The sequence below is a fragment of the Kitasatospora sp. NPDC017646 genome (assembly GCF_044329365.1).
Lineage (GTDB): Bacteria > Actinomycetota > Actinomycetes > Streptomycetales > Streptomycetaceae > Kitasatospora.
In genome coordinates this window covers 212,384-262,060 of sequence record NZ_JBIRJC010000011.1, presented here as the reverse complement: position 1 = coordinate 262,060, position 49,677 = coordinate 212,384, and the positions used below count along the sequence as shown (strand labels likewise).

The window sequence follows — 49,677 nt, the reverse complement described above, 5'->3', positions numbered from 1 at the left end:
CGCGATGACCGTGGTGGCGAGCGCGGTGGTTTCCGTCGTGATGACCGTCCGCAGGGTGGTGGCTTCCGTCGGGACGACCGCCCCCAGGGTGGCTTCAACCGCGACCGTGACGACCGCGGCGGCGAGCGCGGGGGCTTCCGTCGCGATGACCGTCCGCAGGGTGGTGGCTTCCGCCGCGATGACCGCCCGAGCGGTTTCCGTCGCGATGACCGTGACGACCGTCCGCGTCGTGACGATCGCCCGTCCTACCGCGAGCGCGATGACCGTGGTGGCGAGCGCGGTGGTTTCCGTCGTGATGACCGTCCGCAGGGTGGTGGCTTCCGTCGGGACGACCGCCCCCAGGGTGGCTTCAACCGCGACCGTGACGACCGCGGCGGCGAGCGCGGGGGCTTCCGCCGCGATGACCGTCCGCAGGGTGGTGGCTTCCGCCGCGACGACCGGGGCGGCGACCGCGGTGGTTTCCGCCGTGACGACCGCCAGGGCGGCTTCCGTGGCGGGGACCGTCGGGACGACCGTGGCGGCGACCGGGACCGTCGGGACTACGACGACCGTCGCGGCAACTACGAGCCGGTCAAGCGCCTGCCGATCCCGGAGGACGTCACCGGCTTCGAGCTGGACGCGGACGTGCGCCAGGAGCTCAAGAGCCTGCCCAAGACCCTCGCGGACGACGTCGCCCGCAACCTGGTGATGGTGGCCCGCCTGCTCGACGGCGAGCCGGAGGAGGCCTACCAGTACTCGCGCGTCGCGCTGCGGCTGGCGTCCCGCGTGGCCGCCGTCCGCGAAGCGGCCGGGTTCGCCTCGTACATGACGCAGCGGTACTCCGAGGCGCTGACCGAGTTCCGCGCCGCCCGTCGGATGACCGGCCGTGCCGACCTGTGGCCCGTGATGGCCGACTGCGAGCGCGGTCTGGGCCGTCCGGAGCGGGCGCTGGCGATGGCCGGTGAGCCCGAGGTGAAGCAGCTGGACAAGGCCGGCCAGGTCGAGATGCGCCTGGTGGCGGCCGGTGCCCGCAGCGACATGGAGCAGTTCGACGCCGCCGTCGTCACCCTGCAGAGCCCGGAGCTGGCCTCCAGCGCCGTGCACCCGTGGACCGCTCGCCTGCGGTACGCCTACGCCGAGGCGCTGATCGCGGCCGGCCGTGGCGACGAGGCCCGTGACTGGTTCGCCAAGGCGGCCGAGGCCGACACCGACGGTTCGACCAACGCCTCGGAGCGCCTGGCCGAGATCGACGGCGTGGAGTTCACCGACGCGCTCGACCCGGAGCTGGTCGAGGACGACGCCGAGCAGGCCGACGCCCCGGCGAAGAAGCGCGGCGCCGACAACGCCGACGACCGCGTGATCTTCGAGGACGAGGAGGACGTCGAGGAGTACTACGACGAGGACGACCTCGAGATCGACGAGGACTTCGACGGCGTGGTGCCCGAGCGGGTCGCGGAGGCCAAGGCGGCCGAGGTCGAGAAGGCCGAGAAGGCGGACAAGGACGAGGTCGAGGGCGACGCCCAGGCCTGAGTGCCCTGAAACGCCGTGAGGCCCTGCCGTTCCCCGGAGGAACGGCAGGGCCTCACGGCGTCCGGGGGCTCCCGCTACCCCAGCGGAAGACTGCGCAGCACCAGTCCGGTGGCCGGCTTCGGGCCGAACGAGGTGGACTTGCGCGGCATCGTGACGCCCTGTTCGGCCAGCCGCCGTACCACGCTCTCCCGGACCGGGTGGAGCAGGACCGCGGCGCCGCCGGTGCGGGCGGCCTCGCGCTCGGCGGCGGCGGCGGTGTGCAGGTAGCCGATGTCGTCGGGGCCGTCGGGGACGTGCCAGGTGTGGTCGAGCAGGGTGGCGTGCAGCACGGTGGCGTCCAGGTGGCGCCACTCCTCGGGCCGGTCGTGCGGCACGGTCGCGTCGAGCAGGGCCTCCTCGGGCTCGCTGAGCAGCCAGAAGACGCCGTCGCCACCGGTGAGGACGAAGCCGTTGCCGCCGTGCCTCTTCTGCTCGGCGAGCGCCTGGAGGGCGGCGGGCAGCGGGCCGGGGACCTCCTTGACCTTCCACTGGTCGCCGAGCTTCTCCAGGGCCTCGGCCACCGGCAGCCGGTACAGCACGCGGTGGATGGCGCGGACCCGCAGCGGGTAGCGGGCGGTGTCCACCAGCAGCACCATGCCGCGGTCCCACGGGCTGCGCGGCAGGTGGCGGTGCTCGCGCTGGAGCCGCAGGTACATCGCCCAGCGGTGGTGGCCGTCGGCGATCAGCGCCCGGCAGGTGGACAGGTCGCGGCTGATCTCGCCGAGCAGGGCGGGGTCGGTGACGGCCCACAGGCGGTGGTGGGTGCCGTCGCTGGTCGTGGTGGAGAGCAGCGGCGCGCCCTCGACCGTGCGCTCGATGACGCCGGAGGCGCCCCCGTTGCCCCGGTAGGTGAGCAGCAGCGGTTCGAGGTTGGCCCGGGTGGTGCGCATCAGCCCGACCCGGTCGGCGACCGGCCGGGGCATGACGTCCTCGTGGGGGAGGACGACGCCGACCTCGGGGCCGCTCACCGCCAGGGCGCCGATCAGGCCGCGCTGGAGCAGCTCGGGCGCGTCTTCGCCGGCGGGGACCCGCTGCTCGTAGACGTAGATCGCCGGTTCCGGGTCGGCGGCGAGGACGCCCTCGCGCTGCCAGCCGGCCAGCAGCCGGGCGGCGTGCCGGTACCTGGTGTCGCGGTCGGGGCGGTCGCCGGCGTCCTCGGGCTCCGGCCGGGGCAGGATCAGCCGGACCACGTTGTGCGGGTCGGCCGTCTCCAGGTCCAGTCGGCGTCCCGGGTCGACGACGTCGTACGGCGGGGACATCACCGAGGCCAGCGCGCCGACCCGGTCGGGGACGTAGCGCAGGCCACGGAAGGGGGACAGGGACAGGCCTGCGGTGGCGACGTGCCCGGGGTCACCGGGGCCGCCCACGGGAGTCTCGACTCCGTCTTCTGCACTGGGTGTGCTCATTCTGGGCATCGTAACCGGGTACGCGTTGTTGAGAGATCGGAACGTCCGTCCCGAGCGGTGGGGCGGGTGTGCGACCGAGGGCGAGGTACGGCATGGAGGACGGGCAGGAACGGGCCGACGGCGGCGTGCAGGGCGAGCAGCCCCCGACGGGGGGCGTCCCGGCGCAGGGGCGGCCCGGGGAGCCCGCGGGGGACGTCTACGACTGGTTCCGACGGGGCGCGAAGCTGCTGGCCGAGGGCCATCCGGCGGCGGCCGAGCAGCTGCTGGCCCGGGCGGCGGAGGCCGAGCCGCACTCGCGCAGCATCCGGGAGGCGCTGGCCCGGGCGCAGTTCGACGCCGGTTCGTACGCGGCGGCGCTGGAGAACTTCCGGGCCGTGGCGCTGGCCGATCCCTCGGACGACTACGCTCAGTTCGGGTGGGGCGTCGCGGCGGCCCGGACGGGGGACTTCGAGACCTCGGCCGAGCACCTGGCGCTGGCCGTGGCCATGCGTCCGGAGGCCGACCACTACCGGTCGGCGCTGCGGCAGACCAGGGCGACCCTGGCGGCCCGGGCCGGGGCGTTCGGCCCGCTGTTGCCCGGCGTACCCGCCGGCCGTGAGAGCCGGGGCCGGGAACCGGGCCTGCCGCGGCAGGTGGGGGGAGAGCCCGAGGGCGTCGACGACGACGCCCGACCGGGCGGGCAGTGACGAGCAGACGAACCGCAGTGCACCACGAGGCTGCGGTGGATGGGATTGGGCAGGCATGACCGAGACGGCCACCACCGCGCGACGGACCGCCCCCGGCGGGAGCGACCGCCCGCTGACCGAGGCGTACGACACGGCGCTGCTGGACCTGGACGGCGTGGTCTACGCCGGCCCGCACGCGATCGAGCACGCGGTGGACTCGCTGGCGGCGGCCCGTACCGCCGGGATGCGGCTCGCGTACGTGACCAACAACGCCTCCCGCCCGCCGCGGGTGGTCGCCGACCACCTGACCGAGCTGGGCGTGCCGGCCGAGCCGGCGGACGTCATCAATTCGGCGCAGGCGGCCGCCCGGGTGGTCGCCGAGAAGGTGCCCGCCGGGGCGAAGGTGCTGGTGGTGGGCGGCCTGGGGCTGGAGGAGGCGCTGGCCGAGCGCGGGCTGGTGGCGGTCCGCTCGATGGCCGAGGAGCCGCTCGCGGTGGTCCAGGGCTTCGACCCGTCGGTGGGCTGGCCGCAGCTGGCGGAGGCCGCGTACGCGGTGCGCGGCGGACTGCCGTGGGTCGCTTCCAACACCGACATGACGGTGCCGACGGCGCGCGGCATCGCGCCCGGCAACGGGACGCTGGTGGCGGCGGTGCGGGCGGCGGCCGGGGTGGAGCCGGAGGTGGCGGGCAAGCCGCTGCCGCCGATGCACCGGGAGACCGTGCTGCGGACCGGCGCCCGGCGGCCGCTGGTGGTCGGGGACCGGCTGGACACCGACATCGAGGGTGCGTTCAACGGCGGGGTGGACAGCCTGCTGGTGTTCACCGGCGTGACCACCCCGGCGCAGCTGCTGGCGGCGCCGGTCGAGCACCGGCCGACGTACCTGGCGGCCGACCTGCGCGGCCTGCTGGTCCCGCAGCCGGCGGTGACGGCGGCGGACGGCGGCTCCTCCTGCGGCGGCTGGACCGCGACGGCGGAGGGCGGCGTGCTGCGGCTGACCGGCTCCGGGGACCGCTGGGACGGCCTGCGGGCGCTGTGCGCGGCGGCCTGGACGGTGCTGGACGCGCCGGACGGCGGACCGGTGGACGGGCGGAAGGCGCTGGCCGAGCTCGGCTTCTGACCGCTCGGCGAGGGCCTCAGAGCAGGGTGCGCAGCCGCAGCAGGTCGCGCAGGCCGGCCTCCAGCCCGACCCGGCCGCTCGCCCAGGCGGCGGCGAAGTTGAGGTCGCCGCCGACCAGGGCGAGCAGGTCGTCGCTGGCCATGGTGAGCCGGATGGCGGCCTTCTCGGTGGGCTGACCGGGTGTGGTGACGACGTCCTGGATCCGGCCGTCGCGCAGCTGCCCGGTGAAGGTCAGGTCGAGGTCGGTGATCCGGCAGCTGAGCGAGCGGTCGAGGGCGGCGGCCTTGCGGACGTCGCCGGTGGAGTTCGTCATGTTCCGGCTGAGCTGTTCCAGTGCTTCCCGGCACTCTTCGGCGTTCGCCATGGCGGTCGCTCCATCCCCAGGTCACTACGGTGCTGACTGCCGGGCCACGGTACCTCAGGCGGGTTTTGGCGGTAGCGTCGTCAGTGGGGTGCCCGGAAACGCCCGGGTGCCGAGGGCGAAGGAGCGAGGCGCGCGCAGGCGCGGAGGAGGCACCCGGATGCTGCCGAGGACGGTGCGGGGAGCGGTGGCGACCGCCGCCGTGGTGGTGGAGGAGGTCGGCAAGCGGGTCGCCGAGACGGCGGCCGCGGTCCTGGAGAGGACCGGCGTCACCGTCTCGGAGGTCGAACGCAAGCTGGGCGGTCAGTTCCCGCCCTCGGCCAGGACGCTGCAGACCCTGGCGGGGGAGGCGGTCACCGCCGGGCGGGCCGGGGTGGACCTGGCCGTCGGGGTGGCGCGCAACGAGGTGGAGAAGGCCTTCGAGAAGGTCGGCGACCAGGTGACCAAGGTCGGCGTGGTGCTGGCGTACCTGGAGAGCAAGCTGCGTGAGGTCGAGGAGGAGCCGGCCGCGAAGAAGCCGGCCCCCGAGCCGCACGCGGCGCCGCACCGGGAGGACGAGCCGGCGCCGGCGCCCCGGGCGGACGACCTGTTCGGGCGCGGCTGGGAGTTCGAGGACGAGCCGGTGGCGACGGAGCCGGTCGTGTCCGAGCGGGTGGAGGTGGACGAGCCGGTCGAGGTCGATCCGCCGTTGTCCCCGGCGACGGAGGCCGCGGTGCGGAAGGCGGCGACCGAGGGGGCCGAGGAGTTCGTCGCCGAGGAGGAGACGGCGCCCGCGAAGAAGGCGGCACCGGCGAAGAAGGCGGCAGCGGCCAAGAAGGCGGCGCCCGCGAAGAAGGCAGCTGCCAAGAAGACCGCCGTCGCCAAGAAGGCGACCGTCAGGAAGACCGCCACCGGGCAGCCGGAGCAGCCGGAGCGGAACGGCGCCGAGCCCAAGGCGGCGGCCAAGCGCACGGCGACGAAGAAGACCACCGTCCGCAAGGCCACCAGCACGAAGAAGCCCGATGCCCGGGACGAGTGAGGGCGGTATCCGGGGGGAGACGGTCGAGCCGCTCGGCGTCGAACTGCTGCCCACCGGGCACCCCGGGGTGGACGCCGGGCTGGCCCGCCTGGAGGCTCTGGACGGGGTCCCGGCCGAGGCACACGTCGCGGTGTACGAAGATGTTCACCAGCGGCTCGCCGACACGCTGGCCGCGCTCGACCAGGAATGATCCGCAGGACCCGTAGGAGCTGAAGCACCAGTGGCAGTGGCACGACGCCGACTCGACGCGGAGCTGGTCCGCCGCAAGCTGGCCCGATCGCGTGAGCACGCGTCCGAGCTGATCGCGGCCGGTCGGGTGACCGTCGGCGGCACCACCGCGACCAAGCCGGCCACCCAGGTGGAGACCTCGGCGGCGGTCGTGGTGGCCAAGGACGAGAACGACCCCGACTACGTCTCGCGCGGCGGGCACAAGCTCGCCGGGGCGTTCGCGGCCTTCGTGCCGCAGGGCCTGGTGGTCGAGGGCCGCCGGGCGCTGGACGCGGGCGCCTCCACCGGTGGGTTCACGGACGTGCTGCTGCGGGCCGGGGCCGCCCACGTGCTGGCGGTGGACGTCGGCTACGGGCAGCTCGCCTGGTCGCTGCAGAGCGACGAGCGGGTCACGGTCATGGACCGCACCAACGTCCGCGAACTGACCCGGGAGATGATCGGCGGCACCCCCGTCGACCTGGTGGTCGGCGACCTGTCCTTCATCTCGCTGGGCCTGGTGCTGCCGGCGCTGGCCGGCTGCGCGGCCGAGGACGCGGACCTGGTGCTGATGGTCAAGCCGCAGTTCGAGATCGGCAAGGAGCGCCTCGGCAGCGGAGGGGTGGTGCGCAGCCCGGAGCTGCGTGCCGAGATGGTGCGCCGGGTGGCCGAGCAGGCGTGGGAGCTGGGGCTGGGCGTGCGCGCGGTCACCGCGAGTCCGCTGCCGGGGCCGTCCGGGAACGTCGAGTACTTCCTCTGGATGCGCCGGGACGCCCCCCGGCTGGACCCCGCGGAGGCGGACCGGGCCGTGGCGGAAGGGCCCCGGTAGGGTGCTCTGCGAGCGTCCGGCCCGTCATGCTGGGTGGCGCGGCCGCACCGGGCCAAGGGCGACCCGGCAGGCGTAGGGAGAGGGCAGCGGCATGAGCGATGAAGAACGTACGGTCTTCCTGATCGCGCACACCGGCCGGGAGGCGGCGCTGCGCAGCGTCGAGGGCCTGGTGCACGGGCTGCTGAAGGCGGGGCTCCGGATCAGGCTGCTGGAGGCCGAGGCGGTGGACCTCGACCTGCCGGAGGGGGTCGAGAAGGTCGCCGAGGGGCCGGGCGCGGCGGACGGCTGCGAGCTGATCCTGGTCGCCGGCGGCGACGGGACGCTGCTGCGCGGCGCGGAGTTGGCACGCTCGCACGGGCTGCCGATGCTGGGCATCAACCTCGGCCGTGTCGGCTTCCTGGCCGAGGCCGAGCGGGACGACCTGGCCGTGGTGGTCGAGCGGGTGGTCGACGCCGAGTACGAGGTCGAGGAGCGGATGACGCTCGACGTCATCGTCCGGACCAACGGCGATGTGGTGCACCAGGACTGGGCGTTGAACGAGGCGTCGATCGAGAAGGCGTCCCGGGAACGGATGTTGGAGGTGGTGACCGAGGTGGACGGCCGCCCGGTCTCCAACTTCGGCTGCGACGGGGTGGTTTGCGCGACGCCGACCGGCTCGACCGCGTACGCGTTCTCCGGTGGCGGGCCGGTGGTGTGGCCGGAGGTGGAGGCGCTGCTGATGGTGCCGATCTCCGCGCACGCGCTGTTCGCCCGGCCACTGGTGACCTCACCGGACTCGGTGCTGGCCGTCGAGGTGCAGCCCAAGACCCCGCACGGGGTGCTCTGGTGCGACGGGCGGCGTTCGGTCGAACTGCCCGCCGGGGCACGGGTGGAGGTGCGCCGGGGGCAGACGCCGGTACGGCTGGCCCGGCTGCACCGGGCGCCGTTCACCGACCGGCTGGTGGCCAAGTTCGCGCTCCCGGTGACGGGTTGGCGCGGGCGGTCGAACCAGTCCTGCTGATCCGATGGGTCTGACGCAGCGTCAGACCGCCAGCGCCTGGCCCTCGTCGGCCGGGCCCCACCGGCCGCCCGCCGTCGCGCGGGCGGCCACCGCGGCCAGCCGTTCGACGGCCGCGGGGACGGCCGCGGCGGGCACGGTGAGCGGCAGCCGGACGTGGTGTTCGAAGGCGCCGTCCGAGCCGAAACGGTTGCCGGCCGCGATCCGGACCCCGGCGGGTTCCCCTGCCCGGGCCAGCGCCGCGCCGGACACGCCGCCGGTGGAGACCCAGAGCGAGAGGCCGCCGGGCGGCAGCGGGAAGCCCCAGTCCGGCAGCTGATCGGAGAGAGCGGCGGCGAAGGCGTGGGCGGTGGCCCGCAGTCGGTCCAGCTGGTGGGCGCGGACGGCCCGCAGCGGCTCGCCCAGCAGTTCGGCGGCGATCAGCTGGTCGAGCACCGGGGTGCCGACGTCGCTGTAGACCCGCTCGGTGGCCAGCCGCCGGACGAGCGCGGGCGCGGCCCGGACCCAGCCGATCCGCAGGCCGCCCCAGAGCAGCTTGCCGGCCGAGCCGACGGTGACCACCTGTGCGGAGCGGTCCAGGGCCGCCATCGGACGCGGCAGCGGCATGGACTCCGGGACCCCCCAGCCGAGTTCGGCGGTGGTCTCGTCCACCAGCACGATGCTCCCGGCGGCCCGGGCGGCGGCCAGCAGCCGGCGGCGCTGCTCCTCGTCGATCAGCGTGCCGGTGGGGTTGTGGAAGTCCGGGATGACGTACGAGACCTTGGGGGCGGCGCCGCGCAGCACCCGCTGCCACTCCTCCAGGTCCCACTGGCACCCGTCCGCTCGCCCGTACCCGGAGGCGCCGTACGGGACCGGCACCAGGCGGGCCCCGGTGAGGCGCAGTGCCTGGAGGGTGTGGGCGTAGCTGGGGGCCTCGACGGCAACCCGGTCGCCGCGGCCGACCAGGACCCGCTGGACCAGGTGCAGGCCGCCCATCGCGCCGGTGGTGACCAGGATCTGGTCGGGGGTGGTGGGCAGTCCGCGCTCGGTGTAGCGGCGGGCGACGGCCTCGCGCAGCACCGGGACGCCGGTGGGGTAGTGGCCGTGCCCGGCGGCGTAGTGCGGCAGCAGTTCGACGGCTCGGGCGGCGGCCCGGCCGAACCAGGGTTCCGGGGCGGGCAGGGCGGCGACGCCGAGGTCCAGGATCCGCCCCTGCTCGTCCGGCGGGACGGGGTGCAGCGCGTCGCTGGGCGGCGGGGCGCCCTCGGGCAGCGAGGTCCAGCTGCCGGCGCCGCGGCGGCTGCGCAGGTAGCCGTCGCCGCGCAGGGTCTCGTACGCGGTGGCGACGGTGGTGCGGCTGAGGTCCAGGGCGGAGGCGAGTTCGCGCTCGGCGGGCAGCCGGGCGCCGACCGGCAGCCGGCCCTCGGTGACCAGCAGCCGGATCTGCCCGGCGAGGGTGCGGTACGCGGGGCGGCGCGCCGCGGCCGGTTCGGGGAGCCGGGCGGTGGCGAGAAGCCGGGCCAGTGCGGGCGGGGTGACGGTGGTGTGCCAGTCGGCCATGGTGCCCCTCGTTCAGTCCACTTGCTCGGGATTGGCCCTGTCGGGGGCTGCATTGGCCTGTTCATCATGGCAGGGCGGCCGTCGAGCCGCCACCGCCGGGGCCGCCCCGGGGTGCGGCACCACCCGCAGGAGCAACATTGGCCACCACGACCGCCGCCACGCCCACAGCCGTTCCGTCGCCCGCCCGGGCGGGCCTCGCCGTCCGGGTCCTCGGCGACACCCACGCGCTGGGCCGGCGCCTCCCGCAGCTGGCCGTCGGCCTCATCCTGTACGGGATGAGCATGGCGCTGATGCTCCGCTCCGGCCTCGGCCTCGACCCCTGGGACGTCTTCCACCAGGGCCTGCAACGGGTGCTCGGCCTCACCGTCGGCGCCTGGGTGACGATCTGCGGCGCCCTCGTCCTGCTGCTGTGGATCCCGCTGCGCCAGCGCCCCGGGGTGGGCACCGTCGCCAACGTGCTGATGATCGGTGCGGCGATGGACCTCACCCTGGGGCTGGTGGGCGCCCCGCACGGCCTGCCCGCCCGGGTGGCGTTGATGGCCGCCGCGGTGGTGCTCAACGGCCTGGCCTCGGGCCTCTACATCGGCGCGCGCCTGGGCCCCGGCCCGCGCGACGGCCTGATGACCGGCCTGCACCGGCGCACCGGGCGTTCGCTGCGGCTGATCCGCACCGGCATCGAGCTGACCGTGCTGGCCGCCGGACTCCTGCTCGGCGGCACCGCCGGGGTCGGCACGGTCGTGTACGCGCTGCTCATCGGCCCGCTGGTGCAGGTCTTCCTGCCGTGGTGCACGGTGCCCACCGCCGCCCAAACCTCCCGGAAGGGGTGAACTCGGCGGCCCCGAGTTGCCGCGCGCCGTTGCCGCTCGTCGCGCTCCGGGGGCGGAACCTCGTAAGGTCGTCTCCGTGTTGGACGAGATGCGGATACGGGATCTTGGGGTCATCGACGACGCGGTGGTGGAGCTGGCCCCCGGCTTCACCGCCGTGACCGGTGAGACCGGCGCCGGCAAGACCATGGTCGTGACCAGCCTCGGCCTGCTGCTCGGCGGGCGCGCCGACCCCGGCCTGGTACGGCACGGCGCCGGGCGCGCCGTGGTGGAGGGCCGGCTGGAACTGCCCGCCGACTCCCCGGTGGCGGCGCGCGCCGTCGAGGCCGGGGCCGAACTGGACGACGGCGCCCTGCTGGTCAGCCGCACCGTCTCCGCCGAGGGACGCTCCCGGGCGTACGTCGGCGGGCGGGCCGTCCCGGTCGGGCTGCTCACCGAGCTCGGCGAGGACCTGATCGCCGTGCACGGCCAGACCGACCAGCAGCGGCTGCTGCGCCCGGCCCGCCAGCGCGGCGCGCTGGACCGCTACGCGGGCGAGTCGGTGGCCGAGCCGCTGGCCCGGTACCGGGAGACCTACCGCGTCCTGCGCGAGGTCTCGGCCACCCTGGAGGAGCTGACCACCCGGGCCCGCGAGCGCGCCCAGGAGGCCGACCTGCTCCGCTTCGGCCTGGACGAGATCGCCGCCGCCGAGCCGGTGGCCGGCGAGGACGTCGAGCTGGCCGCCGAGGCCGAGCGGCTCGGCCACGCCGACGCGCTGTCCTCCGCGGCGACCCTCGCCCACACCGCCCTGGCCGGCGACCCGGCCGACCCGGAGGCGCTGGACGCGGGCACCCTGCTCGCCCAGTCCCGGCGCGCCCTGGACGCCGTGCGCCACCACGACGAGCGCCTCGCCGCGCTGGCCGACCGGCTGAACGAGGTCGGCTACCTGCTGGCCGACGTCGCCGGGGACCTGGCCGGCTACGCCGACGACCTGGACGCCGATCCGGTGCGACTGGCTGCGGTCGAGGACCGCCGGGCCGTGCTGGCCCAGCTGCTGCGCAAGTACGGGGGCGAGGAGAACACCCTCGCCGAGGTGATCGCCTGGGCCGAGGCCGGCTCCACCCGGCTCGCCGAACTCGACGGCGACGACGAGCGGATCGACCAGCTCGGCGCCCAGGAGACCGAGCTGCGGGCCGAGTTGGCCGAGCTGGCGGCGGAGGTGTCGGCCGCCCGGCAGGCCGCGGCCGGGCGCTTCGCCGAGGCCGTCTCCGCGGAACTCGCCGAACTGGCCATGCCCCACGCCCGGGTGACCTTCTCGATCACCCGGGTGGACGACCTGGCCGGGATCGAGGTGGACGGCCGCACCGTCGCGTACGGACCGCACGGCGTGGACGAGGTCGAGGTGCTGCTCGCCCCGCACCCCGGCGCCCAGCCGCGCCCGATCGCCAAGGGCGCCTCGGGCGGCGAGCTGTCCCGGGTGATGCTGGCCGTCGAGGTGGTCTTCGCGGGTGCCGACCCCGTCCCCACCTACCTGTTCGACGAGGTGGACGCGGGCGTCGGCGGTAAGGCTGCGGTCGAGATCGGCCGCCGACTGGCCAAACTGGCCGAAACGGCCCAGGTCGTGGTGGTCACCCACCTCCCGCAGGTCGCCGCGTTCGCGGACCGGCACCTGGTGGTCGAGAAGACCAACGACGGCACCGTGACCCGTTCCGGCGTCAAGGTGTTGAACGACGAGGAGCGGGTGCGCGAACTCTCCCGGATGCTGGCCGGCCTGGAGGACTCGGAGCTGGGCCGCGCCCACGCCGAGGAGCTGCTGGCCGCCGCCCGGGCCCCCCGCCACCGGTAGGGCGAGGACGGCGGCCCCCACCGCAGGACGACGGCGCGCCCCCCGTGGCGCCGACTGTCCAAGAGGGCCGCCGACCTGGCATGGTGGCGGCTGGACACTGGCTTTCCAGTCCCGAGCGCCGCCCGGCGGGCAACCCTCGCGAAGCGGCGCGCGAACCTGATCGAGTCGGATGCGAGACGACGTGGACCATTCCGCTGCCCGGGCCACCGCGGCCGCCCCGGAACCGGGGCAGCTGCACGTGGTACTCGTCCTGGCCGCCAGCACCGGCGGCATCGGTGCGCACGTGCGTTCCCTGGCGCAGGGCCTGGTCGCGCACGGGGTGATCGTGACGGTCTGCGCACCGGCCGGTACGGACGCGCTGTTCGGCTTCTCCCGCACGGGCGCGCGGTTCCACACGGTCGACATCACCCCCACCGCGGGCGCCCGCAGCGACGCCACCGCGATCGGCGAGCTGCGCCGGGCCTTCACCGGCGCGGACGTGGTGCACGCCCACGGGCTGCGGGCCGGGCTGCTGTCCGACCTCGCGCTGCGCACCGCCGGCCGCTTCCCGGGCCTGCGCCCGGAGACCCCGCTGGTGGTCACCTCGCACCACGCGCTGCTGACCACCGGCGTGGAGCGGCGCCTGCAACGGCTGATGGAGCGCCGGGTGGCGCGCGCCGCCGACCTCGTCCTCGGCGCCTCCTCCGACCTGGTCGCCCGGGCCCGCGAACTGGGCGCCACCGATGCCCGGCTGGGCCCGGTGGCCGCGCCGCCGATGCCCGAGGGCCGGCTCGGCCGGGCCGAGGCGCGCGCCGCGCTGCTCGGCGACGGCCCGGACCGCCCGCTGGTGCTGGCGGTCGGCCGGCTCGTCCCGCAGAAGGCCTTCGGACTGCTGCTGGACGCCACCGGCGAGCTGTCCGCGCTGGACCCGGAGCCGCTGCTGCTGCTCGCCGGGGACGGCCCGGAGGCGGGACGGCTGCGCGAGCGGGTGGCCGCCGAGAAGCTGCCGGTGCGGCTGCTCGGCCACCGCACCGACGTGCCCGACCTGTTGGCCGCCGCCGACGTGGTGGCGGTCTCCAGCCGCTGGGAGGCCCGTTCGCTGGTGGTCCAGGAGGCGATGCGGGCCGGCGTGCCGGTGGTCGCCACCGCCGTCGGCGGCATCCCCGAACTGGTCGGTGACGCCGCCGTACTGGTGGCGCCGGGCGACCCGGCGGCGCTCGGCCGGGCCGTGCGCGAGCTGCTGGCCGACCCGGCCCGCCGCGAGCGGCTGGTGGCGGCCGGCCGGCAGCAGGCCGAGACCTGGCCGGACGAGGCCGCCACCGTCGCCCAGGTGCTCAGCACCTACGACGAGCTGGTCCAGCGCGGCTGAGGTGTCTCAGACCGTCGCCTGCTCGACCCGGTCGGCGGCCGGGCCGTCCGGCTGGGCCGACAGGTAGGCGGCGCCGCAGGCGGTCAGCCGCAGGGCGGTGTCGATCAGCGGGACGTGGCTGAAGGCCTGCGGGAAGTTGCCGACCTGGCGCTTGAGCCGCGGGTCCCACTCCTCGGCGAGGAGCCCGAGGTCGTTGCGCAGCGACAGCAGCCGGTCGAACAGTTCGCGGGCCTCCTGCACCCGGCCGATCATGGCGAGGTCGTCGGCCAGCCAGAACGAGCAGGCCAGGAAGGCGCCCTCGTGGCCGGACAGCCCGTCGACGTTGTTCCCGGACTCGTCGTGGGTCGGGTAGCGCAGCACGAAGCCGTCCTCGGTGGACAGTTCGCGCTGGATCGCCTCGATGGTGCCGATCACCCGCTTGTCGTCCGGCGGGAGGAAGCCCACCTGGGGGATGAGCAACAGCGAGGCGTCCAGCTCCTGGCCGCCGTAGTACTGGGTGAAGGTGTTGCGCTCGGGGTCGTAGCCCTTCTCGCAGACGTCCCGGTGGATGGTGTCGCGCAGCTCGCGCCAGCGCTCCAGGTGGTCGTCGGCGGGGGCGTCCTCGGGGGTCTGCTCCAGCAGCTTGATGGTGCGGTCGACGGCGACCCAGGCCATCACCTTGGAGTGGACGAAGTGCCGGCGCGGGCCGCGGACTTCCCAGATGCCCTCGTCCGGGTTCTGCCAGTGGTCCTCCAGGTACTCGATCAGGCGCAGCTGGAGGTGGTGGGCGTGGTCGTTGCGGACCAGGCCGGTCATGTGGGCCAGGTGCAGGGCCTCCACCACCTCGCCGTAGACGTCGAGCTGGAGCTGCCCGGCGGCGCCGTTGCCGACCCGGACGGGCTGGGAGCCCTCGTAGCCGGGCAGCCAGTCCAGTGAGGTCTCGTTGAGCTCCCGCTCGCCGGCGATGCCGTACATGATCTGCAGGTTCTCCGGGTCCCCGGCGACGGCCCGCAGCAGCCACTCGCGCCAGGCCTTGGCCTCCTCGCGGTAGCCGGTGCGCAGCAGCGAGGAGAGGGTGATCGCGGCGTCGCGCAGCCAGGTGTAGCGGTAGTCCCAGTTGCGCTCGCCGCCGATGTCCTCGGGCAGGGAGGTGGTGGGGGCGGCGACGATGCCGCCGGTGGGGGCGTAGGTGAGCCCCTTGAGGGTGATCAGCGAGCGGATCACGGCCTCGCGGTAGGGGCCCTGGTAGGTGCACTGGTCGGCCCAGTCGTGCCAGAAGTCGGCGGTGGCGTCGAGCATCGCCTCGGCGTCCGGGACGGCCGGGGCGTCCAGGTGGGATGCCTGCCAGGTGAGGGCGAAGGCGATCCGCTCGCCGGCCCGGACGGTGAAGTCGGCGTAGGTGGTGAGGTCACGGCCGTAGGTCTCGGCCTCACCGTCCAGCCAGACCGAGTCGGGGCCGGCCATGGCGACGGTGCGGTGGCCGCCGTCGGCCTGCTCGACCCGGTGCACCCAGGGGACGATCCGGCCGTACGAGAACCGCATCCGCAGCGCGGAGCGCATCCGGACGGCGCCGGCCACGCCCTCGACGATCCGGATCACCTGGGGGACGGCGTCCCGGCCGGCCAGCGGGCGGGGCGGCATGAAGTCGATCACCCGGACGGTGCCGCCCTGGGCGTCCCACTCCTGCTCCAGGATCAGCGAGTCGCCCCGGTAGCGGCGACGGTCGGCGGGCAGGGCGGGGGCGGCGACGGTCGGCGGGGGCACGCGCAGGTCGCCCGGGGTGGCGATGCGGACGCGGCCGCTGGTGGGGGCCGCGGCGGCCGGGGCGGGGAGCTCGGTCACCACGGCCTCGGCCGGGCCGATCCGCCAGAAGCCGTGTTCATCGGTGCCGAGCAGGCCGGCGAACACGGCCGGCGAGTCGAAGCGGGGGAGGCAGAGCCAGTCCACCGCCCCGTCCCTGCTGACCAGGGCAGCGGTCTGCATGTCCCCGATGAGTGCGTAGTCCTCGATACGGCCGGCCACGTGGATCTCCAGTTCGCAATGTGGTCATGGCATCGGCGAACCAGGGAGCGAGCGGTCTGCGGGGCCGGAGGTTCACCCCGGGACGTCCGGCCCGCCGGGGGGTGGTGGTGGGCCTTGCTGGAGTGTCCGCGCGGGGCTCGGTCGAGCCCCTGTGGGTGGGTGGGGAGGAGCTGGATTACGGGGAGGTCCGGTCGCGCATCGGGGACCGGGAGTGTCCTGACGCTCCCACGCCCTCCGCGTGCTCGTGCTGTCGCGATGCGTCCGTGCAGCTTACGACGGACGAAAGGGGCGAAGCACGCGGGCGCAGCCTCGTGTGGCGCCGCAATTCGGCGGAAATGCCGTGCATCGCGGAGGCGCGGCGCAGGATGGTCCGGAAGGATCAGCTCCGGGTGGCCGTAACGGAGGGGCGGGCATGGCCCGACCGGAGCGCCGTGGCTGGCCCGGTCCGGCAGGTGGTGCGACCGGTGTGACTCGTGCGGCTCATGATGCGCCGGGGGTACGCCGGGCGTACGCTCCCGGAGTGCCGCGCGCGGGCCGAAAGGCGTCCCGGTCAGGTCACTGATACCCTGGTATCCCGTGGACCGGCGGGATCAAACGCCCCGGACCAGCCGAACCGACGACCCTACGAGCGCCGAGCACTCGCCGGCCTCGGTCGTCCGGCGAGCCGCGAGCCTCCCGCCCACGTCACCTTCGACACGCGACCCACGGGAGCCCCCTCTTGGCACAGCCCCATTCCGGCAAGGCAGCGAACGGCCGCGCCGTGACGACCAAGCACCTCTTCGTCACCGGGGGTGTCGCCTCTTCGCTCGGCAAGGGGCTGACCGCCTCCAGCCTCGGCGCGCTGCTCAAGGCCCGCGGCCTGCGCGTGACGATGCAGAAGCTGGACCCGTACCTCAACGTGGACCCGGGCACCATGAACCCGTTCCAGCACGGTGAGGTCTTCGTCACCGACGACGGCGCCGAGACCGACCTCGACATCGGTCACTACGAGCGCTTCCTCGACACCAACCTGCACGGCTCCGCGAACGTCACCACCGGCCAGGTGTACTCGACGGTCATCGCCAAGGAGCGCCGCGGCGAGTACCTGGGCGACACGGTCCAGGTCATCCCGCACATCACCAACGAGATCAAGTCCCGGATCCGCCGGATGGCGACCGAGGACGTCGACGTGGTGATCACCGAGGTCGGCGGCACCGTCGGTGACATCGAGTCGCTGCCGTTCCTGGAGGCCGTCCGCCAGGTCCGCCACGAGGTCGGCCGGGACAACGTGTTCTTCGTGCACGTCTCCCTGCTGCCGTACATCGGCCCCTCGGGCGAGCTCAAGACCAAGCCCACCCAGCACTCCGTCGCCGCGCTGCGCAACATCGGCATCCAGCCCGACGCGATCGTGCTGCGCGCCGACCGCGAGGTCCCGCAGGCGATCAAGCGCAAGATCTCGCTGATGTGCGACGTGGACGAGGAGGCCGTGGTCGCGGCCATCGACGCCAAGTCGATCTACGACATCCCCAAGGTGCTGCACGGCGAGGGCCTGGACGCCTACGTGGTGCGCCGCCTCGACCTGCCGTTCCGCGACGTGGACTGGACCACCTGGGACGACCTGCTGCGCCGCGTGCACGAGCCGCAGCACATCGTCAAGGTCGCCCTGGTCGGCAAGTACATCGACCTGCCGGACGCCTACCTGTCGGTGACCGAGGCGCTGCGCGCCGGCGGCTTCGCCAACAACGCCCGGGTCGAGATCAAGTGGGTCACCTCGGACGACTGCGAGACGGCCGAGGGCGCCCAGGCGCAGCTCGGCGACGTCGACGCGATCTGCATCCCGGGCGGGTTCGGCGACCGCGGCGTCAACGGCAAGGTCGGCGCCATCACCTACGCCCGGGAGAACAGGATCCCGCTGCTGGGCCTGTGCCTGGGCCTGCAGTGCGTGGTCATCGAGGCCGCCCGCAACCTGGCAGGCCTGCCCGAGGCCAACTCCACCGAGTTCGACGCCGCCGCCAAGCACCCGGTCGTCTCCACCATGGCCGAGCAGCTGGCCATCGTCGACGGCAAGGGCGACCTGGGCGGCACCATGCGCCTGGGCCTGTACCCGGCCAAGCTCGCCGAGGGCTCGATCGTCCGCGAGGTCTACGGCGGCGAGCAGTACGTCGAGGAGCGCCACCGCCACCGCTACGAGGTCAACAACGCCTACCGCGCGGACCTGGAGAAGACCGGCCTGCAGTTCTCCGGCCTCTCGCCCAAGGGCGACCTCGTCGAGTACGTCGAGTACCCGCGCGAGGTGCACCCGTATCTGGTGGCCACCCAGGCCCACCCGGAGCTGAAGTCCCGCCCGACCCGCCCGCACCCGCTGTTCGCGGGCCTGGTCAAGGCGGCCATCGAGATCAAGACCGCGACCGCCGAGTAGTCGTCCTCTCCTCGGCCCCGGTCGTTCACCCGACGGCGGCCCCGCGATTCCCGCGGGGCCGCCGTTCGGCGTTAGATTGTGTCGTACTGACGAAAAGGGGAGAGCGATGGACGAGCAGCGCGACGTGGTGATCGCCGACACGGCGGAGGAGTGGGAGGTCCGGGGCAGCGAGACACCGTTCCAGGGCAAGGTCACCGGTGTGCGCAGCGAGGAGGTCCGGATGCCCGACGGCAGCTGGGCCCGGCGCGACTACCAGACCCACCCCGGCTCGGTCTCCGTGCTCGCCCTGGACGACGAGCAGCGCGTGCTGGTGCTGCGCCAGTACCGCCACCCGGTCCGCCAGCGGCTGTGGGAGCTGCCGGCCGGCCTGCTCGACGTGCCCGGCGAGAACCCGTGGCACGCCGCCCAGCGCGAGCTGTACGAGGAGGCCCACTGCAAGGCCGACACCTGGCGGATCCTCGTCGACTACTACACCTCCCCGGGCGGCACCGACGAGGCGCTGCGGATGTTCCTGGCGACCGACCTGTCGGACGCCGACGGCGAGCGCTACGCGGCCGAGGGCGAGGAGCAGGAGATCGAGGTCGCCTGGGTGCCGGTGCCGGAACTGATCCGGCGGATCCACGCCGGCCAGCTGCACAACCCGACCCTGGTCACCGGCACCCTCGCCGTGCACGCCGCACTGACCTCCCCGGACGGCCTGGACGGGCTGCGCCGCCCGGACGCGCCGTGGCCGGCCCGGCCCTTCGAGGCCTGAGCGCCCCACCGGTCCCGGATGCGTTCGCGGGCGACCGGGCTTGATTCCTTGGGGTGATTTGCCGGTTCGTACGACCGGATGTCACCTCGGATCAGCCGGACGGTCGAACTACGCTTCGCAGACAGGGCGCCCGTCCCGGGCCGCCCGCTTTTTTGCGCCGGGCACTGAGCACGGGGACGACGTCGGGAGTGGCACGGGTGGCGAGGAAGACGGCGACGATGGACCCCGGCCCCGACGTGCCCTCGAGCGCCGTCCCGGGGCTCGAGCGGCTGCCGGCCGGACCCGCGCTGTTCGCCGGGCGGCGCGCCGAGCTGGCCGCGTTGCGGGCGGGCGCCACCCGTCGGGTCAGCGGCCGCTGCCCCGTCCTGGTGCTGGCCGGGCGGCCCGGCTCGGGCCGTACCGCGCTCGCCGCCCGCTACGCCCGGACCGTCGCCGCCGAGTACCCGGACGGCGTGCTGTTCACCCGGCTCTCCGCCCCGGACGGCGGGCGGGTGCCGCCCGGCCGGGCCGCCCGGCTGCTGCTGGAGCAGCTCGATCCGCAGGCCGCCGTGCCGCTGCCCGGGGTGGTCGAGGACGGGCGGGACGAGCCCGGCTGCGTGGCGCTGCGGGAGGCGCTGGCGGGGCTCAAGGTGCTGCTGGTGCTGGACGACGTTCGGGACGCCGGACAGGTGTGGCCGCTGATCGCCGACGAACCCGGCTGCCTGGTGATCGCCACCACGGCCGGGCCGCTCACCGGGATCGAGGACATCGACCCGGTGATCCTCGGCGGGCTGGACCGGCAGGCCTCCGCGGAACTGCTGGCCGACCTGGTGGGCGGCACCCGGATCTCCTGCGACCCGGTCGGCGCGGCCGACCTCGCCGAGGCCTGCGCCGCCCGGCCCGCCGCACTGCGGCTCATGGCGGGCTGGCTGCGCGGCGACCCCAAGATCGCGGTCACGGAGGCGGCACGCGCGCTCGACCGGGTGGTGGGGGAGCAGTCGGAGTCCGGGAATCCGGGGGAGGAAGGGGCCGGGTCCGCGACGGCCGGGAAGTCCGCCCGGTCGGCGCGGCAGAAGCCCCGGGAGAAGAAGGAGGAGGAGGGGAGGGCCGCTGGGGCCGCCCCCGCCGCCGAGTCGGCCGTGCCCGAACCGGCGGGCGATCCGGCGAGCTGGGTGAAGCCCGGGCCGGAGCCCGCGGAGCCGGTGCCCGTCCCCGACAACGACCCGCTGCTGGGCGCGTTCACCCTGCTGTACCGGGGGCTGTCCGCCGCCCAGGCGCGGATGCTGCGCACCCTCACCCTGGCCCCGGCGCAGACCGCCGACCCCCGCACCGCCTCCGCCCTGGTCGGCTGCCCGGTGCCGGAGGCCGCCGCGACGCTGGCCGCGCTCGCCGAGCGGGAGCTGCTCGGCGAGGAGGCGCCGGCCGTCGACGGCACCCCGCGCTACCGGGTGCCCGGGCGGCTCTACCCCCGGCTGGTCCGGCTGCGCGAGCAGGAGGACCGGCCCGCCGAGACCGAACTCGCCCGGGCCCGGCTGCTGGAGCGGCTGGTCCGGCTCACCGAGTCGGCCCGCGCCCTGCTCGACCCGGCCGACGGCGCGGCCCCCGACCCGCTGCCGGCCGCGCTGCGGCTGCGCTCGCCCGAGCACGCCCGCGACTGGCTGCTCGGCGAGCGGGAACTGCTGCTCGGCGCGGTGGCCGACGCGATCGGGCAGGGCGACCTGGACGGCTCGGCCGGCCGGCTGGTCACCGCGCTGCTGCGGGCGCTCCCGTTGACCGGCGCGGCCGCCCCCGCCGACCTCTACCGGCTGCACGAGCTGGTGCTCACCGTCGCCGAGCGCAAGGCCCGCCCCCGCCGGGCCTCGGCCGCACTGCTCAACCTGGGCGACCTCCAGGCGGCGGCGGGCCGCTGGGAGCAGGCCGCGGCGCACTACCGGTCCGCCCTGGAACACGCCCGTACGGTCGGGGACGAACCGCTCTGCGCCCGGGCCCTGGAGGGCGCGGCGGGCTGCCACCGGGCCCTCGGCGACGCGGTGCGCGCCGCCGACTGGTACGGGCGGGCGCTCGGCCTGCGGCAGTCGCTCGGGGACCACGCGGCGGAGGCCCGGCTGTTGGCCCGGGTGGCCGAGGCGCACACCGCCCAGCGCCGGTTCGACGAGGCCGACCGGGAGTACCGGGCCGCCCTCGCGGTGCTGCGCCGGATCGGCGACGAGCGGGGCCGGGAGGCCGTCGGGGCGGCTCTCGCGGACCTGCGGGAACGCGTCGACGGCGGGTGGTGAGGACGGTTTCGGAGGTATCGTCGAAAGTGCCCGGTTGGAGCGCTTATGGCAGCCAAGTTCCTGTGGAAGCCTACGAACCTGCCAATGTGTTCGGCGAAATTATTCGATTTGGAAGGCTGACACGCCGCCTGGGCTTCATTACACTCGAACTCAGTCGCGCAGCGATCCCCTGCCCCGGCCTGCCCGGAGGCTTCCCCACGTGCGCGTCGCCCACCGGTCTTCTCCGGTCGGGACCCCCATGGCAAGAGGACGTGTTTAGCCGTGAAGGTCGGCATCCCCCGCGAGGTCAAGAACCACGAGTACCGCGTGGCCATCACGCCCGCCGGCGTGCATGAGCTGGTCCGCAACGGACACGAGGTCTACATCGAGGACAACGCCGGTCTCGGCTCCTCGATCCCGAACGAGGAGTACGTGGCCGCCGGCGCCACCATCCTCCCCACCGCCGACGAGGTGTGGGCCACCGCCGACCTGCTGCTGAAGGTCAAGGAGCCCATCGCCTCCGAGTACCACCGGCTGCGGAAGGGCCAGACCCTCTTCACGTACCTGCACCTGGCGGCCGACCGGGCCGGTACCGACGCGCTGGTCGCCTCGGGCACCACCGCGATCGCGTACGAGACCGTGCAGCTGGGCAACGGCGCGCTGCCGCTGCTCGCCCCGATGTCCGAGGTCGCGGGCCGCCTGGCCCCGCAGGTCGGCTCGTACCACCTGATGCGTCCGGCCGGCGGCCGCGGCGTGCTGCCCGGTGGCGTGCCCGGCACCCACCCGGCCAAGGCCGTCGTCATCGGCGGTGGCGTCTCCGGCTGGCACGCGGCCACCATCGCCATCGGCATGGGCTACGACGTGACCCTGCTGGACCGCGACATCAACAAGCTGCGCGAGGCCGACCGCATCTTCGGCACCAAGATCAAGGCCATCATGTCCAACTCGTTCGAGCTGGAGAAGGCCGTCCTGGACGCCGACCTGGTCATCGGCGCGGTGCTGATCCCGGGCGCCAAGGCCCCGAAGCTGGTCACCAACGAGCTGGTCTCCCGGATGAAGCCGGGCTCCGTGCTGGTCGACATCGCCATCGACCAGGGCGGCTGCTTCGAGGACTCGCGCCCGACCACGCACGACGACCCGACCTTCCCGGTCCACAACTCGGTCTTCTACTGCGTGGCCAACATGCCGGGCGCCGTCCCGAACACCTCCACCTACGCGCTGACCAACGCCACCCTGCCGTACGTGCTGGAGCTGGCCAACCGTGGCTGGAAGGAGGCGCTGCGCCGCGACCCGGCGCTCGCCAAGGGCCTGAACGTCCACGAGGGCCAGATCACCTTCCCGGCCGTGGCCGAGGCCTTCGGCCTGGAGTCGGTCGCGCTGGAGAGCGTGCTCGCCTGAACTCCCTGACCGCACGGCGGTCGTTCGCCCCCGACCCGATCCGTTCGGGTCGGGGGCTTCGCCGTGCCCGTGAACACCGGGTGGACCGGGCGGGTCGCTCTGTCGTCAATTTCCACCGGTCGTGTCACCCGACCCGCAACGGCCCGCAGAAACGTTAGGGTCATAAGCCCGCTCATCCCTTGACAGCAGCCCGCCCGATAGTCGACACATCGTGCCCACTACCGTGGATTGTGTTGCTGCGAACGCCTTGAACGGCCTAGAGTCGCAAACCGTCGGCATGCTGCCACGCTGACGAATCGACATAGAGTCCTGGATCCCCAAGGAGGTAAGACGACTTGTGAATGAGTCGACAATTGCTCCCGGGGGTGGTCAGCCAGGACTGGCGGAGCTCACCGCCGGCCAGCCGAGTGAGGAGCCCGGGGCCCGGCAGCCCTCCGTGGGTTCGGCCGAGGTCGGCTCGGTCGCACTCCGTACCTTCGAAGCACGCCAGAACACAGCGCAGGTGACCACGGTGACCGACCACGACGCCGACTTGGCGGCCTACGGCCTGGCCTACGGGGAGTTCGCCTACGGCGCCTACGACGACCCGGACGCCGAGTACGAGCCGGACCCGGAGTACGCCGCCACGCTGGCCCCCGACGCCGCGCGGCAGCGCCGCGAGCGGGTCGGCCCGACCGGCCGCCCGCTGCCGTACTTCCCCATCCCCGCGCCGGTCGCCGAGCACGGCCCCGCCCAGATCATCGCCATGTGCAACCAGAAGGGCGGCGTCGGCAAGACCACGTCGACCATCAACCTGGGCGCGGCGCTGGCCGAGTACGGCCGCCGGGTGCTGCTCGTCGACTTCGACCCGCAGGGCGCGCTCTCGGTCGGCCTGGGCGTCAACCCGATGGAGCTCGACGTCACCGTCTACAACCTGCTCATGGAGCGGGGCCTGACGGCCGATGAGGTGCTCCTCAAGACCGCCGTTCCCGGCATGGACCTGCTGCCCTCCAACATCGACCTCTCCGCCGCCGAGGTGCAGCTGGTCAGCGAGGTGGCCCGGGAGTCCGCGCTGGCGCGCGCCCTGAAGCCGCTGCTGCCGGACTACGACTACGTCATCATCGACTGCCAGCCCTCGCTGGGCCTGCTGACGGTCAATGCGCTGACGGCCGCTCACAGCGTGATCGTCCCGCTGGAGTGCGAGTTCTTCGCGCTGCGCGGTGTCGCGCTGCTGACCGAGACCATCGAGAAGGTCTGCGAGCGGCTCAACCCCGAACTGCGCCTGGACGGCATCCTCGCCACCATGTACGACTCGCGCACCGTGCACAGCCGTGAGGTGCTGGCGCGGGTCGTCGAGGCGTTCGGCGAGCACGTCTTCCACACCGTCATCGGGCGGACCGTGCGCTTCCCGGAGACCACCGTCGCCGGCGAGCCCATCACGACGTACGCCACCAACTCGGTCGGTGCCGCCGCCTACCGCCAGCTCGCCAGGGAGGTGCTCGACCGGTGCCGCCCCGCCGAGTGAGTCTCCCGGGTGCCGACGAGCTGTTCCGGACCACCGGCGGGATGGCGCTGTCGCCGTCCCTCGCGCCGCGTCCGGCCGCCGAGGCATCCAGACCGGAGACCGCGCGGACCGTCAACGGCACGGACGGCGCCGAGGGGGCCGAGTCCGCCCAGGACGACCGGCGGATGCCGCAGGGCCAGCAGTCGGCCGTCGCGGTGCCCCCGCCCGGGCAGCCGCCCGTCCAGCGGACGGCCGGGGGCCAGGGCACGGCGCCGGGCGAAGCGCAGGTCGGGAAGACCGTGACCGGCGGCCGCGGTGCCGCCGCGGCGCCGGCGGGCCGTACCCACGCGGGCCCCGCCGAGGAACAGGCCGCCGCCGGACGCGCCCGGCCGCGCGGCCGCGCGCCGCGCCGCCCGAGCGGGCGCGAGCGGCACGACGAGAAGATCACCGTGTACGTGTCCGCCGAGGAGCTCATGGACCTGGAGCACACCCGGCTGGTGCTGCGCGGCGAGCACGGCCTCGCGGTGGACCGCGGGCGGATCGTCCGGGAGGCCATCGCGGTCGTCCTGGCGGACCTGGAGCAGCGCGGCGAGGCCTCGATCCTGGTCCGGCGGCTGCGCGGCCGGTAGCGCGCCGACGGCGGCGGGCCGGACGGCCGCGGCCGTCGCGGTGTGCCGCGCGGGCGGCGTGTCGGCGGGGCCCGGGGCGGGCCGGGCGGCGCGGGCGGGTGAAGATGGACCGTCATGCCGAGCACCGTCGAACCAGCCGCCAGCGCCGTGAACGCCACCGAGGAGGAGTCGCGGGGCGGCTTCCGGGTACGGCTGGACAACTTCGAGGGCCCCTTCGACCTGCTGCTCGGCCTGATCGCCAAGCACAAGCTGGACGTCACCGAGGTGGCGCTGGCCACCGTGACGGACGAGTTCCTGGCGCACATCCGCGCGATGGGCCCGGACTGGGACCTGGACGCGGCGACCGAGTTCCTGGTGGTGGCCGCCACCCTGCTCGACCTCAAGGCCGCCCGGCTGCTGCCGGTGGCCGAGGTCGAGGACGAGGCGGACCTGGCCCTGCTGGAGGCGCGTGACCTGCTGTTCGCGCGGCTGTTGCAGTACCGGGCGTACAAGCGGGCGGCGGCCCTGTTCGGCGAGCGCTGGGCGGCCGAGCTGCTGCGGCGGCCCCGGACCGTCGGGCTGGAGCCCCGGCACGCGGAGCTGTTGCCCGAGGTGGTCATCACCGTCGGGCCGGAGCGGCTCGCCCAGCTGGCGGCCAAGGCCATGGAGCCCAAGCCCGAGCCGGTGGTGTACGTGGACCACATCCACACCCCGCCGGTCAGCGTGCGCGAGCAGGCCTCCCTGGTGGTCGGGCTGCTCACCGGGCTCGGCGAGGCCTCCTTCCAGCAGCTGGTCGCCGACGCTCCGGACGCCCTGGTGGTGGTCGCCCGGTTCCTGGCGCTGCTGGAGCTGTACCGGGAGCGGGTGCTGGCCTTCGAGCAGCCGGAGGCCCTCGGCGAGCTGCGGGTGCGCTGGGTGGCCGAGGAGGGCCGGGGCGCGGTCGAGGTGACCGACGAGTTCGACCGGCCGGCGGGTGGGCCGGAACGGTCCCGGGAGGAGGGCGGGCGGCGATGAGTGGCGCGAACGACGGCGGGCGGCCGGTGCGGCGCCCGCTCGGGGTGCCGGGGCAGCCGCGGGCCGAGGAGTGGCTGGAGCCGGCCTTCGAGCTGCTGCCGGAGCCCGCGGTGCCGGCGGACCAGGCGCAGGGCGATTCCCGGGTGGTCCACCAGAAGACGGCTCCGTCTACTTCCGGTGCGCCCGAGGAGCCCTCCGGGCCGGGGCTGAAGGCCGAGCTGGAGGCGGTCCTGATGGTCGTCGACGAGCCGGTCGCCGAGGAACGGCTGGCCGGGGTGCTGGAGCGGCCGAGGACCGAGGTGGCACGGGCGCTGCGTGAGCTGGCCGCCGAGTACGCCGCCCAGGGACGCGGATTCGACCTGCGGCTGGTGGCCGGCGGCTGGCGGTTTTACAGCCGGGACACCTGCGCCGCAGTCGTCGACCGCTTCCTGCTGGACGGCCAGCAGGCCCGGCTGACCCAGGCCGCGTTGGAGACCCTGGCGGTGGTCGCCTACCGGCAGCCGGTGTCCAGATCCCGGGTTTCCGCCGTCCGCGGTGTGAACTGTGACGGCGTGATGCGTACCCTGGTACAGCGAGGACTGGTGGAAGAGGCCGGATCCGAGCCCGAAACAGGTGCGATCCTGTATCGGACGACGAACTACTTCCTGGAACGGATGGGGCTCCGCGGCTTGGACGAGCTGCCGGAGCTCGCTCCCTTCCTGCCCGAGGTCGACGACGTGGAAGCGGAGTCCCTGGAGGGCACGATGATCGCGGAGGCGGTCGCCGCCGCTGCCGTGGAGGCCGCGGACGGTAGTGGCGAGGCCGGTCGGGCAACGCACGATCGGTAGGGGAGGTGAGGTCGGCCGAGACGACCGACCGCACATCCCAGACGGAACGACGTACGGACACTTTGATGCGTAGCAGTGGCAACGGCAGGAACGGCAGCGGCGGCGGCAGCGGTCGCGGCGGACAGGGCGGGGGCCGGGGCGGCTCCTACGGCGGCGGCAGCGGTCGCGGCGGCTCGGGGTCGGGCTCGCGCGGCGGCTCGTACGGCGGCGGCAGCGGTCGCGGCGGATCGTACGGCGGCGGCGGCTCGGGCTCGGGTTCGGGCTCGCGCGGAGGCTCGTACGGGCGGGACGGCGGCCGCCGGGACGACCGGCGCGACGACCGGCGCGACGACCGCCGCTACCCGGACCGCCCGCTGCGGCCCGAGGAGCGCAGGTACGACCGCCCCGAGTACGGCGGCGGCCCGAACGCCACCCCGGCGCGCGGCGGCTTCGCCGGCCGGCGCCCCGGCCCGGCCCCGCGTCCGCGCCGGGAGGGCCAGGGCGCCCCGGGCGACCCGCGCCGCCAGCCGCAGCGCTCGCGCGAGCTGCAGGCCAAGATCGAGGACGCCGTCCTCGCCCGGCACGACAAGCCGGCCGTCAAGCTCCCCAAGACCTTCGGCGAGCCCGAGGGCGAGCGCCTGCAGAAGGTGCTGGCCCGGGCCGGCATCGGCAGCCGCCGCGCCTGCGAGGAGCTGATCGAGCAGGGCCGGGTCGAGGTCAACGGCAAGCAGGTCACCGAGCAGGGCAAGCGGGTCGACCCGCAGAAGGACGAGATCAAGGTGGACGGCCTGACCGTCGCCACCCAGTCCTACCTGTTCTTCGCGCTCAACAAGCCGGCCGGCGTGGTCTCCACCATGGAGGACCCGGACGGGCGCCAGTGCCTGGGCGACTACGTGACCAACCGGGAGACCCGGCTGTTCCACGTCGGCCGGCTGGACACCGAGACCGAGGGCATCATCCTGCTCACCAACCACGGCGAGCTGGCCCACCGCCTCACCCACCCCAAGTACGGCGTGACCAAGACCTACCTGGCCGCCATCCAGGGCCCCATCCCGCGGGACCTGGGCAAGCAGCTGGCCCAGGGCGTCGAGCTGGAGGACGGCTACGCCCGCGCCGACAGCTTCAAGGTGGTCTCCAACGTCGGCAAGAACTACCTGGTCGAGGTGACCCTGCACGAGGGCCGCAAGCACATCGTCCGCCGGATGCTGTCCGAGGTCGGCTTCCCGGTCGAGAAGCTGGTGCGCACCCACTTCGGTCCGATCGCGCTCGGCGACCAGAAGTCGGGCTGGCTGCGCCGCCTGACCAACCCGGAGGTCGGCCAGCTGATGCGCGAGGTCGGTCTGTAACCGGCAGGTCCACCCGGACTTCATCGGAGGGTCCCCCGCCCACGGGCGGGGGACCCTCCGGCGTCTCTGTGAGCCGGGACGCAACCGCTGGTCACGGCCTTGTCAGCGCCATGATCCGTGGCCGAGGATGGCCACCGGACCACCGGCCCGCCGAGTGGCGGGACTGCGCCAGGGCGGCGCCGGAAGGGGTGGTCCGGGGCGAACAGGGGGAGACGGCGTCGTGTCCGATGCAGCACTGGGGCGGTCCGCCGGGCACGCGCTCGGCCCGTTGGGACTGGCCGAGCCGGACGGGCAGGTGTACGCGGCACTGGTGGCCAACCCGCAGTCCACCGCGGAGGAGCTGGCCAACAGCTGCGCCCTGACGTTCCAGCAGTGCGTGCGCGCGCTGGACCGGCTGGCGCAGCAGGGAATGGCCACCCGGGCGCCGGTGGACCGGGAGCGCTACCTGCCGGTCGCCCCGGACGTGGCGATAGGGACCCTGATCGGCCACCGGGAGTCCGAACTGCGGCACGCCCGGGCCGAGATGCACCGGCTGATGGACGCCTTCCGGGAGGCCTCGCGCTACACCGACCCGGCGCACTCGGTGGAGGTGCTGACCGGCGGCGAGGCGATCGCCCAGCGGCTGGAGCACATCACCGGCACCAGCCAGTACCAGGTGCGCGGTTTCGACCGCCCGCCGTACATCCAGGACCCGGTGGCGGCCATGCCCCTGCAGCGTCGGCGGCTGCGGGAGGGGCTGAGGTTCCGCACGATCTACGACCGGGAGGCGGTGGCCTGGCCGGGCCGGCTGGAGCGGAACATCATGGTCGGCGTCGCGGACGGCGAGGAGGCGCGGGTGCGGCCGACGCTGCCGATGAAGATGATCATTTCGGACGACCGGATGGCGATCATCCCGATCAGCGTCGGCGACAGCGTGCTGGACGCGGCCTACGTGATCCACCCCTCGGCGCTGCTCCAGGCGCTGGACACGCTGTTCGAGGCGGAGTGGGAGCGGGCCGTGCAACTGCAGGCCGCGATCGGCGCCGGGGACGCGTCGCCGACGCCGGACGCCGACCACCGCAAGCTGCTCGGCCTGCTCGCCGCCGGGCTGACCGACGAGTCGATCGCCCGCTCGCTGGGCTGGAGCGCCCGGACCACCCAGCGGCGGTTGCAGGCCCTGATGCGCTCGCTGGGCGCCACCACCCGCTTCCAGGCAGGGATGGCGGCCCGGGAGCGGGGGTGGCTGTGAGTCGGCGGGGGCCGGGGCGGCCGTGAGCGGGCCGGGGTCCCGGCCGGTTCCGGTCGGTTCCGGTCAGCTCCAGGGGCTGAGGGAGGACCAGCGGCCGTCCGGGCCGCGCTCGACCTTCTCCAGGCCGACCACGGCGGTGCGGTTCAGCCGGCCGTAGATGTGCGGGAACAGGACCCCGGGGGTGGCACCGGGCGGCGGGGCGCCGTGCGGGGCCTCCCACTTGACCATCGGCTCCACCAGTGCCTCCTCGATCAGCAGCACCATCAGCGGGTCCGGGGTGTCGGGGAAGAAGGCGTTGGCCACCGCGAGCGCCGTCTGCTCGTCCGCCGAGCAGTGGATGAACCCGTCGGTGAGCAGCGACGCGGTGGCGTACGGGCGGCCGGGGTCGGACAGCCAGTCGTCCAGGGGTGTGAGATGGAGGATCATGTTCCTTTTGTACCCGCTTTCCGGTTCCGATTCCGGTCCTGAGCGGTCGTCACGGGCGTCCGCCCTCAGAGCCCGGCCACCTTGGCCGAGGCGGAGACCTCGTACACCAGGGTGAGGCTGCGTCGGGCGCCCGGACCGAGCGGGACGTCCCAGCGGACGATGCCCTCGGCGTCGAAGGAGTCCGGCGCCGGGGAGCACTCCTCCTTGCGCAGCCGCACCTCGACCGCGGCCACCTCGGAGACCGGCACCCGTTCGCGCACCGTGACCAGCTGCTCGTCGTGCTCCTCCGGCCCGGAGAAGCGGGACAGGTGCAGCTGGACGGTGCGGGTGATGGTCTGGCGGCCGCTCAGGGCGGCGGTGGCCTGGCGCTCGTCGGTCTCCCGGACCACCCGGTAGCCGTCCGTGCTGCCGAAGGACAGCTCGGCGTCGGCGCCCGCGGCGGTGAAGCGCAGCTCGCCGCGGCCGGTGAAGCCGCTGCCGCGCACCAGCTCGACCGGACCGGCCAGCAGCGGGTGCCCGGCCGTGTTGCGGAACCGGACCACCTGGGTGACCAGCGGGGACAGTTCGGGGGCGCAGGCGTACTCGGTCCTCGCCGGGCCGGTGAAGGCGCCCAGCGGGACCCGGTGCGCCCGGCCGTCGGAGGGCACAGTGGCCGGGGCGGGGGCGGGCAGCACCCGCACCTCGCCGCCGTCGTCCAGGCCGGGGACGGCGGCGCCCGGGCCGAGGGTGCCGACCTCCTCCTCGCGCAGCTCGACCTCGACCGTGCGGCGCTCCTCGTCGGTGCGCTCGCGAAGGGTCAGCCGGTCCTCGGTGAGCGCGGGCGGGTCGGTGGCCAGGGCGGACCGGGCGGTGGAGAAGGACAGCCGGGCGCCGGTCCAGTCCTCGCCGGTGCGCTGCCAGACCACCGCCTCCGACTCCAGGCGCAGGCTGGCGCCGTCCAGGGTGGCGCGGTAGGACGGGCGCCACAGGGCGCAGGGCGCCAGGTGGTGGACGGTCAGGGCGGCCGGGCCGGGCCGTTCGGCCTCGACGGTCAGCTCCAGGTGGGCGAGCAGTTCGGTGGGCTCCTCCTCGGCCCGGTCCAGGGCCAGCAGGGCCTGGGAGCGCTCCTGGTCCAGCCGGCGCAGCCGGGAGTGGGTGGCGCGCAGTTCCTCGCCGTAGCGCTCGCGCTCGGCGTCCACCCGGTCCAGCTCGCGGGCCCAGCGGGTGCGTTCGATCTCGCCGACGCCCGCGCCCTCGCCGACCTCGCGCAGCAGGTCCGCGGAGAGCTGGGCGAGCAGGGCCAGGCGGGCCTCCAGCCGGGCGCGGGTCTGCTCCGCGAGCCGGGACTCGGCCTCCAGGTCGTGCAGCCGGTGGCGCAGCGCGGAGTCCTCCGGGCCGGGCGGCAGCGGGGCGCGCGGGGTCCAGGTGCGCACCAGCCGGGCCTCCAGCACCCGGGTGCCGGGGGCGGAGGACTCGGCGCGCAGGGTGTGGTCGACGACGAGGGAGGTGAGTGGGCCCAGCCGCAGCCGTTGGATGCCCTCCACGAGTTCGACCGTCACCGCGCGTTCGACCTGGGCGCGGTCCTCCAGACAGGTGACGGCGGTGACGGGGAGGGGGACGGTCTCTTCGGTCATCTGTCAGTTCCTCCGGTTTCCGCCGACGATGGTCTTTCCGGCCGGGATCTTGATCTGGTAGCCGCCGTCCAGCTCGGTGCGACCGCCAGGCGGCAGTTCGATCCGCCAGAGCCGGGTGCCGGGCGGGCACTCCGGGGTGGGGACGGCCGGGGTGTGCCAGTCGGCGCGTTCCTCGATCCGGATCTCGGCGTCGGAGGCGAGCGGCACGCGTTCGCGGACCTCGACCGTGACGGCACGGCCGAGCCGGTTCGCCAGCTGGACGTGCACCCGGTGGTCGAGCACGGTGCTGTTGCCCTTCAGCATGCCCGTGGCGGACTCGCGCAGCTCGGTGCGGCGCGCCACCTCGATGCTCTCGGTCACGCCGATGCCCAGGTGCCGGGTCTCGCCGGGCGCGAGTGTCGGCAGGGCGGCGGTGAGCAGGAACTCGTCGTCCACGGTGACCTCGACCGGGCCCGCCAGCACGGCGCGGTCGGTGCGGTTGGCGAGCACCAGGGTCGCGTACACCTTCTGCTCGACGGCGGGGACGGTGACGTACTCGGGGCTGACGGAGAGCGGGATCCGGTCGACGGTGACGGAGTGCCAGGTGCCGTCGGAGGGGATGTCGGCGGGGGCGGCGGCGTCGAAGCGGTGGTCGAAGGAGCCGGCTGACCGGCGGGGCGGGACGGCGTGGCGGGGGAGGGGGAGGTCGCGCAGGCGGGCGCCCTCGGGGCCGCCGGGGAGGAAGCGTTCCAGTTCGGCGCGCTCGACCCGGGCGGGGTCCGGGCGCAGGGTGCCGCGGCGGTCGGTGGGGTCGTCGGGGCCGGCCAGCCGGAGGCCGGGGTAGTCGAGCAGGACGGTGTCGGGGGCGAGGCCGGTGGTCGGGGGCGGGGTGGCGCCGCGGCGGCGGGCCTGCTGCGGCGGGGCGCCGCCGAAGGCCTGGGGCATCGGGGGGCCGCCGGGGGCCTGGGGCACGGGGGCGAGGGCGGGGGCGGTCGGTGCGGGCGGGGCGCTCACGGCGGGTGGGGCGCCGTAGCCGGCGAAGCCGGGCGGTGGGGGCGTGGGAGCCGGCTCCTGGACGCCGAGTGAGCCGCCGCCGGGCGCCCGGTCCGGGTGGAACTCGGCGCGGGCGGCGGTGCGGGGCGTGCGGCGGAGCTGGGCGGGCTCGGGCGTGGCGGCGGCCGCGACCGCGACGGGGGCGCCGGGGCGGTCGGCCGAGGCCGCGTCGTAGCCGGTGAAGAGGTCGGACAGGCCGGCCGGGGGTTCGCGCCAGCCGGAGGGCGGCGGGGTGGGCTGGCTGCGGCCGATCCGCAGCGAGGCGAGCCGGGGCAGGTCGGTGCGGCGCTCCAGGTCGGCGGTGGACAGGGCGAGCCGTACGCCCGTCCAGTCCTCGCCGGTGTGCTGGGCGACGGCGGCGCGCAGGACCAGGTGGGCGGTGTCGGCGCCGGTGCGGTGGCTGAGGCGGTAGGCGGGCACCCAGCGGGCGGTGGGGACGCCGTACTCCAGCTCCAGTTCGATCTGTTCGGCCTGTTCGGCCTGTTCGGCCTGTTCGGTGCCGGTCGCGTTCGGGGTGCCGGTTCCGGTGGTGGTCAGGGTGAGCAGGACGGTGTCGATGGTCTCGACCGGCTCGGTCCGCTCGGCGGTGGACGCTCGATCCAGCCGGTCGGCCGCCAACTCGCGCGCGTGGTCGGCGAGTTCGATCTCCCGGGTGAGCTGCTCGGCGCGCTCCTGGAGGTGGGCCAGCCGTTCGTCGACGAAGTCGGCGAGCTCCAGCCAGGCGTCGGCGGGGGTGCGGCGCAGCGGGTCGTCGCGGCGGCGTTGGGGTGGGACGGCGCGCAGCGCGGCGGTCTCGGCGATCGCGGTCCGGACCAGCCGGTGGCGCTCGTTCAGCGCGCTTTGGCGCTCCATGGCCTCGTCCAACTCGCGGCGCAGCTGCGGGAGTTCGTCGGACTCGTGGAGCTCGGCGACGGTCTCCAGGCGGGCCTCGACGACCGCCGTGCCGGCCGGGCCGGCGAGCACCCGGGCGCGCAGTGAGTCGGCGTTCAGCGAGTCGGGCAGGCCGGTCAGCCGCAGTCGTCCGCCGGGCGGGACCGGCACGGTGGCCCGGCGGCGGCACACCGCGCCCTCGGCGTACACCACGACGGAGTCCAGGACCGACGGGTGGGCCGGTACGGCCGGCGGTTTCGACGGCCCGGTGTGACTGCTGTGCTGATCGTCCATGCGCAACCCCTTCGTTCGCGTCCGGTGTGCCGCGGCTCGCCCCGCCGCCCCCGGCGGCCAGTCTGCCCCGCTCGGGACCGGGCGTCGCCGGATTTCCCGGGGCACGGCGTGTGCACTGTCGGGGACGAGGGCGGGGGCGCGGTGGTTGCCGGGGCTTCCAGGGGCTTCCCGGGCTTCCTGTCGCTGATGGGGAACAGGGTGCGTGGGATTGGCGGGGCCGGGGGTTTCCGGGGGCCTCCGGATGGGAGGATGGGGCGCGGGTGCTCCCGGTCGACTCCGGTACCTGCCGCGCCTCCGGCACCTGCCGCGTCTCCTCCCCTTGCCGCGGCACGGCACCCGTTGGGACCGTGGCACCCGTTGAGCACCGCCAGCGAGAACCGTCCAGTCGAGAACCGTGATCGAGGAGAGCCACCCGCCATGCGCACTGCCGTCGTCGTCGGCACCGGACTGATCGGCACCTCCGCAGCCCTGGCCCTGGCCGCACGCGGGCTGACCGTCCATCTGGAGGACGCCGACCCGGACGCCGCCCGCACCGCCGAGTCGCTCGGCGCCGGCACCACCGAACCGGCCGAGGGCCCGGTCGACCTGGCGATCATCGCCGTCCCGCCGGCGCTGGTCGGCAAGGTGCTCGCGGACTGCCAGCGCCGCAACCTGGCGCACTGGTACACCGACGTGGCCAGTGTGAAGTCCGGCCCGGGCAGTGAGATCGCCGCGCTCGGCCTGGACACCGTCCACTACATCGGTAGTCACCCGATGGCCGGCCGCGAGCGCTCCGGGCCGCTGGCCGCCCGCGCCGACCTGTTCGAAGGCCGTCCCTGGGTGCTCACCCCGACCGCCGACACCGACACCGACACGCTCAACGCCGCGCTGGAGCTGGTCGCACTGTGCGGCGCGATGCCGATCGTGATGGACGCGGACGCGCACGACCGGGCCGTGGCCCTGGTCTCGCACGCCCCGCAGCTGGTCTCCTCGCTGGTAGCGGCCCGGTTGGAGAACGCCGACGAGACGGCCATAAGGCTCTCCGGGCAGGGCGTGCGCGACGTGACCAGGATCGCCGCCTCCAACCCGGGTATGTGGGTCGACATCCTGTCCGCCAACGCGGGCGCGGTCGCCGACGTGCTGGAGGAGGTCGCCGGGGACCTCGGCGAGACCGTCATCGCGCTGCGCGCGATGGCGGCCGAGGAGGAGGGCGAGCGCCGGGCCGGGGCCGAGGGCATCGAGGCGGTCATGCGGCGCGGCAACACCGGGCAGGCCCGCATCCCCGGCAAGCACGGCGCCCCGCCCACCCGGTACGAGACCGTCGCCGTGGTCCTCGGCGACCAGCCGGGCGAGCTGGGCCGGCTGTTCGGGGAGGTCGGCGAGGCCGGGGTCAACATCGAGGACGTCCTCATCGAGCACTCGGACGGGCAACAGGTCGGCTTCGTCCAGCTGTCGGTGGCGCCGACGTCGGTCAAGCGGCTCTCGGCGGCGCTGCGCGCGGGCGGCTGGAGCGTTCGGGACTGACGGCCGTCGGGCGGCGAGCGGCGGTTGCGGAGGGGGAGCGGGCGTGATCATCGAGTTGCCGCTGGGGGAGAGCCGGCACGGCTCGGCCGGTGAGCCGGTGGACCTCGGGAACGAGCGGTTCCTGCGGGCGGTGCTGGGCGGGGAGTTCCTGATCCGCCACCGCAGCGTGGCGGCGATGGTCGAACGGCCCCGGCCCCGGCCGCAGCCGGTCCGTCCGGAGTCCGCCGGTCCGGAGCCCGTCGAACCCGAACCGACCTGCAGTCCGCTGCTGCGCGCCGCGCACACGGCGTTCGCGGAGCACCTGCCGCTGAGCCTGTCGCCGGACGTGCTCTGGTACGCGGTGGTGCACGAGGTCGCGGTGCACGTACGGATGTATCCGCCGCGCTACCGGGCGCTGTTCGGTGCGGCGGGCCGGGAGCGGGTGCTCACCGTGCGGGACGACACGCTGGTGGGCGGGGACGCCGACTGGGCGCGGTCGCTGAGGCTGGTCCGGGAGCCGCTGACAGCGGCGCTGGGCGTGGAGCTGGTCGAGCTGTTCCGGCCGGGCTTCTCCACCACCACGCCGGACGACGAGGCCTCGGCGCTGGTGGCGCTGATGGACGTGGTCAGCCCGTACTACGACTTCCGCTGGGAGACCCGCTGCGGGATCCCGAAGGTCCGGCTGGAGGGCACCGCCGAGGACTGGGCGCTGCTGGCTTCGCGGGTCGGGGCGCTGGCGGAGCGCTTCGACTGGCTGGCGCCCTGGTTCGCCGAGCTGCGCCCGGTGCTGGCGGAGATCGCGGCGACGGCGGGGGACGGACCGGTGGACGACGGCTTCTGGCGCTCACTGTACAAATGGGAGTCGGTGTCCGGCGGTCCCCGGGTGACCGGCTGGCTCACCGCCTTCTTCGCCCACACCCAGACGCCCGACGGGCCCCGGCTGCGACAGAGCTTCGGCTGGCGGGAGGCGGCGGAACGGCCGTACCACCGCGACGCCTTCGCGGTGAACGACTTCCCCTCGCACCTGTCGACGGTGCCGTTCGTGTGGGAGTGCGCGGGGGCCGAGCGGCCGATGGCCTTCGTCGCCGGGGTGCTCGCGGTCGAGCGGGACGGGGAGTTCCTACGGCCCCGGCTGGGGCACGCGGTGCTGGAGCGGGTGAACGGGGGCGGGCTGTGATCGTCGATGTCGCGCTCGGGGACGGGCAGGAGCCGGGTGACGTGGCGCGGTTGGACGTCGTCGGGAACGACGGCTTCCTGGCGGCCGTGATCGGCGGGGAGTTCGCCGTGCTCCACCGCAGTACGGGGACGCTGCTGGCGGCGCCGGAGGAGTACGAGCCGCTGCGGAAGCCCCCGGAGCCGACCTGGAGCCTGCTGCTGTGCGCCGCGCACACGGCGTTCGCGGAGCACCTGCCGCTGAGCCTGTCGCCGGACGTGCTCTGGTACGCGGTGGTGCACGAGGTCGCGGTGCACGTACGACTGAACGCGCCCCGGTACGAGGGGCTGTTCAGCGCCGCCCCCGGGCAGAAGCGGACCGTCCGGGTCAGGGACGACAGCGCACTGAGCGCGGAGGCGGACTGGGCGCGGTCGATCCGGCTGGTCCGGGAGCCGCTGGCGCAGGCGGTCGGGCCGGAGCTGGTGGAGCTGTTCCAGCCCTCGTTCTCGACCACCACGCCGGACGACGTGTCCGCGGCGCTGGTGGCGCTGATGGACGTGGTCAGCCCCTACTACGAGTTCCTCTGGATCTCGATGTGCGGCATTCCGAAGGTCCGGCTGGAGGGCACGGCCGGGGACTGGGTGCTGCTGGCGCGGCGGGTCGGGGAGCTCGCGGACTGGTTCGAGCCGCTCGGGCCGTGGTTCGCCGGGCTGCGCCCGGTGCTGGCGGAGATCGCGGAGACGGCGGCGGGCGGGCCGGTGGACGAGGAGTTCTGGCGATCGCTGTACAAGTGGGACTCGGAGTCCGGCGGGGACTTCGTCTCCGGCTGGATCACCGCCTTCTTCGCCCACACCCGGACGCTCTCGGGGCCGGAGCCGCGTACGGACTTCCGCTGGTCGGACGGGCGGGTGCGGTTCGAGGAGAACGCCTTCCCGTCGCACGTCTCGAAGGTGGCGTTCGACTGGCAGACGCCGGCCGGGACGCGGCGGATGGCCTTCGTCGGCGGGGTGCTCGGCATCGAGCGGGACGGCGAGTACGTGCGGCCCCGGCTGGGGAACGCGGTGCTGGAGGTGCTGGAGGCGGTGGAGTAGGCCGTGGACCCGGCGGCCGAGCAGGCGGAGTCGGCGGAGGTGGTGGCGGCGGCGGCACAGCTGCCGGACGGTGTCATTCACCGGGAGGGCTCGCTCAGGTCCGACCTGGCGGGCGCGTTGGGGTCCTCGGCCCTGCGGTGACCGGGCGTGTGGTGGCCGGTCCTGCGGTGACCGAGCGTGCGGTGACCGGGCGGGTGGTGACCGGTCCTGCGGTGACCGAGCGTGCGGTGACCGGCGGGTGGTGACCGGCGCGGGACGGGGTCCGGCGGCGGTCCATTAACCTTGAGGTAGACAATCCCCGGCCGTACGCCCGCAGAGGCGTCGGCTTCCATGCTCAGAGAGAGGTTCGCCCCCGTGGACACTGCCGACCGAGCGCATGCCCCGGTCGTCGTCGCCATCGACGGACCCTCCGGCTCCGGCAAGTCGACCGTCTCGCGGGCGGTCGCCGCCCGGCTGGGCCTGAGCTTCCTGGACACCGGCGCCATGTACCGGGCGATGACCTGGTGGATGCTGGCCAACGACGTCGACGTGACCGACCCGGAGGCGGTGGCCGTCGCGTGCGGCAAGCCCGTCATCGTGTCGGGCACGGACGCCGACGGTCCGACCATCACCGTGGACGGGCAGGACGTCTCCGGCCCGATCCGGGGCCCCGAGGTGACGGCGCAGGTCAGTGCCGTGGCCGCGGTGCCGGCGGTGCGGGCCCGGCTGGTGGAGCTCCAGCGCGGCTGCGCCGAGGTCGCCGAGCGCGGCATCGTCGCCGAGGGCCGGGACATGGGAACCGTGGTGTTCCCGCAGGCCACCGTCAAGGTGTTCCTGACCGCCTCCGAGGCGGCCCGGGCCGAGCGCCGGGCGGCCGAACTGCGCGCCAAGGGCGTCGACGAGGCGACCATCATCGCGATGGCCGCCGACCTCGCCCGCCGCGACGCCGCCGACTCCTCGCGCGAGACGGCCCCGCTGGCCCAGGCTGCGGACGCCGTGCTGGTGGACACCAGTGAGCTCACTCTGGAGCAGGTGATCGACCGGATCGCCGCGCTGGTGGAGGAGCGGGCGGGGCTGTCGTCGGTCTGATCAGCTGGTTGCTTGACTCAGTTGGTCAGATGACCATCGAACGAACCGCGGGCCGTCAAGGCGCCGCGGCGGAAACCATCGCGCTGCCCACATCGGGGCAGGTACGCACGGCACGCCCCTGGGAAGGGCCGGGCCGGGAAACGGAACAGACGAACATGACCGCAGAGCACTCCGCCACCGGCCCCGGTGAGCTGGACGCCGCCGACTACGCCGAGTTCATGGCCCTCGCCGCCGAAGAGGGCTTCGACCTCGACGGCTTCGACGGCGTGGACGGCGCCGAGCACGTCCGGCTGCCGGTGCTGGCCGTCGTCGGCCGCCCGAACGTCGGCAAGTCGACCCTGGTGAACCGCATCATCGGCCGCCGCGAGGCCGTCGTCGAGGACAAGCCGGGCGTCACCCGCGACCGGGTCACCTACGAGGCCACTTGGAACGGCCGGCGCTTCAAGGTGGTCGACACCGGCGGCTGGGAGATCGACGTCCTCGGCATCGACGCCATGGTCGCCGCGCAGGCCGAGCTGGGCATCGAGCAGGCTGACGCGGTGCTGTTCGTGGTGGACGCCACGGTCGGCGCCACCGACACCGACGAGGCCCTGATCAAGATCATCCGCCGGGCGGGCAAGCCGACCGTCCTGTGCGCCAACAAGGTCGACGGCCCGTCCACCGAGGCCGAGGCCGCCTACCTGTGGTCGCTGGGCCTGGGCGAGCCGTTCCCCGTCTCCGCCCTGCACGGCCGCGGCTCCGGCGACCTGCTGGACGCCGTCATGGCCGCGCTGCCCGAGGCCCCGCCGCAGACCTTCGGCGACGCCGCCCCCGGCGGCCCGCGCCGGATCGCGCTGATCGGCCGGCCCAACGTCGGCAAGTCCAGCCTGCTGAACAAGGTCGCCGGCGAGGAGCGGGTGGTCGTCAACGAGCTGGCCGGCACCACCCGTGACCCGGTCGACGAGATGATCGAACTCGGCGGCAAGACCTGGAAGTTCGTGGACACCGCCGGCATCCGCCGTCGGGTCCACCTGACCGCCGGCGCCGACTTCTACGCCTCGCTGCGCACCTCCGCCGCGCTGGAGAAGGCCGAGGTCGCGGTCGTCCTGATCGACGCCAGCGAGACCCTCGCCGAGCAGGACACCCGGATCATCTCGATGGCCGTCGAGGCAGGGCGTGCCGTCGTCGTCGCCTACAACAAGTGGGACCAGCTCGACGAGGAGCGCCGCTACTACCTGGAGCGCGAGATCGAGCGCGACCTCGTCCAGGTGCAGTGGGCCCCGCGCGTCAACGTCTCGGCCAAGACCGGCCGGCACATGGAGAAGCTCGTCCCGGCGATCGAGACCGCGCTGGAGGGCTGGGAGACCCGCATCCCGACCGCGCGCCTGAACGCCTTCCTCGGCGAGCTGGTGGCCGCCCACCCGCACCCGATCCGGGGCGGCAAGCAGCCGCGCATCCTCTTCGGTACCCAGGCGGGCATCCGGCCGCCGCGCTTCGTGCTGTTCGCCTCGGGCTTCCTGGAGGCGGGCTACCGGCGCTTCATCGAGCGCCGGCTGCGCGAGGAGTTCGGGTTCGTGGGGACGCCGATCTCGATCTCGGTGCGGGTTCGGGAGAAGCGCAAGAAGAAGTAGCGGTCGGCAGTACGGCTTTGAAGGCTCCGTCACCGGTGGTGACGGAGCCTTCGGGCTTTTCGGGCCTCTGCTGGTTGGCGTGTGGTGGTGATGGGGGTGGGGGAGGCCAGCGGTGGGCCTGCGGTCGGGGCGGCGGTGGGCGTGTGGCTGGGTCAGCGGTGGACGCGTGGTCAGGTCAGTGGTGGTCGCCGACGCGGCCCGGGGGGAGCGAGAGCATCTGGCGGTGGCGGCCGCCGGTGGACTGGGCGGTGGCGAGGCCGGTGGCCGTGCCCAGTACCGGGGAGGGGGCCGGGGGCGGTGCGGGGGTGACGTGCGGGAGCGGGCCTAGGTAGCCGGCGGCGATCCAGCCCTGGCCGTCGGTGAACTGGGGGGAGGGGGCTTGGGTGTGACCCTGACCCTGACCCTGACCCTGGCTGTGGCTCTGGCTGTGGTTCTGGTTCTGGTTGTCGCTGGTGGGGGCGACGACGGGTGCGTGCGCGGGCGTCGGGGTGGTGGTGTGGGTGTGGGTGGGGGTGGGGTCGCGGTGGCTGGTGGTGTGGGCGTGCTGTGACTGCGTCGGCATGAACTGCGGCAGGCCGGACGGCTGGCCCGCGTAGGTGTGGAAGGCCTGCTGCTGCGGCGGGTACTGCCGTTGCTCGCCGAGCAGCGGGTGAGCGTCACGGACCGCGAAGCCGGTGAACCGCAGGTCCTCCTCGCCCGAGCGGTCGCCGGGCAGGGCGCGGAACAGCCTTCGGTACTCGGAGTACAGCTCGTCGTAGATCGGGGTCGTCGAGTGCGGGTGCTCCGCGTCGTACGACGGGCGCATGCCCGGGATCGAGCGGGCGGAGGTGGCGGTCCGTCCGGCGGGTGCGGAGACGTCGTAGCTGTACACGTAGGAGCCAACGAGTGAGAGACGGCGGGGATGCGGGGGAGAGCGGCCCGGGTGCCGGACGGCGAGCGGGGCCGGAGCCGGGCCTGGGGGAGCGGACGGCGAGCGGGGCCGGACGCTTCCGACGGTGGCCGCTGACCGGCGTCGGCAGCGGCCACCGTCCGAAGCTCCGGAGCGGATCAGGTGCCGGCCAGCGGGAGGGAGGCGGCGACCACCTGACCGAGCGCCACCGCCCGTTCCAGCGCCTGGCGCAGCAGGTCCTCGCGGGGCTGGCGGCCGACCATTCCGGCCGGGACGGCGTACATGCTCACCTCGGAGAGCTGGCTGGCGGCCATCCGCCAGGCGTCGGTGACCTGGAGCGGCTGGTGCGCCTGCCACCAGCCGGTGCTGCCGCCGGCCGCGGCGGGCTGCAGGATCGCGTGCAGCTTGCCCATGGCGACCAGGACCGACCAGCCGGGCAGTTGCTCCGGGGTCTCGTCGAGGTCGCTGACCCGCTGGAAGCCCGCGTCCTGGAGCAGGTCGAGGAACTCGTCCTCGCCGGAGGTGCTGCCGGGCCGGCCGACCGGGCCGGTGGGCTCGACCACCAGTGAGGCGTGGCCGACCTTGCCGTGCAGGACGAGCCCGCAGGTGATGCCGAGGATGGCGGCCTGGCCGGGGGCGGTCGGCTGGGACGGCCCCCCGGCGGAGTTCTGGGCCGGAATGGCGAAGTCGGGGGTGGGGACGGCGAAGTCGGGGGTGGGGACGGCGAAGTCGGGGGTGGGGAACGTCAGATCCGGGGCGGCGGGCTGGGACTGGCTGATGCTGCGGACGGCGCCGGCCAGTTGCTCCTCGGCGACCGGCACCACCTGGGAGGGGATGCAGCGGGCGTGGGCGAAGGCCAGGACGGCGGTCTCGTCGCCGACGAACAGCACGGTGCTGGTGGGCTCCGCGTGGGTGTCGCCGGGGGTGCGGCAGGAGGTGCATTCGTAGTTGTCGGGGGCGCGGTCGCCGCCGAGCAGGCGGTCGGCCTCGTCGTCGCCGATCTCGGACCGGACCTCGTCGCTGACGTCGAGCATGCGCGGCACAGGGTCTCCTCGGATGGGTGCGGTTGGGGTCATGGGGCGGACTCGGGGAGGTCGCCATGCCCAACGGGCCCTTGTGTCAGGCGTCACGGGTGCTCGTCGAGGCTGACGGGAATTGCCCCGGATCCGATCGCGCCACGTGTTCTCGTGGTCGCAATGTGTCGAAGTCGAGGGCAGGACTGCCGGAATGAAACTGTGAGGTGGGCCACGTGAACTGGATGTTTGATCTAGGAATCAACGGCCAAATCGGACATTCCGGGCAAGTTTGAATGGTTATTACCGGCGGTAACCCATTGCTGAGCTGGGAATACCGCTGGGGTTTTGGTTTCCCCGGCGACCGACTCGTAGCTTCTTTGGCGGCGCAACGAGCGCCACCCGGGATCACCCCCGACGTACCGCCCCCCCCGGTCCCGACCGGACGCGGCAGGTGCCCGCCGACGCGATCGCTCGAACAGGTCGCCGGCGAGCGGCTGGGTGGCCGGGGCGGCAGCGGCACGTCCGACACGTGCACGGCCGTCCGACGGACGCGGCAAGCGAAACGCGGCCCTCTCCAGGGTCTGGTTCCGCATGCCCGCCCGGGGCTGTCGAGAGGAACCCCATGACCTTCCGTCACGAGAACGCCGCTGCCACCACCACCGTCGCCACCAAGCGCAACCGCGTTCGGATGGCCGTCGTGGCGGGCGCCGCTGTCGCGGCCCTGCCGGTGGCCGGCCTCGTCACGGCCACCTCGGCCTCCGCCGCCTCCGTCTCGACCTGGGACGCCGTCGCCCAGTGCGAGAGCGGCGGCAACTGGGCCATCAACACCGGCAACGGCTTCTACGGCGGTCTGCAGTTCACCTCCAGCACCTGGGCCGCGTACGGCGGCACCGCCTACGCCGCGCAGGCCAACCAGGCCACCAAGGCGCAGCAGATCTCCGTCGCCGAGAAGGTCCTCGCCTCGCAGGGCCCCGGCGCCTGGCCGGTCTGCTCCGTCAAGGCGGGCCTGACCAAGGGCGGCGCCCCGGCCGCCGTCGACACCACGGCCGGCGCCTCTGCCGCCAAGCCGGCGCAGACCCCCGCGCCGAAGGCCGCTGCCCCGAAGGTCGTCGCCCCCAAGGCTGCTGCCGCGCCGAAGGCTGCCGCGCCGACGGCCGCTGCCCCGAAGGCCGATGCCGCCAAGTCCTGGACCGGCTCCAACGACACCAAGCCGGCCAAGGGCAACTACACCGTCAAGTCCGGCGACACCCTGAGCTCCATCGCCGCTGCGCAGGGCCTGGACTGGCACGACCTGTACAAGAACAACGCCAAGGTCATCGGCGGCAACCCAGACCTGATCTTCCCGGGCCAGACCCTCAGCATCTGAGGCCTGATGAGCTGACCGCTGGTCGGCTCGGCTGGTGCAGGGCAGTGCGGTGCGGTGCCCCTGTAGTGCTGTTCTGTGCTGTTCTGTGCTGTGCCGAGGTGCCTGGTGGCCGCTCCCCCCGCGTGGGGGAGCGGCCGTCGGCGTTTCCGGCGTGTCGGGGCGGGTGACGGCCCGTCCGGGGTCGAGCTGCCTAGGGTCGGCTGCCATGCCGAATGCGAGTGACGAACGGACGTCCCGGACCGTGATCGGGGCGGGTGCCGCGGTGGCGGTGGCGACTGGCGGGCGGACACCGGCAACGGTTACTACGGCGGCCTGCAGATCCGGCCGCCCACCTGGGTGGAGTCCGGGAGCCTGCACTTCGCCGACTGACCCGACCACGCGAACCGGCGGGAGCAGACCACGGTCGGCGAGGAGATCGTGCGGCAGCAGGGTTGGGAGGCCTGGTCGGCCCGCGCGCGGGAGCTGGGTCTGCTCCGGCAGGTCCCCTTACTCCTCCTTCGCTCCTGTGCCCTCCGCTCTCACACCGTCAGCTACTCCCCTCACGGAGCCCGGACTGCCGGACCGTGACGTTGAGCCGTCCCACCAGCCCCAGCGCGGGGTCCGCCGTCCCCGGCAGCGTCCGTACCACCCCGTGGTACGCGAACCGGGCCGGCCCGCCGAAGACCAGCAGGTCCCCGCTGTGCAGCTCCAGGTCGGTCCACGGTCGGGTCCTGGTCTCGGTGTTCCCGAGCCGGAAGACACAGTCGTCGCCCAGCGAGAGCGAGACCACCGGGGCGTCCACGCGTTCGTCGCGGTCCTGGTGCAGGCCCATCTTCGCGCCGTGCGCGTAGTGGTTGACGATCGCGGTGTCCGGTTCGTACGCGGCCGCGCCCGCGACATCCCCGACCCGATCCCCGTACGCCTCCGCCACCGCCCGCCGGGCCAGTTCCCCGAGCAGCGCCGGGAACGGCTTGACGGGCGCGCCGTCCTCGGCGGTCCGGGCGTACCCGTACGGGTACCAGTGCCAGCCGAGGCTCACCATCCGCACCGACATCAGGCCGCCGGTGGGCATCCGCACGCTGTGCAAGCCGGCGGGCGGCCGGGCCCATTCCCGGCAGGCGGCGACCAGCCGGAGCTGCGCGGCGGGGTCCAGCCAGCCAGGCAGCAGGACGGCCCCGGGGGCGGGCTCGGACCGCACCCGGGCGGCCCGGCCCGCGCCCGGGAGGCCGCCGGGCCGGTCGTCGGGCTGGTCCTCGAACAGGTCACCCTGGATCACCTCACCATCCTCCTGCCTCCTGCCTCCTGCCTCCTGCCTCCTGCCTCCTGCCTCCTGCCTCCTGCTTCCTGCCTCCTGCACCGCCCCGTCGTGCGGGAGCGGGGCCCTGCGCTTCGAGGGTGCTCGGCCGTTCGTCGACCTGTCCACTCGTTTACACGTTCGAGTGAATCATTGGGTCGGGGCCGGTGAGCGGGAATGACCCGGGGCGCCGGAGAATTCGAGAGAGCTGGAGAACTCGATCGGAAACACGAGAGGGAGCGCGCGCATGGGTACCCCCGTCGACGACCTCGTCGATCTGCTGGACCTGGAGCAGATAGAACTGAACATCTTCCGCGGGCGCAGCCCCGAGGAGGCGCTGCAGCGCACCTTCGGCGGTCAGGTCGCCGGGCAGGCGCTGGTCGCGGCGGGGCGCACGGTCGAGGGCGAGCGCCCCGTCCACTCGCTGCACGCGTACTTCCTGCGCCCCGGGGTGCCCGGTGTGCCGATCGTCTACCAGGTCGATCGGATCCGCGACGGTCGCACCTTCACCACCCGCCGGGTGCTCGCCATCCAGGGCGGCCGGTCGATCTTCTCGCTCACCGCCGACTTCCACAGACCGGAGGAGGGCAGCATCGAGCACCAGTACCCGATGCCGTCGGTTCCGGCACCCGAGGAGCTGCCCAGCGCCCTGGACGAGGTCGGCTCCCGGCTCGGCGAGCTGCCCCCGTTCATCAGCCGCCGCCAGCCTTTCGACATCCGCTACGTCGAGCGGCTGCGCTGGAACAAGGAGGAACTGGTGGACGTCGAGGCGCGCAGCGGCGTCTGGCTGCGCACCAACGGCCCGCTGCCCGACGATCCGCTGATCCACGTCTGTGCCCTCACCTACGCCAGCGACATGACGCTGCTGGACGCCGTCCGAGCCCCCGTGGAGCCGCTCTGGGGCACCCGGCACTTCGACATGGCCTCGCTGGACCACGCGATGTGGTTCCACCGGCCGTTCCGGACCGACGACTGGCTGCTCTACCAGCAGGAGTCGCCGATCGCCCACGGCGCGCGCGGCCTGGCGCGCGGGCAGATCTTCGACCGGAACGGGCAGCTGGTGGTGTCGGTGGTGCAGGAGGGCCTGTTCCGGCCCCTGAAGGGCTGAGCACAGGTGTCCCGGCGGCCGCCGCGTTACCGCCACGTCGTTGCCGCTATGTCGCCGCACGGCGTCTGCTCGCGTCGCGTTGCGTTGCGTTGCGGTGCGGTGCGGTGCGTTGCGTTGCGGTCTCCGTGCAATCTCCCTGCAGTCTCCTTGCACGTTCGGCGGCTTGCCGGGGCCGTGGGAATGATCCGTACCGGCGCACGGCGTTGTGCAGGATGACCGAGACGGACGGCTCGAACGGCGGGCCGTCCGCGGACCGGAGCGGGAGGGTTCACCGATGACGGCGACGGCAGCGGAGGACTGGAAGCACTGGAGTGACCGGCGGGCGGCGTCGGTGAGCGCGCCGCACGGCCAGCTCGCACTCACCGGCACGCACTGGCTGGAGCCCGAACCGGCCGAGGTCCCGGGCCTGCCCGGGCACTGGTGGGCCGACGCCGAGGGCGTCCGGGTACGGGCCGCGGCGGTCGACGGCATCACCGTCGACGGCGCCGACGGTCCTGTGGACGGCGAGGTGCTGCTGCGCCCCGACACCGATCCGGCCGCCGACACCGCCACCCTGGGCGAGCTGCTGCTCGTCCCGATCGAGAGGGAGGGCGAGCTCGCCCTCCGGGTCTTCGACCCGGCCTCGCCCGCCCGGACGGGCTTCGCGGGCATCGCCGCCTACCCGTACGCGCCCGAGTGGGCCGTACCCGCCGTCTACACCCCCTTCGAGGAGGAGGGACAGTCGGTGCTGGTCCCGAACGCGGACGGCAAGGACCGCCCGCTGGCGGTCACCGGCACCATCGAGTTCACCGTGGCAGGCGAGCACCGCACGCTGACCGTCAGCCGCGCGGGGCAGCGCCTCACCGGCGTCATCGCGGACGCCACCAGCGGAATCGACACCTACCGCTTCCGTTTCATCACCCTGCCGGCACCCGACGGTGACGGCCGGACCGTCCTCGACTTCAACCGGGCTTACCTGCCGCCCTGCGCCTTCGCGGACCACTTCATCTGCCCGTTCCCGCCGCCGGGCAACCGGCTGGACTTCGCGGTGGAGGCGGGGGAGAAGCAGGTGCTGAGCAGGTAGAACGCGAAGCGGCGTCGTCGGCCGGCCGGGCGCGGGGCCCGGTCGGCGGGGCGGGTGAGGCGGACCCGGTGTTGGGTTTGGCGGAAGCCGGAGCAACTATGGACCGTTGTGACGACCAACCAACCCCCTGAAGCCCCGGCCGCCGATCCCCTTGCACCTCCCACTCCCTCCGCCATGCCGGCTCCGCCGGCTCCCTCCGCTCACTCCACTTCCTCCGCTTCGGCGGGCGTTCCCTGGTACCGACGAGCCTTCGCCGACCTCAGTCCGCTGCGTGAGAACCCCGACTACCGCCGGGTCTGGTCCGGACAGGCGGTGTCCTCCATAGGCCAGCAGATGACCGCCGTGGCCGTCTCCGTCCAGGTCTACGACCTGACCGGCTCCGCCTTCGCGACCGGACTGGTGGGCCTGTTCTCGCTCGTCCCGCTGGTCGCCTTCGGCCTGTACGGCGGCGCCATCGCCGACACCGTCGACCGGCGCAAGCTCGGCCTGATCGGCTCGGCTGGCCTGGCCGCCGTCTCCGCCGCCCTCGCCGCCCAGGCGCTGGCCGGGCTCGGCCTGGTGGCCGTCCTCTACGCGGCGGTCGCCGTCCAGGCCGGGTTCTTCGCGCTCAGCTCGCCCGCCCGCTCGGCGATGATCCCGCGACTGGTTCCCGCCCACCAGCTCCCGGCGGCGAACGCACTGAACACCGTCAGCATGAACCTCGGCCTCACCGTCGGCCCGATGCTCGGCGGCGTCCTGATCGGCGCCTTCGGCGCCCAGTCCGCCTACCTCGTCGACACCGTCGCCTTCACCGGCACCCTCTACGCCATGGGGCGCCTGCCCGCCATGCGACCGCACGGAGAGCGCAAAGGCCGCGCCTCCGTCCTCGACGGCCTGCGCTTCCTGCGCGAGCAGCCCAACCTGCGCACCAGCTTCCTCGCCGACCTGGCCGCGATGATCTTCGGCATGCCGCGCGCCCTCTTCCCGGCGATCGCCGTCACCTTCTACGCCGGCGACGCCCGTACCGTCGGCCTGCTCGTCTCCGCCCCGGCCGTCGGCGCCCTGATCGGCGCGCTCTTCTCCGGCTGGGTGAGCCGGGTCCACCGCCAGGGCGTCGCGATCCTCGCCGCCGTCTCCGCCTGGGGCCTCGCCATCGCGGCCTTCGGCGCACTCCACAACCTCTGGCTCGGCCTCCTGCTGCTCGCGGTGGCCGGCTGCGCCGACACCGTCAGCATGATCTTCCGCAACACGATGATGCAGGTCGCGGCCCCCGACGAGATGCGCGGCCGCCTCCAGGGCATCTTCATCGTCGTCGTGGCGGGCGGCCCCCGCCTCGGCGACTTCGAGTCCGGCGCCGTCGCCGCCCTCAGCAACCCCGCCACCTCCGTCATCACCGGCGGCCTCGCCTGCGTCGCCTGCGTCCTCCTCCTCGCCGCCCGCCGCCCCGCCTTCCTCACCTACGACGCCCGCCACCCGACCCCCTGACCAACCCCACCCCCGAAACCTGGCAGCGAGCACCCCCCGACGTGCTGTATTGTTTTCCACGTCGCCGGGACAACCGGAGACAAGGTCGAGAAGCCACCCGGCAGAGCCCTCCAGGCCCAGCCGCACGGCATCGAAACCACGGGACGTGGCGCAGCTTGGTAGCGCACTTGACTGGGGGTCAAGGGGTCGCAGGTTCAAATCCTGTCGTCCCGACGTGAGTCGGAAAGGCCGTTGGCCGGGAGAAATCCCAGGTCAGCGGCCTTTCGCATGACGCCCCGTCAGGGAAGCGAGCCACCTGCGAACACCCCTAAACGATCTTGCTGGGGACCAGTTGGGGACCAGGACCCTCCGGGCGGGCCGTGAGGAGCTGCCCCCGGGGACCAGCCAGCCGAAGGCCCACGCGTCCGCTTTCAGCCAGAGTACCGGCGGCGCAGGCCGCGTGAAAACCCTGCTCGGCGAATTCCACTGGGCTTCAGGGCGTCTCCACGGTGCAACACCGGGTGGCGGCGGGAAACGGATTCCGGCTCGGGTAGTGGATGCGTTCCGACCCTGGAGCCAGGAATCGGAGGTTCGCCCGGTCCACAGCCCAAATGCGGGCCGATCTGCCGAATTCGACACCATCCGCATGGCTCCGCCCTGTTGTTGAGACTGCACAAGAGCGAGGTGTGGCGCCGGCCCTCCGCAGCGGCCGGGCGGGGCGGCAGCGCTGTCGTAGGGTGACCGTAGGTAGCTTCCACGCAGCTGCTGCCCTTGCCCGGTGCCGGCCAAGCTGCCCCTCTCCACCTGCGGGCGTGCCGCAGTCGGCATGGGGCGAGAGCAGCTTCGACCAGGTGCCCCGGACCGCCGACCTCGCCAAGCAGTGCGGCTTCCGAGTCGTCGGGGTGATCGACCACCGCCGCTCAGGGGGTCAGTTTCATCCTTGCCGAGACCACCCTCCGCAAGGGCGGAGAGACACCAGGGCTCGAACTGCCTGTTCTATGACGGACGGCCAACCTTCGCGCGGGCGGAGGGCACGCAGTGTCGGTGGTAAAACCCTGGGCGCGGTCCGGCCAACTTCCGCGCGGGCGGGGAGGACTCCAACCACATCGCCACCAAGGCCAAGCAGGACGGAAGACCTCCGCGTGGGCGGAATGGACTGCAACTGCATCGGGTCGCCGATGCCGACCACCGACCAACTTCCGCGTGGGCGGAGAGGACCCCCTTCGCGTTGGTCGAGGTGGTGGTGACATCCGGAAGACCTCCGCGCGGGCGGAGAGCACCTGTAGGTCGATCGGATCACCCAAATCTACGACGGCGAACCCCGCGTGGGCGGAGAGGTCCTATCCGCGCCGCCGAGCAGCCCAGACGCCAACGGCCAACCTCCGCGTGGGCGGAGGGTACATCATCCTGACACGGACTCTGGTTGTACAGCCTGGTCAACCTCCGCGCGCGGGCGGAGGGCACGATGAGGCAGCGATGTACCTAATGATCCTGGCGGGTCTACCTCCGCACAGGCGGAGAGGACGGCGGCGCCCACGCTGACCTGACGAGCATCCGCGAGACCTCCGCCCAGGCGGAGAGGACGCGGTGATGCTGACCTCGAACAAGCCGGACGTCGGAAGACCTCCGCGCAGGGCGGAGAAGACTTCTCCTCCGCCATCCGGATGTGCGGCGCGGCGGCCAACCTCCGCGTAGACGGAAAGGACATGCCGGACGGCACGGTGATGCTGCGCGGCCTCGGCCAACCTCCGCGCGGGCGGAGAGCACTTCCCGGCCTCGGTCAGCTGGCCCTGTCCGCCTGGCCAACCTCCGCGCGGGCCGAGAGCACCACACACCAGTCAGCGCCGCGATCAGGCGCGACGACCAACTTCCGCGCGGGCGCACAGGACTTGGCGTTGTCGACGAAGGCGTATCCGCCGTACGGCCAAC

40 protein-coding genes, 1 tRNA gene, 1 pseudogene and 1 CRISPR repeat array (1 of these 43 running past the window's edge) are annotated in these 49,677 nt (G+C 73.9%); of the genes and pseudogenes, 32 read left to right on the top strand and 10 right to left on the bottom strand.

Annotation, left to right across the window (positions count from 1 at the left end):
- Positions 1-579 precede the first annotated feature (579 nt).
- Positions 580-1,509, top strand: a complete 930-nt coding sequence (locus tag ACH4J0_RS20000; RefSeq protein WP_396241843.1) for a tetratricopeptide repeat protein — start codon at positions 580-582, stop codon at positions 1,507-1,509.
- 74 nt (positions 1,510-1,583) lie between these two features.
- Here ACH4J0_RS20000 and ACH4J0_RS19995 read toward each other — a convergent pair whose 3' ends face one another.
- Positions 1,584-2,954: a DUF1015 family protein gene (locus ACH4J0_RS19995; RefSeq protein ID WP_396241820.1), complete on the bottom strand. Its 1,371-nt coding sequence runs from the start codon at positions 2,952-2,954 to the stop codon at positions 1,584-1,586.
- Between the two features lie 92 nt (positions 2,955-3,046).
- Here ACH4J0_RS19995 and ACH4J0_RS19990 point away from each other — a divergent pair, with 92 nt between their 5' ends.
- Together ACH4J0_RS19990 and ACH4J0_RS19985 are read left to right on the top strand one after the other, a co-directional pair.
- Positions 3,047-3,640, top strand: a complete 594-nt coding sequence (locus ACH4J0_RS19990; RefSeq protein ID WP_396241818.1) for a tetratricopeptide repeat protein — start codon at positions 3,047-3,049, stop codon at positions 3,638-3,640.
- Positions 3,641-3,695: 55 nt separating this feature from the next.
- Positions 3,696-4,736, top strand: a complete 1,041-nt coding sequence (locus ACH4J0_RS19985; RefSeq protein WP_396241816.1) for an HAD-IIA family hydrolase — start codon at positions 3,696-3,698, stop codon at positions 4,734-4,736.
- Between the two features lie 16 nt (positions 4,737-4,752).
- On the opposite strand, the gene ACH4J0_RS19980 is transcribed toward ACH4J0_RS19985, so the two are convergent.
- Entirely contained in the window at positions 4,753-5,100 is a 348-nt protein-coding gene (locus tag ACH4J0_RS19980; protein ID WP_396241813.1) for an SCP2 sterol-binding domain-containing protein, read from the bottom strand.
- A gap of 157 nt (positions 5,101-5,257) precedes the next feature.
- Between ACH4J0_RS19980 and ACH4J0_RS19975 the strand changes: the two genes are divergently transcribed.
- From ACH4J0_RS19975 to ACH4J0_RS19960, 4 genes are all read left to right on the top strand, one after another.
- Positions 5,258-6,115 carry a hypothetical protein gene (locus tag ACH4J0_RS19975; RefSeq protein ID WP_396241811.1) on the top strand — a complete coding sequence of 286 codons (858 nt, stop codon included), beginning with the start codon at positions 5,258-5,260 and terminating at the stop codon, positions 6,113-6,115.
- Positions 6,099-6,305 carry a hypothetical protein gene (locus ACH4J0_RS19970; protein ID WP_396241809.1) on the top strand — a complete coding sequence of 69 codons (207 nt, stop codon included), beginning with the start codon at positions 6,099-6,101 and terminating at the stop codon, positions 6,303-6,305. Before ACH4J0_RS19975 ends, ACH4J0_RS19970 begins: the two co-directional genes overlap by 17 nt.
- A gap of 36 nt (positions 6,306-6,341) precedes the next feature.
- Positions 6,342-7,148: a TlyA family RNA methyltransferase gene (locus ACH4J0_RS19965; protein ID WP_396241841.1), complete on the top strand. Its 807-nt coding sequence runs from the start codon at positions 6,342-6,344 to the stop codon at positions 7,146-7,148.
- Between the two features lie 91 nt (positions 7,149-7,239).
- A complete protein-coding gene (locus ACH4J0_RS19960; RefSeq protein WP_396241807.1) occupies positions 7,240-8,148 on the top strand; it encodes an NAD kinase in 909 nt (302 codons plus the stop codon).
- Between the two features lie 21 nt (positions 8,149-8,169).
- On the opposite strand, the gene ACH4J0_RS19955 is transcribed toward ACH4J0_RS19960, so the two are convergent.
- The gene (locus ACH4J0_RS19955) at positions 8,170-9,684 is read right to left on the bottom strand and encodes a PLP-dependent aminotransferase family protein (protein ID WP_396241805.1); all 1,515 of its coding nucleotides are present in this window, start codon (positions 9,682-9,684) and stop codon (positions 8,170-8,172) included.
- 137 nt (positions 9,685-9,821) lie between these two features.
- On the opposite strand from ACH4J0_RS19955, the gene ACH4J0_RS19950 reads away from it, so the two are divergent.
- From ACH4J0_RS19950 to ACH4J0_RS19940, 3 genes are all read left to right on the top strand, one after another.
- Positions 9,822-10,511, top strand: a complete 690-nt coding sequence (locus ACH4J0_RS19950) for a YitT family protein (protein WP_396241803.1) — start codon at positions 9,822-9,824, stop codon at positions 10,509-10,511.
- Positions 10,512-10,599: 88 nt separating this feature from the next.
- On the top strand, positions 10,600-12,333 hold the full coding sequence (recN, locus tag ACH4J0_RS19945; RefSeq protein ID WP_396241839.1) for a DNA repair protein RecN: 1,734 nt from the start codon (positions 10,600-10,602) through the stop codon (positions 12,331-12,333).
- 181 nt (positions 12,334-12,514) lie between these two features.
- Positions 12,515-13,681, top strand: a complete 1,167-nt coding sequence (locus ACH4J0_RS19940; protein WP_396241801.1) for a glycosyltransferase family 4 protein — start codon at positions 12,515-12,517, stop codon at positions 13,679-13,681.
- A gap of 6 nt (positions 13,682-13,687) precedes the next feature.
- Here the strand turns inward: ACH4J0_RS19940 and ACH4J0_RS19935 are convergent, their stop codons facing one another.
- Positions 13,688-15,682: a glycoside hydrolase family 15 protein gene (locus ACH4J0_RS19935; protein ID WP_396241799.1), complete on the bottom strand. Its 1,995-nt coding sequence runs from the start codon at positions 15,680-15,682 to the stop codon at positions 13,688-13,690.
- A gap of 718 nt (positions 15,683-16,400) precedes the next feature.
- Between ACH4J0_RS19935 and ACH4J0_RS19930 the strand changes: the two genes are divergently transcribed.
- The 10 genes from ACH4J0_RS19930 to ACH4J0_RS19885 all read left to right on the top strand — a co-directional run bounded on the left by ACH4J0_RS19930 (position 16,401) and on the right by ACH4J0_RS19885 (position 28,951).
- The gene (locus ACH4J0_RS19930) at positions 16,401-18,080 is read left to right on the top strand and encodes a CTP synthase (protein WP_396241797.1); all 1,680 of its coding nucleotides are present in this window, start codon (positions 16,401-16,403) and stop codon (positions 18,078-18,080) included.
- Positions 18,081-18,186: 106 nt separating this feature from the next.
- Positions 18,187-18,834, top strand: a complete 648-nt coding sequence (locus tag ACH4J0_RS19925; RefSeq protein WP_396241795.1) for an NUDIX domain-containing protein — start codon at positions 18,187-18,189, stop codon at positions 18,832-18,834.
- 197 nt (positions 18,835-19,031) lie between these two features.
- Positions 19,032-21,089, top strand: coding sequence for a tetratricopeptide repeat protein (locus ACH4J0_RS19920; protein WP_396241793.1), 2,058 nt, complete (start codon positions 19,032-19,034; stop codon positions 21,087-21,089).
- Between the two features lie 261 nt (positions 21,090-21,350).
- Positions 21,351-22,466 (top strand): alanine dehydrogenase, encoded by a 1,116-nt coding sequence (gene ald, locus ACH4J0_RS19915; protein ID WP_396241791.1) that lies wholly within the window; start codon positions 21,351-21,353, stop codon positions 22,464-22,466.
- A 436-nt stretch (positions 22,467-22,902) separates the two neighbouring features.
- The gene (locus ACH4J0_RS19910; RefSeq protein ID WP_030245868.1) at positions 22,903-23,970 is read left to right on the top strand and encodes a ParA family protein; all 1,068 of its coding nucleotides are present in this window, start codon (positions 22,903-22,905) and stop codon (positions 23,968-23,970) included.
- Positions 23,967-24,578, top strand: a complete 612-nt coding sequence (locus tag ACH4J0_RS19905; protein ID WP_396241789.1) for a hypothetical protein — start codon at positions 23,967-23,969, stop codon at positions 24,576-24,578. Before ACH4J0_RS19910 ends, ACH4J0_RS19905 begins: the two co-directional genes overlap by 4 nt.
- Positions 24,579-24,692: 114 nt before the next feature.
- On the top strand, positions 24,693-25,571 hold the full coding sequence (locus ACH4J0_RS19900) for a segregation and condensation protein A (protein WP_396241787.1): 879 nt from the start codon (positions 24,693-24,695) through the stop codon (positions 25,569-25,571).
- Positions 25,572-25,804: 233 nt separating this feature from the next.
- Positions 25,805-26,398 (top strand): SMC-Scp complex subunit ScpB, encoded by a 594-nt coding sequence (locus tag ACH4J0_RS19895; RefSeq protein ID WP_396241837.1) that lies wholly within the window; start codon positions 25,805-25,807, stop codon positions 26,396-26,398.
- A 65-nt stretch (positions 26,399-26,463) separates the two neighbouring features.
- A complete protein-coding gene (locus tag ACH4J0_RS19890) occupies positions 26,464-27,723 on the top strand; it encodes a pseudouridine synthase (protein ID WP_396241785.1) in 1,260 nt (419 codons plus the stop codon).
- 220 nt (positions 27,724-27,943) lie between these two features.
- A complete protein-coding gene (locus ACH4J0_RS19885; RefSeq protein ID WP_396241783.1) occupies positions 27,944-28,951 on the top strand; it encodes a helix-turn-helix domain-containing protein in 1,008 nt (335 codons plus the stop codon).
- 63 nt (positions 28,952-29,014) lie between these two features.
- On the opposite strand, the gene ACH4J0_RS19880 is transcribed toward ACH4J0_RS19885, so the two are convergent.
- The 3 genes from ACH4J0_RS19880 to ACH4J0_RS19870 form a co-directional block, all read right to left on the bottom strand.
- Complete coding sequence (locus ACH4J0_RS19880) at positions 29,015-29,377, bottom strand: DUF952 domain-containing protein (RefSeq protein ID WP_396241781.1); 363 nt, start codon at positions 29,375-29,377, stop codon at positions 29,015-29,017.
- A 65-nt stretch (positions 29,378-29,442) separates the two neighbouring features.
- Positions 29,443-30,990, bottom strand: coding sequence for a DUF4139 domain-containing protein (locus tag ACH4J0_RS19875; RefSeq protein ID WP_396241779.1), 1,548 nt, complete (start codon positions 30,988-30,990; stop codon positions 29,443-29,445).
- A 3-nt stretch (positions 30,991-30,993) separates the two neighbouring features.
- Positions 30,994-33,186: a DUF4139 domain-containing protein gene (locus ACH4J0_RS19870; protein WP_396241777.1), complete on the bottom strand. Its 2,193-nt coding sequence runs from the start codon at positions 33,184-33,186 to the stop codon at positions 30,994-30,996.
- A 417-nt stretch (positions 33,187-33,603) separates the two neighbouring features.
- On the opposite strand from ACH4J0_RS19870, the gene ACH4J0_RS19865 reads away from it, so the two are divergent.
- From ACH4J0_RS19865 to der, 6 genes are all read left to right on the top strand, one after another.
- Positions 33,604-34,689, top strand: a complete 1,086-nt coding sequence (locus ACH4J0_RS19865; protein WP_396241775.1) for a prephenate dehydrogenase — start codon at positions 33,604-33,606, stop codon at positions 34,687-34,689.
- 43 nt (positions 34,690-34,732) lie between these two features.
- On the top strand, positions 34,733-35,845 hold the full coding sequence (locus tag ACH4J0_RS19860) for a DUF4419 domain-containing protein (protein ID WP_396241773.1): 1,113 nt from the start codon (positions 34,733-34,735) through the stop codon (positions 35,843-35,845).
- On the top strand, positions 35,842-36,912 hold the full coding sequence (locus tag ACH4J0_RS19855) for a DUF4419 domain-containing protein (RefSeq protein WP_396241771.1): 1,071 nt from the start codon (positions 35,842-35,844) through the stop codon (positions 36,910-36,912). Before ACH4J0_RS19860 ends, ACH4J0_RS19855 begins: the two co-directional genes overlap by 4 nt.
- A gap of 3 nt (positions 36,913-36,915) precedes the next feature.
- Positions 36,916-37,053 carry a hypothetical protein gene (locus tag ACH4J0_RS19850; protein ID WP_396241769.1) on the top strand — a complete coding sequence of 46 codons (138 nt, stop codon included), beginning with the start codon at positions 36,916-36,918 and terminating at the stop codon, positions 37,051-37,053.
- A gap of 189 nt (positions 37,054-37,242) precedes the next feature.
- The gene (gene cmk / locus ACH4J0_RS19845; protein ID WP_396241767.1) at positions 37,243-37,980 is read left to right on the top strand and encodes a (d)CMP kinase; all 738 of its coding nucleotides are present in this window, start codon (positions 37,243-37,245) and stop codon (positions 37,978-37,980) included.
- A gap of 155 nt (positions 37,981-38,135) precedes the next feature.
- Positions 38,136-39,590, top strand: coding sequence for a ribosome biogenesis GTPase Der (der, locus tag ACH4J0_RS19840; RefSeq protein WP_396241765.1), 1,455 nt, complete (start codon positions 38,136-38,138; stop codon positions 39,588-39,590).
- Positions 39,591-39,765: 175 nt separating this feature from the next.
- Here der and ACH4J0_RS19835 read toward each other — a convergent pair whose 3' ends face one another.
- Together ACH4J0_RS19835 and ACH4J0_RS19830 are read right to left on the bottom strand one after the other, a co-directional pair.
- Positions 39,766-40,461: a hypothetical protein gene (locus ACH4J0_RS19835; RefSeq protein ID WP_396241763.1), complete on the bottom strand. Its 696-nt coding sequence runs from the start codon at positions 40,459-40,461 to the stop codon at positions 39,766-39,768.
- A gap of 176 nt (positions 40,462-40,637) precedes the next feature.
- Positions 40,638-41,522 carry a hypothetical protein gene (locus ACH4J0_RS19830; protein ID WP_396241761.1) on the bottom strand — a complete coding sequence of 295 codons (885 nt, stop codon included), beginning with the start codon at positions 41,520-41,522 and terminating at the stop codon, positions 40,638-40,640.
- Between the two features lie 595 nt (positions 41,523-42,117).
- Between ACH4J0_RS19830 and ACH4J0_RS19825 the strand changes: the two genes are divergently transcribed.
- Entirely contained in the window at positions 42,118-42,861 is a 744-nt protein-coding gene (locus ACH4J0_RS19825) for a transglycosylase family protein (RefSeq protein WP_396241759.1), read from the top strand.
- A gap of 276 nt (positions 42,862-43,137) precedes the next feature.
- Positions 43,138-43,230 (top strand): annotated as a pseudogene (locus tag ACH4J0_RS19820) (transglycosylase family protein); the annotation flags it as partial.
- Positions 43,231-43,387: 157 nt separating this feature from the next.
- Here the strand turns inward: ACH4J0_RS19820 and ACH4J0_RS19815 are convergent.
- On the bottom strand, positions 43,388-44,038 hold the full coding sequence (locus ACH4J0_RS19815) for an alpha-ketoglutarate-dependent dioxygenase AlkB family protein (RefSeq protein WP_396241835.1): 651 nt from the start codon (positions 44,036-44,038) through the stop codon (positions 43,388-43,390).
- A 343-nt stretch (positions 44,039-44,381) separates the two neighbouring features.
- On the opposite strand from ACH4J0_RS19815, the gene ACH4J0_RS19810 reads away from it, so the two are divergent.
- From ACH4J0_RS19810 to ACH4J0_RS19795, 4 genes are all read left to right on the top strand, one after another.
- Positions 44,382-45,242 carry an acyl-CoA thioesterase gene (locus ACH4J0_RS19810; RefSeq protein ID WP_396241757.1) on the top strand — a complete coding sequence of 287 codons (861 nt, stop codon included), beginning with the start codon at positions 44,382-44,384 and terminating at the stop codon, positions 45,240-45,242.
- Between the two features lie 274 nt (positions 45,243-45,516).
- A complete protein-coding gene (locus ACH4J0_RS19805) occupies positions 45,517-46,305 on the top strand; it encodes a DUF1684 domain-containing protein (RefSeq protein ID WP_396241755.1) in 789 nt (262 codons plus the stop codon).
- A 174-nt stretch (positions 46,306-46,479) separates the two neighbouring features.
- On the top strand, positions 46,480-47,769 hold the full coding sequence (locus ACH4J0_RS19800; RefSeq protein ID WP_396241753.1) for an MFS transporter: 1,290 nt from the start codon (positions 46,480-46,482) through the stop codon (positions 47,767-47,769).
- A gap of 139 nt (positions 47,770-47,908) precedes the next feature.
- Positions 47,909-47,982: transfer RNA gene (locus tag ACH4J0_RS19795), tRNA-Pro, on the top strand.
- 1,443 nt (positions 47,983-49,425) lie between these two features.
- Positions 49,426-49,677: a CRISPR direct-repeat array (repeat unit 30 nt); it runs 1,174 nt beyond the window's last position.

Excerpts from the sequence above, each read along its gene's own strand:
- ACH4J0_RS19995 (WP_396241820.1), bottom strand. The coding sequence starts at position 2,954 with ATGAGCACACCCAGTGCAGAAGACGGAGTCGAGACTCCCGTGGGCGGC.
- ACH4J0_RS19990 (WP_396241818.1), top strand. The coding sequence starts at position 3,047 with ATGGAGGACGGGCAGGAACGGGCCGACGGCGGCGTGCAGGGCGAGCAG.
- ACH4J0_RS19985 (WP_396241816.1), top strand. The coding sequence starts at position 3,696 with ATGACCGAGACGGCCACCACCGCGCGACGGACCGCCCCCGGCGGGAGC.
- ACH4J0_RS19980 (WP_396241813.1), bottom strand. The coding sequence starts at position 5,100 with ATGGCGAACGCCGAAGAGTGCCGGGAAGCACTGGAACAGCTCAGCCGG.
- ACH4J0_RS19975 (WP_396241811.1), top strand. The coding sequence starts at position 5,258 with ATGCTGCCGAGGACGGTGCGGGGAGCGGTGGCGACCGCCGCCGTGGTG.
- ACH4J0_RS19970 (WP_396241809.1), top strand. The coding sequence starts at position 6,099 with ATGCCCGGGACGAGTGAGGGCGGTATCCGGGGGGAGACGGTCGAGCCG.
- ACH4J0_RS19960 (WP_396241807.1), top strand. The coding sequence starts at position 7,240 with ATGAGCGATGAAGAACGTACGGTCTTCCTGATCGCGCACACCGGCCGG.
- ACH4J0_RS19955 (WP_396241805.1), bottom strand. The coding sequence starts at position 9,684 with ATGGCCGACTGGCACACCACCGTCACCCCGCCCGCACTGGCCCGGCTT.
- recN (WP_396241839.1), top strand. The coding sequence starts at position 10,600 with ATGCGGATACGGGATCTTGGGGTCATCGACGACGCGGTGGTGGAGCTG.
- ACH4J0_RS19925 (WP_396241795.1), top strand. The coding sequence starts at position 18,187 with ATGGACGAGCAGCGCGACGTGGTGATCGCCGACACGGCGGAGGAGTGG.
- ACH4J0_RS19900 (WP_396241787.1), top strand. The coding sequence starts at position 24,693 with ATGCCGAGCACCGTCGAACCAGCCGCCAGCGCCGTGAACGCCACCGAG.
- ACH4J0_RS19895 (WP_396241837.1), top strand. The coding sequence starts at position 25,805 with ATGGTCGTCGACGAGCCGGTCGCCGAGGAACGGCTGGCCGGGGTGCTG.
- ACH4J0_RS19890 (WP_396241785.1), top strand. The coding sequence starts at position 26,464 with ATGCGTAGCAGTGGCAACGGCAGGAACGGCAGCGGCGGCGGCAGCGGT.
- ACH4J0_RS19880 (WP_396241781.1), bottom strand. The coding sequence starts at position 29,377 with ATGATCCTCCATCTCACACCCCTGGACGACTGGCTGTCCGACCCCGGC.
- ACH4J0_RS19875 (WP_396241779.1), bottom strand. The coding sequence starts at position 30,990 with ATGACCGAAGAGACCGTCCCCCTCCCCGTCACCGCCGTCACCTGTCTG.
- ACH4J0_RS19870 (WP_396241777.1), bottom strand. The coding sequence starts at position 33,186 with ATGGACGATCAGCACAGCAGTCACACCGGGCCGTCGAAACCGCCGGCC.
- ACH4J0_RS19865 (WP_396241775.1), top strand. The coding sequence starts at position 33,604 with ATGCGCACTGCCGTCGTCGTCGGCACCGGACTGATCGGCACCTCCGCA.
- cmk (WP_396241767.1), top strand. The coding sequence starts at position 37,243 with ATGCTCAGAGAGAGGTTCGCCCCCGTGGACACTGCCGACCGAGCGCAT.
- der (WP_396241765.1), top strand. The coding sequence starts at position 38,136 with ATGACCGCAGAGCACTCCGCCACCGGCCCCGGTGAGCTGGACGCCGCC.
- ACH4J0_RS19825 (WP_396241759.1), top strand. The coding sequence starts at position 42,118 with ATGACCTTCCGTCACGAGAACGCCGCTGCCACCACCACCGTCGCCACC.
- ACH4J0_RS19810 (WP_396241757.1), top strand. The coding sequence starts at position 44,382 with ATGGGTACCCCCGTCGACGACCTCGTCGATCTGCTGGACCTGGAGCAG.
- ACH4J0_RS19805 (WP_396241755.1), top strand. The coding sequence starts at position 45,517 with ATGACGGCGACGGCAGCGGAGGACTGGAAGCACTGGAGTGACCGGCGG.
- ACH4J0_RS19800 (WP_396241753.1), top strand. The coding sequence starts at position 46,480 with ATGCCGGCTCCGCCGGCTCCCTCCGCTCACTCCACTTCCTCCGCTTCG.